The sequence below is a fragment of the Polaromonas sp. YR568 genome (assembly GCF_943369415.1).
Lineage (GTDB): Bacteria > Pseudomonadota > Gammaproteobacteria > Burkholderiales > Burkholderiaceae_C > Polaromonas.
Map to the genome: position 1 here is coordinate 1 of NZ_CALRNF020000033.1, position 54,345 is coordinate 54,345.

The 54,345-nt window shown below is 66.2% G+C and carries 56 protein-coding genes (1 of these 56 only partly in view); 35 read left to right on the plus strand and 21 right to left on the minus strand.

Going from position 1 to position 54,345, the window contains the following annotated elements:
- Nucleotides 1-195 precede the first annotated feature (195 nt).
- The 3 genes from ACLV74_RS19215 to ACLV74_RS19225 form a co-directional block, all read right to left on the minus strand.
- Nucleotides 196-1,158, minus strand: coding sequence for an ROK family protein (locus ACLV74_RS19215; RefSeq protein WP_411881017.1), 963 nt, complete (start codon nt 1,156-1,158; stop codon nt 196-198).
- 15 nt (nt 1,159-1,173) lie between these two features.
- A complete protein-coding gene (locus tag ACLV74_RS19220) occupies nt 1,174-1,368 on the minus strand; it encodes a DUF2905 domain-containing protein (RefSeq protein ID WP_411881018.1) in 195 nt (64 codons plus the stop codon).
- A gap of 219 nt (nt 1,369-1,587) precedes the next feature.
- Complete coding sequence (locus ACLV74_RS19225) at nt 1,588-2,703, minus strand: class I SAM-dependent methyltransferase (protein ID WP_411881019.1); 1,116 nt, start codon at nt 2,701-2,703, stop codon at nt 1,588-1,590.
- Nucleotides 2,704-2,799: 96 nt separating this feature from the next.
- Here ACLV74_RS19225 and ACLV74_RS19230 point away from each other — a divergent pair, with 96 nt between their 5' ends.
- Genes ACLV74_RS19230 through ACLV74_RS19255 form a run of 6 tightly spaced genes read left to right on the plus strand, consistent with a single transcriptional unit; the run spans nt 2,800 to nt 7,566 of the window.
- Complete coding sequence (locus tag ACLV74_RS19230) at nt 2,800-3,597, plus strand: SDR family oxidoreductase (RefSeq protein ID WP_411881020.1); 798 nt, start codon at nt 2,800-2,802, stop codon at nt 3,595-3,597.
- Between the two features lie 53 nt (nt 3,598-3,650).
- Nucleotides 3,651-4,022, plus strand: coding sequence for a dihydroneopterin aldolase (locus ACLV74_RS19235; protein WP_411881021.1), 372 nt, complete (start codon nt 3,651-3,653; stop codon nt 4,020-4,022).
- Between the two features lie 20 nt (nt 4,023-4,042).
- Complete coding sequence (gene ttcA / locus ACLV74_RS19240; RefSeq protein WP_411881022.1) at nt 4,043-4,993, plus strand: tRNA 2-thiocytidine(32) synthetase TtcA; 951 nt, start codon at nt 4,043-4,045, stop codon at nt 4,991-4,993.
- Between the two features lie 31 nt (nt 4,994-5,024).
- Nucleotides 5,025-5,648, plus strand: coding sequence for a DUF4136 domain-containing protein (locus ACLV74_RS19245; RefSeq protein ID WP_411881023.1), 624 nt, complete (start codon nt 5,025-5,027; stop codon nt 5,646-5,648).
- A gap of 2 nt (nt 5,649-5,650) precedes the next feature.
- Nucleotides 5,651-6,337, plus strand: a complete 687-nt coding sequence (locus ACLV74_RS19250; RefSeq protein WP_411881024.1) for a histidine phosphatase family protein — start codon at nt 5,651-5,653, stop codon at nt 6,335-6,337.
- A 26-nt stretch (nt 6,338-6,363) separates the two neighbouring features.
- A complete protein-coding gene (locus ACLV74_RS19255) occupies nt 6,364-7,566 on the plus strand; it encodes a DSD1 family PLP-dependent enzyme (RefSeq protein WP_411881025.1) in 1,203 nt (400 codons plus the stop codon).
- A 29-nt stretch (nt 7,567-7,595) separates the two neighbouring features.
- Here ACLV74_RS19255 and ACLV74_RS19260 read toward each other — a convergent pair whose 3' ends face one another.
- From ACLV74_RS19260 to ruvA, 4 genes are all read right to left on the minus strand, one after another.
- The gene (locus ACLV74_RS19260) at nt 7,596-8,105 is read right to left on the minus strand and encodes a TonB family protein (RefSeq protein ID WP_411881026.1); all 510 of its coding nucleotides are present in this window, start codon (nt 8,103-8,105) and stop codon (nt 7,596-7,598) included.
- Nucleotides 8,106-8,182: 77 nt separating this feature from the next.
- Nucleotides 8,183-9,013, minus strand: coding sequence for a hypothetical protein (locus ACLV74_RS19265; protein ID WP_411881027.1), 831 nt, complete (start codon nt 9,011-9,013; stop codon nt 8,183-8,185).
- A gap of 2 nt (nt 9,014-9,015) precedes the next feature.
- Entirely contained in the window at nt 9,016-10,083 is a 1,068-nt protein-coding gene (ruvB, locus tag ACLV74_RS19270) for a Holliday junction branch migration DNA helicase RuvB (protein ID WP_411881028.1), read from the minus strand.
- An 8-nt stretch (nt 10,084-10,091) separates the two neighbouring features.
- Entirely contained in the window at nt 10,092-10,664 is a 573-nt protein-coding gene (gene ruvA, locus ACLV74_RS19275) for a Holliday junction branch migration protein RuvA (RefSeq protein WP_411881029.1), read from the minus strand.
- 114 nt (nt 10,665-10,778) lie between these two features.
- Between ruvA and ACLV74_RS19280 the strand changes: the two genes are divergently transcribed.
- Nucleotides 10,779-11,786 carry a PhoH family protein gene (locus ACLV74_RS19280; RefSeq protein WP_411881030.1) on the plus strand — a complete coding sequence of 336 codons (1,008 nt, stop codon included), beginning with the start codon at nt 10,779-10,781 and terminating at the stop codon, nt 11,784-11,786.
- Nucleotides 11,776-12,231 (plus strand): rRNA maturation RNase YbeY, encoded by a 456-nt coding sequence (ybeY, locus tag ACLV74_RS19285; protein WP_411881031.1) that lies wholly within the window; start codon nt 11,776-11,778, stop codon nt 12,229-12,231. The genes ACLV74_RS19280 and ybeY overlap by 11 nt, the downstream gene beginning before the upstream one ends.
- Nucleotides 12,232-12,241: 10 nt before the next feature.
- Here ybeY and ACLV74_RS19290 read toward each other — a convergent pair whose 3' ends face one another.
- The 4 genes from ACLV74_RS19290 to ACLV74_RS19305 form a co-directional block, all read right to left on the minus strand.
- Nucleotides 12,242-12,922, minus strand: a complete 681-nt coding sequence (locus tag ACLV74_RS19290) for a glycosyltransferase (protein ID WP_411881032.1) — start codon at nt 12,920-12,922, stop codon at nt 12,242-12,244.
- A gap of 91 nt (nt 12,923-13,013) precedes the next feature.
- On the minus strand, nt 13,014-13,463 hold the full coding sequence (dtd, locus tag ACLV74_RS19295; RefSeq protein ID WP_411881033.1) for a D-aminoacyl-tRNA deacylase: 450 nt from the start codon (nt 13,461-13,463) through the stop codon (nt 13,014-13,016).
- The gene (locus ACLV74_RS19300; protein ID WP_411881034.1) at nt 13,463-14,230 is read right to left on the minus strand and encodes an extracellular solute-binding protein; all 768 of its coding nucleotides are present in this window, start codon (nt 14,228-14,230) and stop codon (nt 13,463-13,465) included. Before ACLV74_RS19300 ends, dtd begins: the two co-directional genes overlap by 1 nt.
- A gap of 58 nt (nt 14,231-14,288) precedes the next feature.
- A complete protein-coding gene (locus ACLV74_RS19305; protein ID WP_411881035.1) occupies nt 14,289-15,203 on the minus strand; it encodes a cation diffusion facilitator family transporter in 915 nt (304 codons plus the stop codon).
- A 139-nt stretch (nt 15,204-15,342) separates the two neighbouring features.
- Between ACLV74_RS19305 and ACLV74_RS19310 the strand changes: the two genes are divergently transcribed.
- The 3 genes from ACLV74_RS19310 to ACLV74_RS19320 all read left to right on the plus strand — a co-directional run bounded on the left by ACLV74_RS19310 (nt 15,343) and on the right by ACLV74_RS19320 (nt 16,964).
- On the plus strand, nt 15,343-15,744 hold the full coding sequence (locus tag ACLV74_RS19310) for a cupin domain-containing protein (protein WP_411881036.1): 402 nt from the start codon (nt 15,343-15,345) through the stop codon (nt 15,742-15,744).
- A 66-nt stretch (nt 15,745-15,810) separates the two neighbouring features.
- The gene (locus ACLV74_RS19315) at nt 15,811-16,353 is read left to right on the plus strand and encodes a FecR domain-containing protein (protein ID WP_411881037.1); all 543 of its coding nucleotides are present in this window, start codon (nt 15,811-15,813) and stop codon (nt 16,351-16,353) included.
- Complete coding sequence (locus tag ACLV74_RS19320; protein WP_411881038.1) at nt 16,350-16,964, plus strand: OmpA family protein; 615 nt, start codon at nt 16,350-16,352, stop codon at nt 16,962-16,964. The genes ACLV74_RS19315 and ACLV74_RS19320 overlap by 4 nt, the downstream gene beginning before the upstream one ends.
- A 35-nt stretch (nt 16,965-16,999) precedes the next feature.
- Here the strand turns inward: ACLV74_RS19320 and tyrS are convergent, their stop codons facing one another.
- Nucleotides 17,000-18,232 (minus strand): tyrosine--tRNA ligase, encoded by a 1,233-nt coding sequence (gene tyrS, locus ACLV74_RS19325; RefSeq protein WP_411881039.1) that lies wholly within the window; start codon nt 18,230-18,232, stop codon nt 17,000-17,002.
- 225 nt (nt 18,233-18,457) lie between these two features.
- Here tyrS and ACLV74_RS19330 point away from each other — a divergent pair, with 225 nt between their 5' ends.
- Nucleotides 18,458-19,822: a peptidoglycan DD-metalloendopeptidase family protein gene (locus ACLV74_RS19330; protein WP_411881040.1), complete on the plus strand. Its 1,365-nt coding sequence runs from the start codon at nt 18,458-18,460 to the stop codon at nt 19,820-19,822.
- Between the two features lie 125 nt (nt 19,823-19,947).
- The gene (locus ACLV74_RS19335; RefSeq protein WP_411881041.1) at nt 19,948-21,084 is read left to right on the plus strand and encodes an anhydro-N-acetylmuramic acid kinase; all 1,137 of its coding nucleotides are present in this window, start codon (nt 19,948-19,950) and stop codon (nt 21,082-21,084) included.
- A gap of 12 nt (nt 21,085-21,096) precedes the next feature.
- On the opposite strand, the gene ACLV74_RS19340 is transcribed toward ACLV74_RS19335, so the two are convergent.
- A complete protein-coding gene (locus tag ACLV74_RS19340; protein ID WP_411881084.1) occupies nt 21,097-23,211 on the minus strand; it encodes a transglycosylase SLT domain-containing protein in 2,115 nt (704 codons plus the stop codon).
- Nucleotides 23,212-23,221: 10 nt separating this feature from the next.
- Between ACLV74_RS19340 and ACLV74_RS19345 the strand changes: the two genes are divergently transcribed.
- Nucleotides 23,222-23,860, plus strand: a complete 639-nt coding sequence (locus ACLV74_RS19345) for a 5-formyltetrahydrofolate cyclo-ligase (protein ID WP_411881042.1) — start codon at nt 23,222-23,224, stop codon at nt 23,858-23,860.
- Between the two features lie 359 nt (nt 23,861-24,219).
- Here the strand turns inward: ACLV74_RS19345 and ACLV74_RS19350 are convergent, their stop codons facing one another.
- The gene (locus ACLV74_RS19350; protein WP_411881043.1) at nt 24,220-25,143 is read right to left on the minus strand and encodes an N-carbamoyl-D-amino-acid hydrolase; all 924 of its coding nucleotides are present in this window, start codon (nt 25,141-25,143) and stop codon (nt 24,220-24,222) included.
- A 14-nt stretch (nt 25,144-25,157) separates the two neighbouring features.
- The gene (locus tag ACLV74_RS19355; RefSeq protein WP_411881044.1) at nt 25,158-25,550 is read right to left on the minus strand and encodes a RidA family protein; all 393 of its coding nucleotides are present in this window, start codon (nt 25,548-25,550) and stop codon (nt 25,158-25,160) included.
- A gap of 270 nt (nt 25,551-25,820) precedes the next feature.
- Here ACLV74_RS19355 and ACLV74_RS19360 point away from each other — a divergent pair, with 270 nt between their 5' ends.
- From ACLV74_RS19360 to ACLV74_RS19395, 8 genes are all read left to right on the plus strand, one after another.
- On the plus strand, nt 25,821-27,377 hold the full coding sequence (locus ACLV74_RS19360; RefSeq protein ID WP_411881045.1) for an ABC transporter substrate-binding protein: 1,557 nt from the start codon (nt 25,821-25,823) through the stop codon (nt 27,375-27,377).
- A gap of 202 nt (nt 27,378-27,579) precedes the next feature.
- Entirely contained in the window at nt 27,580-28,521 is a 942-nt protein-coding gene (locus ACLV74_RS19365) for an ABC transporter permease (RefSeq protein ID WP_411881046.1), read from the plus strand.
- A 2-nt stretch (nt 28,522-28,523) separates the two neighbouring features.
- Nucleotides 28,524-29,363: an ABC transporter permease gene (locus ACLV74_RS19370; protein ID WP_411881047.1), complete on the plus strand. Its 840-nt coding sequence runs from the start codon at nt 28,524-28,526 to the stop codon at nt 29,361-29,363.
- Between the two features lie 166 nt (nt 29,364-29,529).
- On the plus strand, nt 29,530-30,597 hold the full coding sequence (locus ACLV74_RS19375) for an ABC transporter ATP-binding protein (RefSeq protein ID WP_411881048.1): 1,068 nt from the start codon (nt 29,530-29,532) through the stop codon (nt 30,595-30,597).
- Entirely contained in the window at nt 30,594-31,586 is a 993-nt protein-coding gene (locus ACLV74_RS19380) for an ABC transporter ATP-binding protein (RefSeq protein WP_411881049.1), read from the plus strand. Before ACLV74_RS19375 ends, ACLV74_RS19380 begins: the two co-directional genes overlap by 4 nt.
- Nucleotides 31,587-31,612: 26 nt before the next feature.
- The gene (locus tag ACLV74_RS19385) at nt 31,613-32,905 is read left to right on the plus strand and encodes an alanine racemase (RefSeq protein WP_411881050.1); all 1,293 of its coding nucleotides are present in this window, start codon (nt 31,613-31,615) and stop codon (nt 32,903-32,905) included.
- 60 nt (nt 32,906-32,965) lie between these two features.
- Nucleotides 32,966-33,877 carry a MurR/RpiR family transcriptional regulator gene (locus ACLV74_RS19390; protein WP_411881051.1) on the plus strand — a complete coding sequence of 304 codons (912 nt, stop codon included), beginning with the start codon at nt 32,966-32,968 and terminating at the stop codon, nt 33,875-33,877.
- Nucleotides 33,874-35,349, plus strand: coding sequence for an N-acyl-D-amino-acid deacylase family protein (locus ACLV74_RS19395; protein ID WP_411881052.1), 1,476 nt, complete (start codon nt 33,874-33,876; stop codon nt 35,347-35,349). The genes ACLV74_RS19390 and ACLV74_RS19395 overlap by 4 nt, the downstream gene beginning before the upstream one ends.
- Before the next feature lie 216 nt (nt 35,350-35,565).
- On the opposite strand, the gene ACLV74_RS19400 is transcribed toward ACLV74_RS19395, so the two are convergent.
- Complete coding sequence (locus ACLV74_RS19400) at nt 35,566-36,549, minus strand: LysR substrate-binding domain-containing protein (protein ID WP_411881053.1); 984 nt, start codon at nt 36,547-36,549, stop codon at nt 35,566-35,568.
- 150 nt (nt 36,550-36,699) lie between these two features.
- Here ACLV74_RS19400 and ACLV74_RS19405 point away from each other — a divergent pair, with 150 nt between their 5' ends.
- Nucleotides 36,700-37,335: a DUF2917 domain-containing protein gene (locus ACLV74_RS19405; protein ID WP_411881054.1), complete on the plus strand. Its 636-nt coding sequence runs from the start codon at nt 36,700-36,702 to the stop codon at nt 37,333-37,335.
- A gap of 89 nt (nt 37,336-37,424) precedes the next feature.
- Here ACLV74_RS19405 and ACLV74_RS19410 read toward each other — a convergent pair whose 3' ends face one another.
- Nucleotides 37,425-37,859, minus strand: coding sequence for a TfoX/Sxy family protein (locus tag ACLV74_RS19410; RefSeq protein ID WP_411881055.1), 435 nt, complete (start codon nt 37,857-37,859; stop codon nt 37,425-37,427).
- 105 nt (nt 37,860-37,964) lie between these two features.
- Between ACLV74_RS19410 and ACLV74_RS19415 the strand changes: the two genes are divergently transcribed.
- Nucleotides 37,965-38,522, plus strand: coding sequence for a gluconokinase (locus ACLV74_RS19415; protein WP_411881056.1), 558 nt, complete (start codon nt 37,965-37,967; stop codon nt 38,520-38,522).
- An 18-nt stretch (nt 38,523-38,540) separates the two neighbouring features.
- On the opposite strand, the gene ACLV74_RS19420 is transcribed toward ACLV74_RS19415, so the two are convergent.
- Nucleotides 38,541-39,443, minus strand: a complete 903-nt coding sequence (locus ACLV74_RS19420) for a LysR family transcriptional regulator (RefSeq protein ID WP_411881057.1) — start codon at nt 39,441-39,443, stop codon at nt 38,541-38,543.
- An 88-nt stretch (nt 39,444-39,531) separates the two neighbouring features.
- Between ACLV74_RS19420 and ACLV74_RS19425 the strand changes: the two genes are divergently transcribed.
- The 4 genes from ACLV74_RS19425 (at nt 39,532) to ACLV74_RS19440 (ending at nt 43,413) form a co-directional block, all read left to right on the plus strand.
- Nucleotides 39,532-40,905, plus strand: coding sequence for an acyclic terpene utilization AtuA family protein (locus tag ACLV74_RS19425; protein ID WP_411881058.1), 1,374 nt, complete (start codon nt 39,532-39,534; stop codon nt 40,903-40,905).
- Nucleotides 40,902-41,279, plus strand: coding sequence for a hypothetical protein (locus ACLV74_RS19430; protein WP_411881059.1), 378 nt, complete (start codon nt 40,902-40,904; stop codon nt 41,277-41,279). Before ACLV74_RS19425 ends, ACLV74_RS19430 begins: the two co-directional genes overlap by 4 nt.
- Nucleotides 41,280-41,304: 25 nt before the next feature.
- The gene (locus tag ACLV74_RS19435) at nt 41,305-42,300 is read left to right on the plus strand and encodes a Bug family tripartite tricarboxylate transporter substrate binding protein (protein ID WP_411881060.1); all 996 of its coding nucleotides are present in this window, start codon (nt 41,305-41,307) and stop codon (nt 42,298-42,300) included.
- A 123-nt stretch (nt 42,301-42,423) separates the two neighbouring features.
- Entirely contained in the window at nt 42,424-43,413 is a 990-nt protein-coding gene (locus ACLV74_RS19440) for an MBL fold metallo-hydrolase (RefSeq protein ID WP_411881061.1), read from the plus strand.
- Nucleotides 43,414-43,423: 10 nt separating this feature from the next.
- Here the strand turns inward: ACLV74_RS19440 and ACLV74_RS19445 are convergent, their stop codons facing one another.
- The gene (locus ACLV74_RS19445) at nt 43,424-43,831 is read right to left on the minus strand and encodes a BLUF domain-containing protein (RefSeq protein ID WP_411881062.1); all 408 of its coding nucleotides are present in this window, start codon (nt 43,829-43,831) and stop codon (nt 43,424-43,426) included.
- Between the two features lie 77 nt (nt 43,832-43,908).
- Between ACLV74_RS19445 and ACLV74_RS19450 the strand changes: the two genes are divergently transcribed.
- On the plus strand, nt 43,909-44,667 hold the full coding sequence (locus ACLV74_RS19450; protein ID WP_411881063.1) for a Crp/Fnr family transcriptional regulator: 759 nt from the start codon (nt 43,909-43,911) through the stop codon (nt 44,665-44,667).
- Between the two features lie 163 nt (nt 44,668-44,830).
- Nucleotides 44,831-45,148 carry a hypothetical protein gene (locus ACLV74_RS19455; protein ID WP_411881064.1) on the plus strand — a complete coding sequence of 106 codons (318 nt, stop codon included), beginning with the start codon at nt 44,831-44,833 and terminating at the stop codon, nt 45,146-45,148.
- A 23-nt stretch (nt 45,149-45,171) separates the two neighbouring features.
- Here ACLV74_RS19455 and ACLV74_RS19460 read toward each other — a convergent pair whose 3' ends face one another.
- Nucleotides 45,172-46,077 carry a DUF6279 family lipoprotein gene (locus ACLV74_RS19460; protein WP_411881065.1) on the minus strand — a complete coding sequence of 302 codons (906 nt, stop codon included), beginning with the start codon at nt 46,075-46,077 and terminating at the stop codon, nt 45,172-45,174.
- Nucleotides 46,078-46,102: 25 nt separating this feature from the next.
- Between ACLV74_RS19460 and glmU the strand changes: the two genes are divergently transcribed.
- Entirely contained in the window at nt 46,103-47,551 is a 1,449-nt protein-coding gene (gene glmU / locus ACLV74_RS19465; protein WP_411881066.1) for a bifunctional UDP-N-acetylglucosamine diphosphorylase/glucosamine-1-phosphate N-acetyltransferase GlmU, read from the plus strand.
- A 927-nt stretch (nt 47,552-48,478) separates the two neighbouring features.
- Here glmU and ACLV74_RS19470 read toward each other — a convergent pair.
- Complete coding sequence (locus tag ACLV74_RS19470) at nt 48,479-50,176, minus strand: ATP-binding protein (protein WP_411881067.1); 1,698 nt, start codon at nt 50,174-50,176, stop codon at nt 48,479-48,481.
- Between the two features lie 397 nt (nt 50,177-50,573).
- Here ACLV74_RS19470 and ACLV74_RS19475 point away from each other — a divergent pair, with 397 nt between their 5' ends.
- The 4 genes from ACLV74_RS19475 to ACLV74_RS19490 form a co-directional block, all read left to right on the plus strand.
- A complete protein-coding gene (locus tag ACLV74_RS19475; protein ID WP_411881068.1) occupies nt 50,574-51,764 on the plus strand; it encodes an EAL and HDOD domain-containing protein in 1,191 nt (396 codons plus the stop codon).
- 569 nt (nt 51,765-52,333) lie between these two features.
- Nucleotides 52,334-53,203: a CheR family methyltransferase gene (locus ACLV74_RS19480; protein WP_411881069.1), complete on the plus strand. Its 870-nt coding sequence runs from the start codon at nt 52,334-52,336 to the stop codon at nt 53,201-53,203.
- A complete protein-coding gene (gene cheD / locus ACLV74_RS19485; RefSeq protein WP_411881070.1) occupies nt 53,200-53,862 on the plus strand; it encodes a chemoreceptor glutamine deamidase CheD in 663 nt (220 codons plus the stop codon). Before ACLV74_RS19480 ends, cheD begins: the two co-directional genes overlap by 4 nt.
- On the plus strand, nt 53,859-54,345 hold the beginning of the coding sequence (locus ACLV74_RS19490; RefSeq protein ID WP_411881071.1) for a protein-glutamate methylesterase/protein-glutamine glutaminase. The gene runs 602 nt beyond the window's last position; only the first 487 of its 1,089 coding nucleotides appear in the window; its start codon is at nt 53,859-53,861; its stop codon lies off the right edge, out of view. The genes cheD and ACLV74_RS19490 overlap by 4 nt, the downstream gene beginning before the upstream one ends.

Sequence of the window (54,345 nt, forward strand, 5' to 3'; positions counted from 1 at the left end):
TTTTGACCCCGTCTGGACCGAGCACCACAGGTTGCCCCGGAGCGAAGCGCAGGGGACGCAGCAACCAGGGTCGCCTTTTCTTTGGTGACTTTCTTTTGGCGAAGCAAAAGAAAGTTACTGGCCGCCGGGCCACTCCCGGCCAGCAAGCCTATGCCGAGGAAGCAAGCGCGCAAGCCGGCGCAAGACCCGGCAACCTCAACTTACCAACGCCAACGCCCCAAAATCCCCAACCCTCTCCCCCAGGCCGGCAGCCACCAACTCGAACTCATCCGTCAACGCGGGCAGCTTGCCGTGGATCTGCGCACTCAGGCGCGGCAGCAGGTAGTCGCGGTGGTTCCAGAAGACGCCGCCGCCCATGCTGATGCGTTCCAGGTCCAGTGTGGCGACGAGGTTGTAGAGGCCGCGTCCCATGACGCGGCACAGCTCGTCCACGATGGTGTTGGCGGCCGCGTCGCCTGACTGCGCGGCGGCGAACAGCGCGGAGGCGCCGGGATAGCCCGCGCCGGCAAAGCGCCTTGCGATGGCGTTTCCGGCCACAACGCCTTCGAGGTCGCCCCTGTTGCCGCAGCCGCACAGCGCGTCGCTGCTGTCGCTGACAAAGGTGTGGCCCGCGTGGCCCGCGTTGCCGTGTTTGCCGCGCAGGATACGGCCGTCCACACACAGGCCGAAGCCTATGCCGGTGCTCCAGGTCACGTAGGCGCAGTGGCTGAAGCCCTGCAGCGCGCCCCAGCGGCGCTCGGCCTGCAGCGCGCCGACACCGTCGTTTTCCAGGCGGAGCTTGTCGGCAAAACGGCTGCGCAGCGGCGCCTCCAGCGGCACGCTGACCCAGTCGTTGGGCAAGCCGCGCGCCGGGCCGGCCATGCCGCCGCAGATGTTGGGGTTGGAGATTTCCAGCATACCGTCCACGGCGACAAAGGGGCCGCAGGACGACACGCCGACGGCTTCGATGTCCTGCTCGCGGACGCCGGCGGCTTCGCACGCGCTGGCCAGCATGCGCAGCACCTGGCGCGCCACGGTGTCGGGCTGGCCTTCTTTTTCGGTGGGTTCCACATGCCGCGACTGCAGGGCCGACGCGGCCTGCTCCAGGCTGAGTTCCTGTCCGGTGGCGATCAGGCTGACCGCGATCTTGGTGCCTCCCAGGTCGACGCAGGCTTTCATGCGGAGATTTCTTCCTTAAAGGAGTTTGGCGAGCAGGCTGGCGATAAAGCTCAGCAGGATGGTGGTGGTGAGCGGAATAAACCATTCACGCCCGAACAGGCGAAAGCGCAGGTCACCGGGCAGCTTGCCGAAGCCGAGCTTCTGCAAAAGCGGGCTGAACCAGCTGATCAGCATCAGGGCCAGGAAGATGACGATGAACCAGCGGATCATTGGGGTAGTTTAGCCCCCACGCTTTTTCACTTCGTGTAATGCGCGGCCCCCGAGGGGGCCGCCCGCCTGCGGCCCGGCAAAGCCGGTTCTGCGGCTCATGCTGGGTTTAAGAGTTCAGTAGGCACCACGAGTGGGGGCCGCGGGACTGGCTTTGCCAGACCGCAGGCCGTCCCCTTGAGGGGGGAAGGCGCTACACGAAGTGAGCGTCCGACGGGGGTGCTACAAAGTATGCATACGGTCGCCCGCAGAAAATCCCATGGGCTCCCAGACCGGTTGGCCTTTCGCGCCAAAAGCGATCACCTTGAACAGCTCACCCATCTCATGCTCGGCGATCAGTTTTTGCACCATGACGCGCTGCTCCAGCGGCGCGTCTTCCATGCCGTCGACCAGGCCGCAGTTGAGCAAAAAGCGACCCTGGCTGGTGTAGCCCAGCACCTCCAGCCCCGCCTCCTGGCCGGCCAGGGCGATGCCGGTGAAGTTGACGTGCGCGGTGATGTCCTTGCTGCCCACCTCGGCCAGCGCATCGGCGTCGGCCAGATGGCCGCGGTGGCACATCACGGTGCCCATGCTGCGCTGCGGGTGGTAGTACTCGTGCTCGGGGAAGCCGTAGTCGAGCAGGAAGACGGCGCCGGCCTCCAGCCGGTCGGCCAGCGTGGCGACAAAGCCTTCGGCCTGGGGGTGGATTTCGGTGAGGTAGTCGTGTTCGCCCTCCACCTCAAACGGGGGCCGAAGGTCGGTGCGCTGGTCGGCATAAAGAAAGCAGTCCCCATGCACCACCACGCCGCGTTCATGCCAGACACCCTGCAGGCGATTCAGCAACTTGACCGGCATGGCGTCCAGCACCTCATTGCCCAGCACCACGCCGCGCATGGCAGGGGGCAGCTCCGTCGCCCATTGCACCTTGTCGCCGTAATGGGCCAGCCGTTCGCGCTGGCGCGCCTGCAGGCTGCCCGACAAATCGACGATGGTGTAGCGCTCCAGCTGCGTGCCCAGCGTCTCCAGGGTATCCAGCACCTGCTGCGCCAGCGCGCCCGAGCCGGCGCCGAACTCCCAGATTTCGGCCGTGCCGGTCCCCTGCAAAGCCTGGGCGGCCTGTCGCGCCAGGGCCTGGCCGAAGCGCGGCGAGAGTTCGGGCGCGGTGACAAAATCGCTGCCCGTGCCGGGCATCAGGCCGAATTTGCGCGAGTCGTTGGCGTAGTAGCCCAGGCCCGGCGTGTAGAGGGCCAGTGCCATGAACTGGTCGAAACCCAGCCATCCGCCGGCGGCCTCAATGGCCTTGGCAATGTGGGCGGAGAGGGCGGTCGGTAAAATGGGGGTATTCGTCGTCGGGGTCATAGGGGTCACCACCGGCCATTGTCGGCGATCATCCCGGCCCCTTCATTCCGCGCCCCGCCTCCTTTCGGCCCCATTTTTGACGTCAAACGCCCGCCCATGAACCCAGCCCCGTCTTCTTTCCCCGTGGTCCTCGTGACCGGCGCCTCGCGGCGGCTGGGGCGCGAGATCGCGCTGGCGCTGGCGGCAGGCGGCTGGCAGGTGGCGGTGCATTACCGCGGCTCTGAAGCCGAGGCGATGGCAACCGTCGCCGACTGCGCCAAACTCGCCGGCGCCTCGGCGGCCTTCCAGGCGGACCTGGGCGACGAGGCTGCGGTGCGCGGCCTGCTGCCGGCCGTGGTGGCGCGCATGGGCCGGGTCGACGCGGTGGTCAACAACGCCTCCACCTTTGAAGAAGACAACGCCGCCAGCTTCGGCTTCGCGGCCCTGGACAAACACCTGCACAGCAACACCGGCGCCGCCGTGCTGCTGGCCCAGGCGCTGCACGCCCACATCGCGGGGCGCGGCGATCAAAGCGGCGAAGGCGGCGAGGGCACCCAGGGCGCCGTGGTCAACCTGCTGGACCAGAAGCTCTGGAACCAGAACCCCGATTTCTTCAGCTACACCCTCTCCAAGGCCGCGCTGGAAGCGGCCGGCACCATGCTGGCGCTGGCCCTGGCGCCGCTGGTGCGTGTGGTCGGCGTGGCGCCCGGGCTTACGCTGACCAGCCATTTGCTGAGCGACGCGCAGTTCGAGGCGCGCCACAAGCTGTCGCCGCTGGGCCGCTCTTCCACACCCGCCGACGTCGCGGCCACGGTCAAGTTCGCGCTGGAAAACCGCTCCATCACCGGCACCACGCTGCTGGTGGACGGCGGCCAGCACCTGATGAAGTTCGAGCGCGATTTTTCGCTGATGTGAACCCGCGGCAACGGCTGACACACCCCTTATTCCACCCATCACAAACTGGCGCCATGTACACACCCCGGGGCACCCAAATCCTGAACCTCACCGGCTTGCGCTTTGACGCCAACCTGGGGATCCTGGACCACGAAAAAACCGCGCCGCAGCCCATCCAGGTCGATGCCGAGCTGAACCTGGGCACGCAGCCGCTGCTGCCGCACGACGACGACATCAACCACGTGCTGGACTACCGCAAGGTGCGCCAGATCATCATCAGCGAGTGCACGGCGGAGCACAGGAACCTGCTGGAGAGCCTGATCGGCAAACTCGCGCACCGCCTGATGCAACTGCCCGGCGTGCTGGGCGTGCGCGTGAAGATCGCGAAACTTGAAATTTTTGACGACTGCGAAGTGGCCATTCGCGTCGAGACGGGACAGTGGTGAGCAATATGGGAGCAAGTGATATGAGCGCAGTCTGGGAAGAAGCGGTGGCGGAGTACGAGCAGCAGGAAAGCTCCGCGCGCGTGCAGAACAGCATGAAGATAGAGCGCGAGGACCACAAGCTCGAAAAACGCCTGTGCCGCGAGGTCGGCCGCGCCATCGTCGACTTCAACATGATTGAAGAGGGCGACAAGGTCATGGTCTGCGTCTCGGGCGGCAAGGACAGCTACGCCATGCTCGACATCCTGCTCAAGCTGCAAAAGCGCGCGCCCATCAACTTCGAGCTGGTGGCCGTCAACCTCGACCAGAAGCAGCCCGGCTTTCCCGAGCACATCCTGCCGGAGTACCTGGGCAAGCTGGGTGTGCCTTTCCACATCGAAAACCAGGACACCTACAGCATCGTCAAGCGCGTGATTCCCGAGGGCAAGACGCTGTGCTCGCTGTGCTCGCGCCTGCGCCGCGGCATTTTGTACCGCGTGGCCGGCGAACTCGGCTGCACCAAGGTCGCGCTGGGCCACCACCGCGACGACATGCTGCAGACCTTTTTCCTCAACATGTTTTTCGCGGCCAAGCTCAAGGGCATGCCACCCAAGCTGGTCAGCGACGACGGCAAGAACGTGGTGATACGCCCCATGGCCTACGTCACGGAAAAAGACCTGACGCGCTGGGCCCAGGTGCGCGAATTTCCCATCATCCCTTGCACCTTGTGCGGCAGCCAGGAAAACCTGCAGCGCAAGCAGGTCGGCAACATGCTGCGCGAGTGGGAGAAAAAATTCCCCGGCCGCCTCGAGAACATGTTCGCTTCGCTGCAGAACATCGTGCCCTCGCACCTGATGGACAACAAGCGCCACGACTTCAAGGGCATCAAGGCTACCGGCGTGGCCGACGCCGACGGCGACAAGGCCTTCGACGCCGAGGAGTTCCAGGAAGCACGCCTGCCCGGCGCTTCCGTGATCGGCATTCAATCCCGCTGATCTTCCAGATAATTTTCACCGTGGAGGTCTTATGAAGCGCGCATTTACCACCATCTTTTCCATAGCCGCCCTGGTGCTTTTCATGAGCGGCTGCTCCACGGTTCGCGTGGTCGACAGCGACGTCACCGCCTTTTACAACTGGAACGGCCCGCCCCCCGCGCCGGGTACGCCTTACCGTTTTGAGCGCTTGCCCTCCCAGCAGCTTGTGGGCTCGCCCCAGGACGCCATCGAGGGCGTGGCGCGCAACGCCCTGGCCAAGGTGGGGCTGGAGTTCAATCCGCCTGCCGCACGGTACAGCGTGCAGATCGTCGCCAACACCCAGATCGTTGAACGCTGGCCCTATGACTACGGTCCCTACGGCGGTTTCGGGTTTGGCAGCGGTGTGTTCGTGGGCGGCGGGAACCGCGGCGCCTCGGTCGGCCTGTCCTTCCCGATCGGCGGCGGGATTGCGGAGCCGCCTTATTTCAAGCGCGACCTGAGCCTCGTGATGCGCGACCTGCGGACCAACCAGGTCGCTTTTGAGACGCGGGCCCTGCACGACGGCGTATGGGGTGACACCCTGGCCGTGCTGCCCGCCATGCTGGATTCGGCCCTGCGCGGCTTTCCGCAGCCGCCGCCGGGCATGCGCCGCATCAACGTTGAAATATCAAGGTGAGCATGGAAACCACGCGCATCATTGCGATTCGACACGGCGAGACCACCTGGAACGTGGACACCCGCATCCAGGGCCACCTGGACATCCCGCTCAATGAAACCGGCCGCAAGCAGGCCGAGCGCATGGCGCTGGCGCTGGCCGACGAGCCCATCAGCGCCATCTACGCGAGCGACCTGACCCGCGCCTGGGAAACCGCGCAGTACCTGGCCCGCATCCAGGGCATGGAAGTGACGCGTGAGGAGGGCCTGCGCGAGCGCGGCTTCGGCGACTTCGAAGGCAAGACTTTCGCGGAGATCGAGGCCCTGCTGCCCGACCAGTCCCTGCGCTGGCGCAAGCGCGACCCGGAATTCGCGCCCGCCGGCGGCGAGTCGCTGATCGCGCTGCGCAGCCGCGTGGTCGCCACGGCCGAGCGCCTGGCGGCCGCCCACCCGGGCGAGCTGATCGCCCTGGTCGGCCACGGCGGCGTGATGGACGTGCTTTATCGCGCCGCCACGCGGCTGGACATCCAGGCGCCGCGCACCTGGCAACTCGGCAATGCGGCCATCAACCGCCTCCTTTGGACCCCCGAAGGCTTTACGCTCGTCGGCTGGGCCGACACCCAGCACCTGGACGATGGCACACTGGACGACAGCGCAATTTCCGGCACCCTTCCGGACGGCCCCGCCCGCGACCCGCTGAGCGCAGAATAAATAACACAAGAGATGCAACGGATCCCATGAGCACTTCGCCTTCCCGCCTGACCGACTTGATCGGCAAGCCGGTCAACGACATCGACACACCCGCCCTGGTCATCGACATGGATGCGATGAAACGCAACCTGGCGCGCATGTCCGAGTTCGCCAAAAAGCACAACATCCGCTGGCGCCCGCACGCCAAGCTGCACAAAAGTGTCACGCTGGCCAAGATGCAGATACGCGCCGGCGCGGTGGGCGTGTGCGTGCAGAAAACCTCCGAAGCCGAAATCATGGCCGCCGGCGGTGTCTTCAACATCTACATCAGCAATGAAGTCATCGCCCCCGCCAAGCTGGCGCGCGTGGCCGCGCTTGCCCAGAAAGTCGCGGCCCAGGGCGGCCAGCTCGCCATCGCGGTGGACAGCACCGAGGGCGTGATCCGCCTGGCGCAGGCCATGACCGAGGCGCGCATCAACAACAAGGACAAAGCCGGCACCCCCGGCGCCGCCACCGTGATCGACGTCTTCGTCGAGATCGACGTCGGCCAGGGACGCTGCGGCGTCGAGCCCGGCGCCGCGGCCGTCACGCTGGTGCTGGAAATCCGCAAACACCCGGCCCTGCGTTTTGCCGGCCTGCAGGCCTACCACGGCAAGGCCCAGCACATGCGCAGCGCGCAGGAACGGCGCGAGGCCATCGCCAAGGCCGTCGAGGACGTGGTGCTGACGAAGAAGCTGATCGAGGCCCAGGGCGTCACGGTCGACCTGGTGACAGGCGCCGGCACCGGCAGCCTGATGCTGGAAGCCTTCAGCGGCGTCTACGGCGAGCTGCAGGCGGGCTCCTTCATGTTCATGGACGCCGACTACGCGAAAAACGAGCGCGACCCGGCCCAGCCGCAGTTTGAGCACGCGCTCTTCGTCAAGACCCAGGTCGTCAGCACGCACGGCGGCCATGCCGTGTGCGACGCCGGCCATAAAAGCCACGCCATCGATTCGGGCCTGCCGCTGGTGCACGCCTTCGACACCGAAAGCGAGCTCGAGTATTTCAACGGCGGCGACGAGCACGGCATCCTGCGGCCCGCCGGCGACAGCAAGCGCCTGCCCGGCCTGGGCCGCATGCTGTGGCTGATCCCCGGCCATTGCGACCCGACCGTGAACCTGCACGACGTGATGATCGGCGTGACCGGCGGGCTGCGTAGCGGCACCGTGCAGCGCATCTTCCCGGTCGACGCGCGCGGCGCGCTGACCTGAGGCGCCGGCTCCGCCCTGGCGCCAGTGCCCTAGAAGTTCACCCCGTAGACCGCATACATGGGCGCGGCCTTGCCGTTGACGCGCCCGCCGCGGTACTCGGCCTCGCGCGCCGACTGCAGCACCGCCTCGTTGAGTTCGGCATGCGTGGACGACAGCACGCGCGCATCGAGCAGCTTGCCCTCGGCATCCAGCAGCGAAATCACCACCACGCGCCCGTGCACGCCCTGCGCGCGGTAAGCCTGCAGCGCGTCCAGGGCGCCGGGCTTGCGCACGCGCGCGATGGAGATCTTCTGCCCCATGCCGTCGCCTTCCTGCATCGCGGGGGCCTGCGGGTGGTCGGCGTAGAGCTTGCTCATCTGGCGGAACAGCTCAGGGAATTCCGGCAAGCTGGACGTGGCCGCCAGCGGCACCGCCGGGTTGGGCGTGCGCGCCGTGGGCGGATTGCCGGTGGTCGCGCAGCCTGCCAGCCAGCAGGCCAGCCCCAGGGCGGCGGCGCCTGCCCCAAGGCGATGGGATGGCGATGAAAACGGAATCGGCATGGGGAAGTGGGCAGGTATGGCTGAAGCGGGCAGGCGGCCCGGAGGGTTGAAACACAGCGCGAAACCAAAGCGGCGCGTCATGATCGTACAACCGTGGCCCGGACATTCGCGGCCTGGACGACCAAGGCCATGGACACCATGAGCACGCCATAGGCCAGGCAGGCCAGCGCCCCCAGCCAGGACAAAAAGTTCCAGGCGTTGTAGCGGCCGGGGTTGGTGTTCAATTCTTTCGCATAGTCCGGTGACGCGCCGGGCAGGCCGCGCGCCGCGCCGTAGTCCAACGCGGCGTCGCCCAGAAAATAAAACCCCGTGATGCAGGCTGCCATGCCCAGGAAAAAAACAAACACCCTCGGCCGCTCGACGGCTTTGAGGAAGAAAAATGCAAGCGCCAGCGCCGCGCCGCCCGCGAAAAAAAGCTTTCCCGTCACTTTGGGCGAGCCCAGCGGCGCCAGTTCGCGCCATACCCAGGGCAAGGGCGCAAGCAGCCATTCGGACGCGGGAGCCAGCCCGTTCCATCGCAGCCTGGAGAGGGGGCCGCCGGACAGCTCCGCAAGGGCGACGAGGCACACGCAAGTGGCCACGGCGATGTAGCAGATGTAGCGAAACGTCGTGCAGGTGACCGGCGAGGCGCTTGACCAGTGGCGCTGCACCAGGTGCGTGGCCCATCCCAGCGCCAGGGAGATAGTCCCGGCCGAGCCAACCCATGCGGCTGTTCCCTGCAGGATGGCGAAGCCCTCCAGCACAAACACAGGCAGGTAGCCGAACACCACGCCGCTCAGGGCATAGGCCAGCAAGAAGGCCACCGTCACGCCCAGCCCCGTTGAATTGAAGAAGCGCTGCCCGGCGGGGGATTTCGTCCAGGCCGCCTGGGGGTCTGCCGCCGCCGACAAGGCCACCCACTGTCCCATGTTCAGGCGTTAAACATGTCGTTGCCGCTGACCGGCGGCGCCACGCCCAGGTGGCGGTAGGCGGCCAGGGTGGCGATGCGCCCGCGCGGCGTGCGCTGCAGGTAGCCCTGCTGGATCAAATAAGGCTCGATCACGTCCTCGATCGTGTCGCGTTCCTCGCCTATGCTGGCGGCGATGTTGTCCAGGCCCACCGGCCCGCCGTCGAACCTGTGAATGACGGCCTCCAGCAGTTTTCTGTCCATCACGTCGAAGCCCTGCGGGTCCACATCCAGCATGGCCAGCGCCTTGTTGGCGATGTCCAGCGAGATGTGGCCGGTGCCCTTGACGTCGGCATAGTCGCGCACGCGGCGCAGCAGGCGGTTGGCGATGCGCGGCGTGCCGCGCGAGCGGCGGGCGATTTCAAAACCGCCTTCCTCGTCCATGGGCGCGTTGAGCAGCTTGGCGCTGCGCCTGACGATGCGCGCGAGCTCGTCGGGCGTGTAGAACTCCAGCCGCGCGACGATGCCGAAGCGGTCGCGCAGCGGGTTGGTCAGCATGCCGGCGCGCGTGGTGGCGCCCACCAGCGTGAAAGGCTGCAGGTCGAGCTTGATGCTGCGCGCCGCCGGGCCTTCGCCGATCATGATGTCGATCTGGTAGTCCTCCAGCGCGGGGTAGAGGATTTCTTCCACCACGGGGCTCAGGCGGTGGATTTCGTCGATGAAGAGGACGTCGTTCTTTTCCAGGTTGGTCAGCAGCGCCGCCAGGTCCTTGGGCTTTTCGAGGACGGGGCCCGAGGTCTGCCGCAAATTCACGCCGAGTTCGTGCGCAATGATGTGGGACAGCGTGGTCTTGCCCAGGCCGGGCGGGCCGAACAGCAGCACGTGGTCCAGCGCTTCTTTCCGCTTCTTGGCCGCGCCTATGAAAATTTCGAGCTGGTCGCGCACCTTGGTCTGGCCCACGTACTCGTCAAACAGCTTGGGGCGCAGGGCGCGCTCGATGGCCTCCTCGCCGGGCGAGGCCGGCGCGGCCGACATCACGCGCTTGGCGGGCGGGAAGTCGCCGGGGGAGAAGTCGTCCGTTTGAATGCTCATGTCGGGGGTTATTTCGCCAATGCCTTCAACGCCAGCTTGATGCCGTCGCTCACGCCTATGTCCTTGGGCAGGGCCTTGAGCGCCAGCGCGGCGTCGCGGTCGCTGTAACCCAGCGCCACCAGGGCCTGCAGGATGTCGGACTGGGCGTCGTTGGCGATGCTGACATGCACGCCGATGTCGGCGCCCAGCTTGCCCTTGAGTTCCAGCAGCAGGCGCTCGGCGGTCTTTTTGCCGATGCCGGGCACCTTGATGATGCGGCCGGCTTCCTGCTGGGTCACGGCCTGCGAGAGTTCCTCGACGCTCATGCCGCTGAGCACGCTGAGCGCGGTGCGCGGGCCCACGCCGGAGATCTTGATGAGCTGGCGGAAGGCCGCGCGCTCGGTGGCGCTGCCGAAGCCGTAGAGGATTTGCGCGTCTTCGCGCACCACAAAATGCGTCAGCAGGCTGACTTTTTCGCCCAGGCCGGGCAGGTTGTAGAAGGTGCTCATGGGCACCAGCACTTCATAACCGACGCCGTTGCAATCCACCAGGATTTCAGGGGGATTTTTTTCGGCCAGCTGGCCAGAGAGTCTTCCAATCATGGGCAAATCTTATCAGCCGCACACAGTCGGCTGTTTGGGCGGACAATTGTGTTCCGGCCGGCGCCGTCGCCGGTATTGGGCCCATCGGTGGCCTTTTTTCAGGAAAGCCCGTCCTTGATCCTTCGCTACACCTTCACGCCGCCCAACAACACCCGCATGGGCCACCTGTGCGGCCCCATGGACAGCCACATCCGCACCATCGAGGCGGCGCTGGACGTGACGATCGCGCACCGCTTCGAGCAGTTCAAGATCGACGGCACCAAGGTCAAGGCCACGCAGGCGCTGGAGGTGCTGCAGGCGCTGTACGAAATCGCCCAGCGGCCGATAGAGCCCGAAACCGTGCAGCTGATGCTGGCCGGCGACACCGCGCTCAGCATCGCGCCCGATGGCACTGCGGCGCTGTCCACGCGCCGGGCCGACCTGCGCGCCCGCACCACCAACCAGGGCACCTACCTGGAAAACATCGCCACGCACGACATCACGTTCGGCATAGGCCCGGCTGGTACCGGCAAGACCTACCTGGCCGTGGCCTGCGCGGTCGACGCGCTGGAGCGCAGCACGGTGCAGCGCATCGTGCTGACGCGACCGGCGGTCGAGGCCGGCGAGCGCCTGGGCTTTTTGCCGGGCGACCTGAGCCAGAAGGTCGATCCCTATTTGCGCCCGCTGTACGACGCGCTGCACGAACTGATGGGCTTTGAGCGCGTGCAGAAAGCCTTTGAGCGCCAGCAGATCGAGATCGCGCCGCTGGCCTTCATGCGCGGGCGCACGCTGAACCACGCCTTTGTCATCCTTGACGAGGCGCAAAACACCACGCCCGAGCAGATGAAGATGTTTTTGACCCGCATCGGCTTCGGCAGCAAGGCGGTGGTGACGGGCGACGTGAGCCAGGTCGACTTGCCGCGCACGCAGCTCAGCGGCCTGGTGGACGCCGAGCGTGTGCTCAAGCGTGTCAAGGGCATCGCCATCACGCGGCTGACCAGCGCCGACGTGGTTCGCCATCCGCTGGTGGCGCGCATTGTGGACGCCTACGACAAATCCCCGGGCCTGGCCGCACCCGTCGAGGAAGGCGCCGAACCCGCACCGGCACGCCGCACCAGCGCCCGGAGCCGAAATGGCTCTTAAGCAGTTGAGCCTGTCTTTGCAGTTCGGCGACCTGAAGAACGCCGCGCGCCACCGCGCCGCCCTGCCGCGCCACAGCGTGGCCCGCTGGATACGCCATGCTCTGGCGCATGACGGCGAGATCACCGTGCGCATCGTGGACGCCGAAGAAGGCCAGGCGCTGAACCGCGACTACCGCCGGCGCGACTACGCCACCAACGTGCTGACCTTTGACTACACACAGGAACCGGTGGTCACCGCCGACCTGGTGCTGTGCGCGCCCGTGGTGGCGCAAGAAGCGAAAGACAACAAAAAGACGCTGCAGGCCCACTACGCGCACCTGCTGGTGCACGGCACGCTGCACGCCCAGGGCTGGGACCACGAAACCGGCGAGGACGACGCCGAAGCGATGGAGGCGCAAGAGATTCGCATCCTGGCGGGCCTGGGTTTTAAAAACCCCTATCGCTGAAATCCCGTTCTCAGGACTTCCACTTGTCCAGGTAAGCCGCATAACCGGCGCTCCAGGAGGGGCCGCCGAAGCCGCCGCCGCTTTCGTGCACTACCGAAATCGGCCAGGTGCCCATGCTGAGCCCCAGCCGTTCGGCCTCGCGGCAGAAATCGAGGTCGTAGAAATGAAAATCAAAGCGCTCGTCAAAGCGCAGGTTTTTATCGATCATCAGCCGGCTGTCGCAGGCCAGCAGCAAACCGTCCAGCAGCTTGACCGGCACGCCCGAAGGGCCGAAGACGCTCAGGTTCGAGGAGGGAAAACCATCGCCGTGTGCCACCACGCCGCTCAGGTTTTCCTTGTCGTCCCAGGTGAATTTGTCATCCACAAACGCCCAGCCCGGCTGGCGCGGCACGCGGCGCCGGTTGCCGGCCAGGCCGATGACGTCGTATTTGGCGAGCCCTTCCCGCAAATGGTCGCCCCAGAAAAAATCGCACAGGTGCAAGTCGTCGTGACAAAAGACCAGCAGCGCGGGCTGTTCCCGCGCCTCCTCGATGGCCTGGTTGTAGACCGACGGCAACCCTGCCGTGTTGCTCTCAAACACCCGCACCTGAATACCGCCCAAGGGGTAATACAGGGCCAGTGACCGGCCCAGCGCGGTTCCGGTAAAAAAGTCTTTGAAGCTGGAGCGCGTGGCAACAACAAAACGAATCATGGGTGACCTGGAGGATTTGTGGTTTTGGGGAGAGCCGCAAGAAGTCGCTTGCCGCCCGTTCATCTGCGGTTTTATACCTCAGCGGTATCCATCACGCTGCCGGGTCGATCCGCAGCGCAATGGTCACCGGCCCGTCATTGACCAGGTGCACCTGCATGTCGGCGGCAAAGCGCCCGGTTTCCACCTGCGGGTGCAGCGTCCGCGCCTGGGCCACAAAGTAGTCGTAGAGCCGGCGGCCTTCGTCGGGCGCCGCCGCGCCGGTGAAGCTGGGCCGGTTTCCGCCCGAGGCGTCGGCGGCCAGCGTGAACTGGCTTACGACGAGCAGGCCGCCCTTGACGTCCTGCACGCTGAGGTTCATCTTTCCGGCTTCGTCGGAGAAGATGCGCAGCTTGAGGATCTTGGCGAGCAGCTTGTCGGCCTGCGCCTCGGCATCGCCGCGCTCTGCGCAGACCAGCACCAGCAGCCCGGCGTCTATGCGGCCTATGGTCTCGCCGGCAACCACCACGCGGGCCTCGGCCACGCGCTGCAGCAGCGCCTTCATCAGTCGGTCACGCCGGCCGCGACGAACAGCGGCTTGCCTACCGGGCCCGACAGGAAGCTGACGAACTCCTGGGCCAAGGCCTGCTGCTTGCCGGAGGCCAGCGGCGCGGCCGTGTAGGAGGTGTAGTTCTGCACTTCGGCCGGCACCGGGCCTACGAACTTCAGGCCCTTGCCCTGGTAGAGCAGGATTTCCGTCATCGCGCCGAAGCCGATCTCGTTGCCCTTGCCCTTGATGACGTGCTCCATCACGGCGGCGCCGTCGGGGTAGCGCGTGGTCTTGCCTTCGACCTGCGTGTAGACGTCCATCTTCTTGAGCAGGCCTTCGAGGTACAGGCCGGTGGACGCGCGGTTGAACACCAGCGAATCCGCGGCCAGCACCGAGCGCTTGAGCGCCTCGGCATTGGCGATGTCGGGCGCGGGCGCGCCGTCGCGCACCGCCACGCCCATGCCGACGCGGCCGACGTTGGCGCGCGTCTCGGCCAGCTTGCCGGCCGCGGCGAATTCGCCGATGACGGCCGGCGGCGCGATCACCACGTCGAAGGCCGGGTTGGCGTCCATGCGTTTTTTCAGTTCCGGTGCGGTGTTGAAGGTGATCTTCACGCTGTGGCCGTTCTGCTTCTCAAACGCGGCGGCCGCGGCCTTCAGGCCCGGCTCAATGGCGCCGGCGCTGAGCACGGCGAGGTGGGTGTCGAGCGCGGCGGCGCCGGTTGCCGTGGCGGCGGTCAGGACGCAGGCAAAGGCCTGGGCGAGAAGCGAGATGCGTTTCATGAAAACTCCTGGGCAATGAAGGGGCTGGGAAATTATCGGGCGGGAATACACAAGGCTGTCAGATCAGGTCGGACTCGTCGCCAAAATGCGCTTCCACGTCGCTGGGCAGCAACTGGATGGTGGCGCGCAGGCCGGGCACCGCGCTCATCAGGGCCTGCTCGACGCTGGCCCGCACCGCGGCGGCCCGCCCCAGCGACCAGTCGGCCGGCATGTGCATGTGCAGGTCCACAAAACGCCGCCGGCCTGCGCGGCGTGTGCTGAGATGGTCAAAACGGATGGTGTGGTGCGCAAAGCCGTCCAGCGCCTTCTGGATCTCGGCCATCACCTCGGGCTCCACGGCTTCGTCCATCAGGCCCTGCGAGGAGCGCCACACGAGCCGGCCGCCTTCCCACAGGATGTTGATCGCCACGCCTATGGCCACCGCGGCGTCCAGCCAGAGCCAGCCGGTCAGCATCACGGCGCCCATGCCCACGACCACGCCCGCTGAAGTCCAGACGTCGGTCACCAGGTGTTTGGCGTCGGCCTCCAGCGCGATGGAGCGGTGCGCCCTGGCCGCGCGAAACATCACCCAGGCCAGCAGGCCGTTGAGGGCCGAGCCGACCACCGACAGCGCCAGGCCCCAGCCGATTTTTTCCAGCGGCTGCGGGTTGAAGATGCGATGGGTCGCCGCCCAGATGATGGCCGCGGCCGCGCCTATGATCAGCGCGCCTTCAAAGCCTGAGGAAAAGTATTCGGCCTTGTGGTGGCCGTAGGGATGGTCGTCGTCGGCGGGCCGCTGCGCGATGGTGACCATGGCCACGCCGAACACCGCGCTGGCCAGGTTGACGAAGGACTCCATCGCGTCCGACAGCAGGCCCACCGAGCCGGTGACGTACCAGGCCGCGGTCTTGAGGATGATGGTGACGACCGCCACGGCCACCGAGGCCAGCAGCATGCGCTGCGGCGTCAGGGCCTGGAGGTCGATCGTGCTCATGCCGCCATTGTGTACGACGGTGGTGACGCAAGGGTTGTTCCCAAGGCCGGCGCCCGGCGCGGCCGCTAGCATGGGTGCGCGCCGCAGTCCCTGCGCGCGATCGGCCCCACAACCTTGAACTACCTCCTGAGGAAACACCATGAACATCCAACAACGCAGCGTGACCCTGGTGCTGGGCGCCGTGCTGGCCGTCTCGGCCGGCGCCCTGTTCGCGCAGGCTTCGGGCCTCACGCGCACCCTGGTCGGCAAGGCCGACGTCTCCGTGCCCGGCCGTGAGGCCGTGGTGGCCCGCGTCGATGTGGCGCCGGGCGCCAAGGCCGGGCGCCACACCCACCCGGGCGACGAGATCAGCTATGTGCTAGAAGGCGAGGCCACCCTGCTGATCGACGGCCAGCCGCCGCGCCAGGTCAAGGCCGGCGAGTCCTTTGTTGTACCGGCCGGCGTGGTGCATGACGCGCACAACAACGCCGCCGTGCCTGTCAAGCTGGTGGGCGTGTACGTCGTGGAAAAAGGCAAGCCGCTGGCCACACCGGCGCCCTGAGAGCCGGCGGCACGGCGCCTGCAAACTCCGGTCGCCGATGCGACAATGGCCGCCGGAGTAATAACAATGACCTACACACATTTGATAGCAGCCACTGCCCTGGCGCTGGCCGCGGCCGGCGCGCACGCGCAGGCCCCGTCGGCCGTCACGCCGCCACCCGTCCCCGAAGCGGCAAACGCCACAACCGCCGCCGCTGTGCCGGCCCCCGTCGAGGTGGTGGCCCGGCAAGCCGGTTTCGTCAAAACCTTGAAGGGCAGCGTGCAGTTGCAGGAAGCCGCCGGCGCCGCGGCGCGCCCGGCCCAGGCCGGCGACGCGCTGCTGCCCGGCGGGCGCATCACGACCGGCCCCGACTCCGCCGCCAGCGTGGTGCTGCGTGACGGCACCACGCTGGTGGTCGGGCCGTCCTCGCAGATGGAACTCAAGGCCTTCAGCTTCGACATGACCACCCATGAGGGCACGCTGCTGGCAGCGCTGCTCAAGGGCTCGCTGCGCATGATCACCGGCCTGCTCGGCAAGGCGCACCCGGAAGCGGTGCGCATCGAAACCCAGTTCGCCTTCGTTGGTGTTCGCGGGACGGATTTCATCGTGCAAGCGGACGAACAGCCATGAGCGCCCGTCTTTTCCTTTGCATGCCTGTGGCGCTTGCCCTGCTGCTGGCGGGCTGTTCCACACCGGGCGCCCGCGTGGTGCTGCTGCCGCAGGAAGGCGGTGCGCCGTCCGCCGTGGTGGTGCGCGCCAAGGCCGGGCCGGGTGCCGAGGCTGTCCTGTCCCAACCCTACCAGCGCGCCACCGCCGCCTCGGGTGCCAGTGGCGCTCCCACCGTGGACCAGGCCGACCCGGCCAAGGTGCAGGCGGAAAACCGCGCGCTGTTCGAGATGGCGCCGCCCAGGCCGCAGCGCTACACGCTGTATTTCGATGCCGGTGGCACGGTGCTCACGGCCGAGTCACAGAAAGTCCTCGAAGAGGTGCTGGCCGCGGCGCTGGCCCGCAGCGGCGGCGACGTGGTGATCACCGGCCACACCGACACCGTGGGCTCGGGTCTCAGCAACGACGCTTTGTCGGCCCAGCGGGCGCAACAGGTGCGGCAGATGCTGGCGGAGCGCCAGTTCCCGGCGGCGCGCATCGAAGCCGCCGGCCGCGGCGAGCGCGACCTGGCCGTGCCGACGGCCGACGAGGTCGACGAGCCGCGCAACCGGCGCGTCACCGTCGAGGTGCGTTAATCAGCCAAGTCAGCGGGCGGTGAGGCGGCTGGGGCTCAGCCCAGCGTCACGCGCGCGAACTTGCGCTTGCCGACCTGCAGCACATAGGTGCCGGCCGCCAGCTTGAGCGCCTTGTCGCTCACCACGCTGGAATCCACCCGCACGCCGCCGCCGTCGATCAGGCGCGTGGCTTCGCTGCCCGAAGGCGCCAGGCCCGCGGCTTTGAGCAGCGCGCCTATGCCCATGGGCGCGCCCGACAGCGACACCTCGGGAATCTCATCGGGCACGCCGCCCTTGCTGCGGTTGATGAAGTCCTGCTCGGCGGCGTCGGCCGCGGCGGCCGAGTGAAAGCGCGCGGTGATTTCCTTGGCCAGCGCCACCTTGGCGTCCTTGGGGTTGCGCCCGCCTTCCACCTCGGCCTTCAGGGCCGCGATGTCGGCTTCGCTCTTGAAGGACAGCAGCGTGTACCACTTCCACATCAGCACGTCGGAGATCGACAGCACCTTGGCGAACATGGTGTTGGGGTCTTCGCTGATGCCGATGTAGTTGTTCTTGCTCTTGGACATCTTGTCGACGCCGTCCAGGCCTTCGAGCAGCGGCATGGTCAGGATGCACTGCGGCTCCTGGCCGTATTCCTGCTGCAGGTGGCGGCCCATCAGCAGGTTGAACTTCTGGTCGGTGCCGCCGAGCTCGAGGTCGCTCTTGAGCGCCACCGAGTCGTAGCCCTGCATCAGCGGGTACAAAAACTCATGCACGCTGATGGGCGTGCCGGCCTTGAAGCGGTCGTTGAAGTCGTTGCGCTCCATCATGCGGGCCACGGTGTAGCGCGACGCCAGCTGGATCATGCCGGTCGCGCCCAGCGGCTCGCTCCACTCGCTGTTGTAGCGCAGCTCGGTTTTGGAGGGGTCCAGGATCTTGTCGGCCTGCGCGCGGTAGGTTTCGGCGTTGACCTTGATCTGCTCGGGCGTGAGCGGCGGGCGCGTGCTGTTGCGGCCCGAAGGGTCGCCGATCAGGCTGGTGAAATCGCCTATAAGAAAAATGACTGTATGGCCCAGATCCTGGAGCTGACGCATTTTGTTCAGCACCACGGTGTGGCCGACATGAATGTCAGGCGCGGTCGGGTCCAGGCCCAGTTTGATGCGCAGCGGAACGCCGGTGGCCTCGGATTTGGCCAGTTTTTGTATCCAATCGTTTTCCGGGATCAGCTCCTCGCAGCCCCGCAAGGTGACCGACAAGGCCATCTTTACACGGTCGGTGACGGGGTATTTTGTAACAAGCGCTTGATTCATAAGGGTTTTTCACATGTCGGGGTGTTGTCCGACAGATATACTGGCGGTTCTCCTGCATCCAGCGGGCCATTTTAGTTGGCCTGCAAATTGCTGATCAGGAACCACATCGTCTGGATGGCTCCGGCCCCACCCCTGCATCAGGGCCGGCCACCAAAGCTCTCCATGTTTTATACAGCAGTCCGGTGCTCCCGCAGCGCCCGATGCATTTTTGTTGGGAATTTTGCTTTGCAACTGCCATCCCCCTCCCAGGTACTGCTTCCCCTCGCCAACACCCTGCGCCGTCACCCCAAACGGGTCACCGCCACCCTTGCAGCCCTGCTGCTGGGCACCGGTGTCACCGCTTTCGGCGTCGCGCCCATGGCACCCGACGCCGCCGACCTGCCGGTGCGCCAGGTGCTTGAAGCGGTGGAGGCCCTGCCCACGCAGGGCCAGACCGATTCGCTCAGCGACTTCCGCTTCAAGCTGTTCCGCACCGAGAGCACCCGCAGCAGCGACACCGCCGACTCATTGCTCAAGCGCCTGAACATCGACGACAGCGCGGCTGCCGCCTTTTTGCGCAGCGACGCGAACTCGCGCAACCTGCTTGCGGGCCGCGCCGGCAAGAACGTGACCGTCGAGGCCAGCGACAGCCAGCAGCTGCTCAAGCTCAGCATGCGCTGGCCCACCGACGACGAAACCATGTTCAAGCGCCTCGTGGTTGAACGTGGTGCCGCCGGCTTCACGTCGCGGATTGAGACAGCCCCTTACGTGGCCGCCGCGCGCCTTTCAAGCGGCAGCATCCAGACCTCGCTGTTCGCCGCCACCGACGACGCCCGCATCCCCGACGGCGTGGCCGTGCAGATCGCCGAGATTTTCTCCAGTGACATCGATTTCCGCCGCGCGCTGCGCAAGGGAGACCGCTTCAACGTGGTCTATGAATCGCTGGAAGCCGACGGCGAGCCGCTGCGCACCGGCCGCGTGCTGTCGGCCGAGTTCGTCAACGCCGGCAAGCCCTACCAGGCCATGTGGTTCCAGCCCCCGGGCGCGGACGCCACCGGCGCCGCCAACAAGGGCGGCTACTACACCCTCGACGGCCAGAGCCTGCGCCGCGCCTACCTGAGCTCGCCGGTCGAGTTCTCGCGCATCAGCAGCGGCTTTTCGATGCGCTTTCACCCCATCCTGCAAAAGTGGCGCGCCCACCTGGGCACCGACTTCGCGTCGCCCACCGGCACGCCTGCCCGCACCGTGGGCGACGGCGTGGTGGAATTTTCCGGCGTGCAGAACGGCTACGGCAACGTGGTCTTCGTCAAACACCGCAACGGCCATGAAACCGTCTACGCCCACCTGAGCAAGCTGCTCGTGCAAAAAGGCCAGAACGTGAGCCAGGGCCAGACCATAGGCCTGGTCGGCAGCACCGGCTGGGCCACCGGCCCGCACCTGCATTTCGAATTCCGCGTCAACGGCACGCAGCAAGACCCGATGACCATCGCCAAGCAGAGCGAAACCATTCCGGTGTCCACGGCCGCCATGCCGGCGTTCAAGCAACTTGCTGCGGGTGTGAAAACCCAACTGCTGGCCGCATCGACGATCACCCAGACGCGCGCTGAATAAGTACCCGTTCGCCCTGAGCTTGTCGAAGGGCTGCCAGGGCAAACAAAGGGCTTCGACAAGCTCAGCCCGAACGGTTGATTGGCTGGCTAGGACGGTTGATTGATTCACTGCGACAAAATAGGCCAATGCTCGACTACTACATTGGCCTGATGTCAGGCACTTCACTCGACGGCGCCGACGGCGTGCTGGTGGCGTTTGACGGTGAGAAATTGCGCGTCCTCGCCGCCGCCACCGAGCCCTTCAGCGATGCCTTCCACGCCGAGTTGCTCGCGCTGAATACGCCCACCGACAACGAACTGCATCGCGCCGCCCTGGCCGGCAACCGGATTGCCGCGGTCTATGCCAAGGTCGTCGCCGCGCTGCTGGCCCAGGCCGCGGCGCAAGGCATCTCGCCCCTGGACATCAAGGCCATAGGCGCGCACGGCCAGACGGTGCGGCACCAGCCGCAAAGAACATCCAGCGAACCCGCAGGCGCGGGCTACACGTTGCAGCTGAACAACCCGGCCCTGCTGGCCGAACTCACGGGCATCACCGTGGGGGCGGATTTCCGAAGCCGCGACGTGGCGGCGGGCGGGCAGGGCGCGCCGTTGGTGCCGGCTTTTCACCAGGGCGTCTTCGGCCGCGTTGGTGCGGCGGTGTGCGTGCTCAACCTGGGCGGCATTTCCAACCTCAGCGTGCTGCCGAAAGCGGCGGGCTCGCCGGTGCTGGGTTTCGATTGCGGGCCGGGCAATGCGCTGATGGATGCCTGGTGCCGGCAGCACACCGGCCAGCCCTATGACGCCGGCGGCGCCTGGGCCGCCAGCGGCGAGCTGCTGCCCGCGCTGCTGGCCAGCCTGCTCGACGAGCCGTATTTCTCCCAGCCGATCCCCAAGAGCACGGGCCGCGACCTGTTCAGCCTGGACTGGCTGGCGGGCAAGCTCCAGCCTTTTGCGGCCGAACGGCCCGAGGACGTCCAGAACACCCTGACCGAATTCACCGCCAGGGCCTGCATCCTGGGCGTCGATGTTTACGGCAAAGACAGCGAGTCGCTGATCGTCTGCGGCGGCGGCGCCTTCAACACCCACCTGCTGGCGCGCCTGCAGGCCGGTTTGCCGTCATTGCGCGTCAGCACGTCCGATGAGCACGGCCTGCCGCCGCTGCAGGTGGAAGCGGCGGCATTCGCGTGGCTGGCGCGGCAACTGGTGCTGGGCCGGCCCGGCAACCTGCCCAGCGTGACGGGCGCGCGGGGCTTGAGGGTGCTGGGCGCGGTCTATCCCGCCTAGGCTACAGCTTCTTTAAGGCAGGTCCTTGTAAGGCTCAGGCTGCGCCGCATCGCGCGGCCCCACCGTTCCCAGCCTGGCCTTCAGCGATTGCGGCTGCCCCGTCAGGATGGCCGCGTAGTTGGTGGTGTTGGACAGCACTTTTTTCACGTAGTCGCGCGTCTCGCTGAAGGGAATGCTCTCGGCCCAGATGGCGGCGTCCAGCACCGGGCCGTTGCGCCAGGTGCGCGGCCGGCCGGGGCCGGCGTTGTAGGCGGCCGCGGCCATGGGCATGGAGCCGTTCAGGTCGTCCAGCGCCAGCTTGAGGTAGGCCGTGCCGATCGCGATGTTGGTGTCGCGGTCGTTGAGCTGGTCTTGCGTGAAGCCTTCCATGCCGATTTTTTTGGCGGTCCAGCGCGCCGTGGCGGGCATGACCTGCATCAGGCCGGAGGCGCCCACGCCCGAACGCGCATCCATGATGAATCGGCTTTCCTGGCGGATCAGGCCGTAGACGTAAGCCGGGTCCAGGCCGATGGACTGCGCGCGCTTGGTCACCGTTTCGCGGAAGGGCATGGGGAAGCGCTGCTCGAAATCAATCTCGCCCTTGGTGCGCTCGCTGGTGTTGATGCAGCGGTCCCATATCTGGCGGTCGCAGGCGAACTGGGCGGCGGCCAGCAGTTCGCGATCGGCCATGCCGCCGCGCTTGTGCAGGTTGGTGCTGTAGTTCCACTCGCGCGTGCCCTCGGGGCGCAGGCCCAGGGCGATCGCGTAGGCGGCGCGGTTCAGGCCCGGGTTCAGGCGCGCGGCCTCTTTCTCTTCAGGCGTCAGCGGCGCGGGTCTGGCCGGCACGGTGATCTTCTGGCCGGTCTCCTCCAGCGCCAGTTGCTCGTAAAAGCCGCGCACCGACGCGAAGGACTGCAGCAAAGCCAGCGCCTCGGCGCGCTGCGGCGAAATCGTGATACCGGTGGGGATGGTTTGCACCACGCCGGGCGTGGTGGCCACGACGACGGGCCTGGGCGCCGCATCGGGCGGCGCGGTGGCCAGCAGCGCGCGCGCCTTCCAGTAGCTCCAGGTGGGGTCCTTGCGCGTGTCCTCGCTCATGGCGTTGACGGCCGCCAGCACCAGCGCCCAGTTGGGCTGGTTGCCGGCGCGCAGCGCGGCCCGCACCTTCCATCCCAGCATGTCGTCGCTGAGGTCGGTGTCCTTGGTGACCTTCGCGAAATACTGCAGCGCGTCGCCGGCCGGCGCCGTGCCCAGGCGCGTGGCGGCCTGCCGGCCTATCACGCCCCAGACCCAGTTGCGCTCTTCCGTGCTCAGCTGCATGCCCCATTTGTTTTCCATCTGGAAGGCCGCGCCGTCGACGTCGCCGACCGCCAGCTTGATCAGCGCCAGCGTGATGATTTCGCGCCGCGCCTTGCTCAGCGCGATGTGCTTGCCGGCCAGGAACTTGATGGGGCTGGCGTTCAGGTCGCTCAGCATGGCCCCGGCATCGGGCGCGACGATCTGCACGGCGGCCGCCGCCGCGCGCGGGCGGTTGGCTTCAGTGGCCAGGCGGGCCTTGACCCAGACGTCCTGCGGCGTGAGGTTTTTGGTGCCCACCAGCCGTTCGGCGGCCGAGGTGCAGCCGTCGTCGGCTTCGCGCTGCGCGTACCAGTTCTTCTTCACCTCGTCGGCCAGGCGCGCATCGGCCGCCGGGTTCTTCAGGTTTTCGACCAGAAGCGCGTAGCAGCGCACTTCCTTGTCGTCGTTCATGCGGTAGTTGGGGTACTCGGCCGCAAAGCCGGCCCAGTCGCGGCGCTGGCCCAGCAGCAGCAGCCAGTCGTTGCGCAGGCGGTCTTCCTGGTAGGTGCCGGCGTAGCGGCCCAGAAAGTCCTGCACCTCCTGCGGGCCGGCCTCGCCCAGGCGCAGCTTGAGTTCCCAGTAGGCGGCCCAGGGCTCCAGCGCATGGCCCCTGGCCTGCGGCAACAGTTGCGCCAGCCGGCCCCTGTCGCCGCGCTTGAAGGCCTTGTTCATCTCGACGATCACGGTGTCGCCCGCCGTGGAAGGCGTCTGCGCCGCCGCCGGGGCGAGCAGCGCGAGGCAGGCCGCCGCGCCCAAAATGGGCGCCAGCGCCGCTGCCCGCAGGGGGCTGGTAAGAAAGTTGTATAGCATCTGGGACATTATGGACAAATTAAGTACCCGTAAAGCGCTGGTTGAAGCGCGATTGAACATGCCGGACCGCCTGGAGCGCGCCGACCTGCTACAGCGTGTGATGCGCATCTGGCTGGTCGGTTCCACCCATGAGGTGATTGGCGCCTATTGGCCCATCAAAGGGGAGTTTGACCCGCTTCCCGCGCTGTATCGATGGCAGGAAGACGCGATCCTGAGTCAGGATTCTTCGTCAAACCCGGCGCTGGCCGAGGTGGAGACCGCCCAGCTCGCCACCGAAAGCATCGCGGCGAGGTCGCCGCGCAAGATCGGCCTGCCGGTGGTCAACAAGCTGCACAAAACCCTGACCTTCCACGCCTGGTACCCCGGCTGCCCGATGGAAGAAGACGCCTACGGCATCCCCAAACCCAAGGACACCGAGGTGATTGTTCCCACCCTGCTGTTCGTGCCCTGCGTGGGGTATGGGCCCGGGGGTTACCGGCTGGGCTATGGCGGTGGTTTTTACGACCGGACGCTGGCGACCTTGCAGCCGAGGCCGTTTACTGTCGGGCTGGGGTATACGCATGGCTGGCTGCCGGATATGGAGCCTGAGCCGCACGATATTCCTTTGGATGCGATTCTTAATGACAAAGGGGTGGTTTGGCCGGTTTGAGTTGCCGGGTCTTGCGCCGGCGGTGCGCTCTCCTCTGCGAGTTGCTGGCCGGGGGTAGCCCGGCAGCTACTCACTTTTCTTTTGCTTCGCCAAAAGAAAAGTAAGCAAAAGAAAAGGCGACCCTGGTTGCTGCGTCCCTCCGCTTCGCTGCGGGCAACCTGCGGTGCTCGGTCCAGCCGGGGTCAAAAACAACTCGCCTGCGGCTCAAACAAGTTTTTGCCCTGATCCGTCTGGCCCTGCGCTCCTCGGCGCATCCACAAGGGGTGGGGACAGAAATACCAAACAGCCGGATACCAATACCGAACACCTGAAGAAACAAGGACACGCCATGGCGTGTCCTTGTTGGTATTGGCTAATAGCTACGAAGCCTCCACCAACAACCCATAGTGCTCAGGCCGGCGGTTCAGCGCCAAATCAAACTCGCCCCGTTTGCCGGGAATGCAAGCATCCAGATCGCAATCGGCAACCGCCAGTTCGTCACCGAGCGTTTTTGTCTCGGCGACGATCTCGCCCGTAGGCGCCACGATGCAGGTCCCCGCCATCATCTCGCAGCCCTCCTCGATACCGGCCTTGGCCACGCCCACGACCCAGCTGCTGTTCTGGTAAGCGCCGGCCTGCATGCACAGGTGGTTGTGGAAGCGCCGCTGCTCGGGGCTCTGGCCCGTGTCCTGGCCGGGGTTGTGCAGGGGGGTGTTGTAGCCCAGCGTGATCAGCTCGGCGCCCTGCAGCGCCAGCAGGCGGTAGGTTTCAGGCCAGCGCCTGTCGTTGCAGATGCACATGCCCAGCGTGCCGCCGAAGGCGTCGAACACCGGAAAGCCGAGGTCGCCGACTTCGAAATACATTTTTTCGAGGTTCTGGAAGGGATGCTCGGGGTGGATCTCGGCGTAGCCGGGCAAATGGATCTTGCGGTACTTGCCGATGACGCGGCCGTCCTTGCCCACCAGCACCGAGCTGTTGAAGTGGCGCGGTGTGTCCGCTGTGCCGGCCAGTTCCGCATAGCCCAGCGAGAAGCCGATCTTCAGCCGCGCGGCTTCTTCAAACAGGCGCGTCACCGCTCCTTCGGGCATGGCTTTTTCGTAATAGCTTTCAAGCTCAACCGGGTCCGTGACTTCCCAGTGCGGGAAGAAGGTGGTCAGCGCCATCTCGGGGTAGACCACCAGGTCGCAGCCATCCGCGGCGGCCTGGCGCAGCAGGGCGATGAGGCGGGTGACGACCTGCTCGCGGTTCTCAAGGCGGGCAATGGGTCCCAGCTGCGCTGCGGCGACGCGGACGATTCGGGTCATGTGCCGGGTACTCCTCAGGCCTTGGGCTTGTAGGCCACCACGTCGATCTCCACCCGCGCGTCAACCATCAGGCGCGCTTCGGTCGTCGAGCGGGCCGGCTTGCCGTTCCCGAAGTAGCTCATGTAGACGCGGTTGAAGCTGCCGAAGTCGCGCGCGTCCTGCAGCCACACCGTGGTCTTGCAGACGTCGTCCAGCGTGCAGCCGGCCAGGGCCAGCGCGGCCTGGATGTTTTTCATGACCTGGCGCGTCTGCACCTCGATGCCGCCCTGCACGATTTCGCCTTTTTCATCGCCCGGCACCTGGCCCGAGACGTAGACAAAATCGCCGGCGCGCACGGCGGGCGAAAACGGGCGGGGCTGGTGGTCGGAAGCGATGGGCGGGTTGCCGAGGTATTCCAGTGCGGACATTGCGAAGACTCCTTATTAGGTGAACAATGGGTGGCTTGCCGGCAGGTCGCTACCGGCAAGGCAGGGCAAACGGCCCGCGCACCCAAGCTGGTGCGTCAGGGCTGTCACAGTGGGGTTGCAACGCCCCAAAGCCATGCAGCATAAACCTAAATGTGAAATATATTTTCAGTTTTAGCGCCCATAACCTAGGGTTTGTACCAATTTCTAGGTATTTTTGGGTGGCATATTCTTTGCAAGTTGAAAATTACTTTCACTTTTAAGGAGATCGGCATGCTGCAAAAATTCCTGCTCAACCGTCGCACGGCGGTTGCATTGGCCCTGGTGGTGGGTGGTTCGGCGCTGTTGCCGATGTCCGCGCAAGCCCAGGCGCTTTCCAAATCGGCGCTCAACCTGGCGATGATCGCCGAGCCCGCCACGCTGGACCCGATGGCGACCACCGCCGACCTGACGGCCACCATCATGCAGCACGTGTACGAGCCTCTCTATACGTTCGACGCCAACTGGAAGATGGTCCCCATGCTGGCCGAAAGCCTGCCCAAGGTCTCGGCCGACGGCAAGCGCTACAGCATCCCCCTGCGCAAGGGCGTGATGCTGCACAACGGCCGCGAACTCAACTCCGAAGACGTGGTGCTCAGCCTCAAGCGCTGGATGGACGTCTCGCCGCGCGGCAAGGCGCTGGCCAAGGAAATCGACAGCCTCACGGCCAGCGGCCCCAACGGCATTGAAATCGTCCTCAAGGCCCCGTACGCCCCGCTGCTGCCGCAGCTGGCGCTGCCTTCGGGCATGGCCGCCATCATGGCCAAGGAATCGATTGCCACGCCGCTGAAGGAATTCATCGGCACCGGCCCCTACAAGTTCAAGGAGCGCCGTCCCGACCAGTACGTGCTGCTCAGCAAGTTCGACCAGTACTCGGCCCGCAAGGAAGCCGCCACCGGTTACGGCGGCAAGAAGGTTGCGATCGCCGAAGAGCTGCGCTTCATCCCCGTGCCCAACGCCAACACCCGCGTCGAAGGCTCGCTGGCCGGCCAGTACCACTTTGCCGACCTGCTGCCCACCGAAGCGCTCGGACGCCTGGAAAAATCCGGCGGCAAGACCGTGCCCATCCTGACGCCGTCCTTCGGCTTTCCTTACTTCGTGTTCAACACCAAGGAAGGCGTGATGGCCTCGCTGCCGCTGCGCAAGGCCGTGCAGACCAGCTTCGGCGAAGGTGAAATGCTGGCCGCCGGCTTCGGCGACACGCGCTTCTTCACGGCCGAGCCGAATCACTTTCCCAAGGGCACGCCGTTTTACTCGGCCGCCGGCTCGGCGCTGTACAACGAACGCGACGCCGCCAAGGCCAAGGGCCAGTCGGCCGCCGCCGGCTACAAGGGCGAGACCATCCGCATCCTGACCAGCCGCCAGTACGACTTCCACTACAACATGGCCCTGATCATGGCCGAGCAGCTCAAGCGCGCCGGCTTCAAGGCCGAGCTCAACGTCGTCGACTGGGCCACCCTGGTGCAGCGCCGCGGCGACTCCAAGCTGTGGGACATCTACATCACCCACTCGGGCCAGTTCCCCGAGCCCATGCTGTCGCCGCCCCAACTGGGCGACGGTGCGCCGGGCTGGTGGTCGTCACCGGCCAAGCAGTCCACGCTGGCCGCGCTGAACCAGGAAACCAATCCCGCCAAGCGCGGCGCCCTCTGGGGTGCGGTGCAGCAGGTGGTGTACGACGAAGTGCCTTACATCAACGTCGGCAAGTTCAACAGCCTGTCGGCCAAGTCGCCGGCGCTGCAAGGGTATGTGCCTTCCACCTGGCCGTTCTTCTGGAACGCTGGTTTGAAATGAGCCCCCACGCTTTTCACTTCGAGCCTGCGGCGCGCTGCCCCTTTCCTCACGTATAGGGGCCGCCCGCCTGCGGCCCGGCAAAGCCGGTTCCGCGGCTCAACTGGTTTTGGTTCGCTTCGTTTTTGGCCGGGTGTCGTGAGGTTGATTTGGAGCGCTTTCGAATGCAAAAAAAGATTTCACCTCCGTTGAATAGAGCAAGGTCATGACCCGTTATCTCTTGTCACGCGTCATGGGCATGCTGGTGGTGATGGCCATTGTGGCCGTCATCGTCTTTGTGCTCACGCGCGCCGCCTCGGGCGACCCGATCGCGGTGCTGCTGGGCGACCAGGCCACGGCCGAGGACATCGCCAGCGCGCAAAAGCTCTACGGGTTGGACAAGCCGCTGCCCGTGCAGTTCGGCTACTGGCTCAAGGAACTGTCCCACGGCAACCTGGGCCAGTCCATCTTTTTGCAGCGTCCGGTGACCCAGGCGCTGTGGGAGCGGGCCGAGCCCACGACCCTGCTGGCACTGCTGTCGGTTTTTATCGCGGCGCTGATCGGCGTGCCCTGCGGCATCGTCTCGGCGGTGTTCCGCGGCAAGTTCATCGACCAGCTCTTCACCGGCTTCGCCATGCTGGGCGCGAGCGTGCCCAGCTTCTGGTTCGGCCTGGTGCTGATGCAGATCTTCGCGGTCTCCATGGGCTGGTTCCCCGTCTCCGGTTATGGCGACCCGGGCGCCACATTGTTGGAGCGCGTGCACTACCTGGTGCTGCCCTCGGTGGTGCTGGGCGTGCTCAATTCCGCGCTCATCATCCGTTTCACGCGCGCTTCCATGCTGGACGTGCTCGGTGAAGACTATGTGCGCACCGCGCGCGCCAAGGGGCTGTCTGAAAACGTGGTGGTGCTCAAGCACGCGCTGCGCAATGCGCTGGTGCCCATCGTCACCGTGCTGGGCCTGACGGTGGCGCTCATGATTGGCGGCGCCGTCGTGACGGAAACCGTGTTCGGCCTGCCCGGCGTCGGCAACCTCGTGGTCAGCGCCGTGCTGCGCCGCGACTACCCGGTCATCCAGGGTGCGCTGCTGGTGATCGCCATGATTTATGTGGTGATCAACTTTTTGACCGACCTGCTCTATATGTTGGTCGACCCGCGCGTGAAGTATTAAGTATGAAAATCCCCCTCACGCTGAAAAAGCTGTTCCGCCGCCGCATCGTGCTGGCGGCCGGCATCTGCCTGCTGATCGTGGTCATCGTCGCGCTGCTGGCCAATGTCGTCAGCGGCTACGACCCCAACGACACGGCGGTGCGCGAGCGCCTCTCCGCGCCCACGGCCAAACATCTGCTGGGCACCGACGAGCTGGGTCGCGACCTGTTCGCGCGCATCGCTTTCGGCGCGCGTTATTCGCTGACCATCGCGGCGCTCACGGCCATAGGCTCCATCGTGCTGGGCACGCTGTTCGGCCTGGTGGCCGGTTTCTTCCGCCGGCTCGATGCGCCCATCATGCGTGTGGTCGACGCGATGATGTCCTTCCCCGACATCCTGCTGGCGATCGCACTCGTCGCCATCCTCGGGCCGTCCATGCTCAACGTGGTGTTCGCGCTGGTGCTGGTTTACACGCCGCGCGTGGCCCGCGTGGTGCGCGCCTCCACGCTGGTGGTGCGCGAGCTGCTGTTTGTCGAGGCCGCGCGCGCTGTGGGCGTTTCCACCGGGCGCATTCTGTTGCGCCACATCCTGCCCAACCTGATGTCGCCCATCCTGGTGCAGGCCTCCTTCATCTTTGCCTATGCCATCCTGGCCGAGGCCGCGCTGTCCTTCCTGGGTGTGGGCGTGCCGCCTGAAATCCCGACCTGGGGAACCATGGTGGCCGGCAGCCAGCAGTACGCGCATGAGGCGCTGTGGATCGTGCTGTTCCCCGGCCTGGCCATCATCCTGACGGCCTTGTCGCTGCAGCTGCTGGGCGACGGCGTGCGCGACCTGCTGGACCCGCGGCTCAAAAAATCGATGTGAGAAGGCATGAACAAATCTACTGCGCGCCACAATCCCGGCACTCCGGTCCTCACCGTACTTGTGTACGGCTCCGGTCCTCATGCCGGGCTTGAGGCGCTCGCTACGATTTCTTCACGCCTTCCCGGCACGTTTGAATCACGTGCGCTTTGATAAAAAACGACACCCCATGACTACCACTTCAACGCCTGCCGCCGAGCCACTGCGCCTCGACGTGCGCCACCTGAGCACCTTCTTCGACACCGACGAAGGCCTGATCCGCTCCGTCGCCGACGTCAGCTTCAGCATCCGCCCCGGCAAGACCACCGCGCTGGTCGGCGAGTCCGGCTCCGGCAAGTCGGTGACCAGCCTCACGCTGATGCGCCTGCTGTCGCGCACCGCGTCGACGCAGGTCAGCGGCGAGGCCATGTTCACCAACCGCGCCGGCCAGACGCTGGATTTGCTGTCATTGCCCGAAGCCGAGATGCGGCGCATACGCGGCAATGAGATCGCGATGATCTTCCAGGAACCCATGACCAGCCTGAACCCGGTCTTCACCGTGGGCGAGCAGATCGCCGAATCGGTGCGCCTGCACATGGGCCTGGACCGCAAGGCCGCGCTGGCCCACGCCCTGCGCATGCTGGAACTCGTGGAGATTCCGGCCGCCGCGCAGCGCCTGCACGAATACCCGCACCAGCTCTCGGGCGGCATGCGCCAGCGCGTGATGATCGCGCTGGCCATGGCCTGCAACCCGACGCTGCTGATCGCCGACGAACCCACCACCGCGCTCGACGTGACCATCCAGGCGCAAATCCTGGAGCTCATGCGCCGGCTGCAGGCCGAGACCGGCATGAGCATTTTGTTCATCACCCACAACCTCGGCGTGGTGGCCCACCATGCCGACGACGTGGCCGTCATGTACGCCGGCCGCATCGTGGAAGCCGCGCCCGTGCGCGAACTCTTCGCCCGGCCGCGCCACCCTTACACCCAAGGCCTGCTGGCCTGCCTGCCCGCGCAGCAACGCAAACGCGAGCTTGCCAGCGGCCAGAGCGGCGCCAAACGCCGGCTCTACGCCATTCGCGGCCAGGTCTCCAGCCCGCTGTCGCCGCCGCCGGGCTGCGCCTTCGAGCCGCGCTGCGACCTGGCGATCCCGCCTTGCCGTGACGCCATGCCCGCGCTGCTGCCCGCCGGCCCAACCCGCAGCGCGCGCTGCATACGCGTGGAAGAAACAGCTATTGCCACGGTGGAGTCCGCATGAGCACCCCTTTGATCGAGGTCAAAAACCTCCAGCGTTATTTCGGCGCATCCACGAAACCGGTACGCGCGGTCGACGACGTCTCTTTCAGCATCCAGCCCGGCGAAACCCTGGGCCTGGTCGGCGAATCCGGTTCGGGCAAAAGCACGATAGGCCGCACCTTGCTGCGCCTGATCGAGGCCACCTCGGGCCAGGTGCTGTACCGCGGCGAAGACCTGGGCACGGCCTCCAGCAGCCGCATGCGCGCGCTGCGCAGCAAGCTGCAGATGATTTTCCAGGACCCGTACGCCAGCCTGAACCCCAAGATGCGGGTGAAAGATATCCTCGGCGAGGCCCTGCAGGTGCATGGTCTCGCCAAGGGCAAGGCGACGCGTGAGCAGCGCATCGCCGAGTTGCTGGAGCTCGTCGGCCTGCGCGCCGAACACGCCAGCCGCTACCCGCACGAGTTCTCCGGCGGCCAGCGCCAGCGCATAGGCGTGGCGCGGGCGCTCGCGGTCGAGCCCGAGTTCATCGTGGCCGACGAGCCGCTGTCCGCGCTCGATGTGTCCATCCAGGCGCAGGTGGTCAACCTGCTGTGCGACCTGCGCGACCGGCTGTCGCTGACCATGCTCTTCATCTCGCACGACCTCGACGTGGTCGAGTATTTGTGCGACCGCGTGGTGGTGCTGTATCTCGGCCGCGTGATGGAAATCGCGCCCACGGCCGAGTTGTTCGCCGGGCCGCTGCATCCCTACACGCAGGCGCTGCTGGCCGCGTCGCCCAAGCCCGATCCCGAACACAAAAGCGAACGCATCGCGCTCAAGGGCGACATCCCCAGCCCGGTCAACCCGCCCTCGGGCTGCGTGTTCCGCACGCGCTGCCCGCATGCCATCGATGCCTGCTCCGTCACGCGGCCCGAGCTGCGCGACATGGGCAAGGGCCGCTTCAAGGCCTGCATACGCGACGACATCCCCGGCGCCGTGCCCGCTGCCTCCGCGCTGATGGCCGCCTGACACGCCCGACAATCAAGACAGACACCATGACCACATTGCAAGACCTCCTGGACCCGCAGCTCGACCGCTCCTTCAAGGGCTTCCCCCACAACAGCGGGCCGGTGCGCCGCTCCGACATGGGCAAGCAGGGCTGGAACGTGCTCAAGGGCGACCTGCCGCTGCCGCTGGCCATCGTCAAGCAGTCGGCGATGAAACACAACCTCGGCTGGATGCAGCGCTTTGCCAAAGGCCAGGGCGTGGACATGGCGCCGCACGGCAAGACCACGATGTCGCCGCAGCTGCTCAAGCGCCAGCTCGACGAAGGCGCCTGGGGCCTGACCTTCGCCACCGTCGCGCAGATGCGCGCGGGCATCACCGCCGGCGCCCAGCGCCTGCTCATCGCCAACCAGGTCGTGAACGCCGTCGACCTGGCCGGCATCCAGGGCATGCTGCGCGAATACCCCGGCCTGCGTATCGTATTTTTGGTGGACTCACGAGCCCAGCTCGCGCTGATCGAAACCTGGTCGCGCGCAAATGCCGCCGCCGTGGTCTCGCCCTTCGAAGTGCTGATGGAAATCGGCGTCATGGGCGCGCGCACAGGCGTGCGCAACCAGGCCGACGCCATGGCGCTGGCCGCTGCCCTCCACGCCAGCCCGGCCTGCCGCCTGGTGGGCATAGAGACGTATGAAGGGCAGGGCGCCACGGGCGATTCCGCGGCGGACAAAGCCTATGCCGACACGCTGATGCAGCGCGTCTGCGACATCGCCCTGGCCTGCGACCAGCAAGGCCTGTTCGACAGCGACGAGGTGCTGATGACGGCCGGCGGCTCGGCCATCTTCGACCTGGTCAGCGGCTGGCTTACGCCCAAACTCTCAAAGCCGGTGCGCGGCCTGCTGCGTTCGGGCTGCTACATCACGCACGACCACGGCAACTACAAGCGCCTGGTTGGATCGGTCAATGCGCGCCTGCACGACAGCGACGGCCTTAAACCGGCCATCGAAGTCTGGGCCACGGTGCAATCCTGTCCCGAGCCGGGCCTTGCCATCCTGGCCGTGGGCCGTCGCGACCTGTCTTACGACCTGGAACTGCCGATACCGCTGTCCTCGGTCAATGCCGCAGGCAGCACGCCCGTGGCCGCGCCGGCGGACTGGAAGATCAGCGCCCTCAACGACCAGCACGCCTACCTTCGCGGCGAGGGGCCTGAACACGCGGCGCTCAGGGTCGGCGACATGGTGGCGCTGGGCATCTCGCACCCCTGCACCACCTTCGACAAATGGCGCTGGATGCCGGTTGTCGATGAGAATTACACGGTGTGCGACGCGCTGGTGACCTGTTTTTAAGCGCGGCACGCATGCCCCCGGCCTTTACCTTTTACGCATGACTCGTTTCATGACCACCGCATGACGTCCCAAGTACTTGCCAGAATTGCCGACACCATGGCCAGCGCGCCCACTTCACGGCGCAGCGTGCTGGCCCTGATCCTCGAGGATCCGCAGCGCGTGCTGGACGAAAGTTTCGAGCAGCTGGCGCAGCGCGCGGGCAGCTCGGTGCCCACCATCATGCGCACCTGCCGCGACCTGGGCTACCCGGGCCTGCGCGAATTCAAGCTCGCGCTGGCGCAGGAAATGGCCGTCAGCGGCTCGCCGCTGCACCGCCGCGTGCATCTGAACGACAGCACCGAAGAGGTGATCTCCAAGGTCATCAAGGGCGCGGCCACTTCCGTCAGCGGCGTGCAGTCGCAACTGGGCGTGGAGGCGGCCGAAGCCGCGGCCGACGCCATCGTGCGCGCCACGCGCGTTGACTGCTACAGCGCGGGCAGCACCTCCAGCTTCATGGCCTCCGACATGCAGGCCAGGCTGTTCCGCCTGGGCCTCATATCCAACGCCTACTTCGACACCCACCTGCAGCTGGTGTCCGCCGCCACCATAGGCAACAAGGGCGTGGTGTTCGCGATCTCGCACGTGGGCGGCATGCCTTCGCTGCTGGAGGCCGTCGAGGTGGCGCACTCGCAGGGCGCCACGGTGATCGCGCTGACGCAGCAGGGCACCGAGCTGGCCAAGCGCGCCGACATCGTGCTCGGCATTCACGTGCCCGACGATCCCGTCATGCACGTGGGCACCGAAGCCTACCTGGTCCACCTCACGGTGATTGAAATCCTCACGGTGCTGGTGGCCCAGCGCCTCGGCGACCTGGCCGTCAAGCGGCTGGGCGGCGTGCGCGAAGTGCTCAGCACGCGCGGCGTCGACATGCGCCACTACCCGAAACTCGATTGGGACACGGTCACGGCCGTGAACGAAAGCAAAATTAAATGACGCGTGCGACGCTGCTGGAAAACGGCCTGGTGATTGATGGAACGGGCGCGGCCGGCTATGCCGGCGACGTGCTGCTGGTGGGCGACCGCATCGCGGCCGTGGGCGCGGGCCTGTGGGGCCAGCTGCCCGAGGGCCTGGCGCAGGCGGACGTGAAGCGCGTCGACTGCACGGGCATGGCGATCACGCCGGGTTTTGTCGACGTGCACACGCACGACGACGCCATTGTGCTCAACCATCCCGAGATGCTGCCCAAGGTTTCGCAGGGCATCACCACCGTAGTGACGGGCAACTGCGGCATCTCGCTGGCGCCCTTTGTGGTGCAAAAGCCCGAGCCGCCGCTCAACCTGCTGGGCGCCGATTCCTTCCGTTTTGATTCGGTCGACGCCTACGAGCGCGCCGTGGTCGCCGCGCAGCCGGCCGTCAACGTCGCGGTGCTGATAGGCCACACGACCTTGCGCTTTGCCTGCATGGACGACCTCGAGCGCGCGGCCACGCCTGAGGAAGTGGCCGCCATGTGCGCGCTGCTGGAAAAGTGCATGGAAGGCGGCGCCGCCGGCATGTCCTCGGGCCTGTTTTACGAACCCGCTTTTGCCGCGCCCGCCGACGAGGTGGTGGCCCTGGCCCGTGTGGTGTCGCGTTTCGGCGGCGTCTACAGCACGCACCTGCGCGATGAGATGGCGACCATCGTCGAAGCCCTGCACGAGGCCGGCGACACCGCCTTCAGCGCCGGCGTGCCGCTCATCGTCTCGCACCACAAATGCGCCGGCCCCGCCAACTGGGGCCGCACCAAGCAGACCTTGCCGCTCATCGAAGCGCTGGCTGCGCGCCAGCCGGTGGCCATGGACGTCTATCCCTACGTGGCCGGCTCCACCGTGCTGCGCGAAGACCTGGTCGACGGCGTGATCGACATCCTCGTGAGTTGGTCCACCCCGCACCCCGAGATGACCGGCCGCACGCTGGCCTCCATCGCCCAGGAGTGGGGCGTGGACCAGAAAGCCGCCTGCCGCCGCCTGCAGCCGGGCGGCGCCTGCTACTTCCAGATGCACGAGGACGACGTCAAACGCGTCATCGCGCACCCGCTGACCATGATCGGCTCCGACGGCCTGCCGCACGACCAGCACCCGCATCCGCGGCTGTGGGGCGCCTTCCCGCGCGTGCTGGCGCGCTACTGGCGCGAGCAGAAGCTGTTCTCGCTGGAAACCGCCATCTACAAGATGACCGGCATGTCGGCCCGCAACTTCCGCCTGCACCAGCGCGGCCAGCTGCAGCCCGGCTGGCACGCCGACGTGGTGGTGCTGGACCCGGCCCGCGTGCGCGACGTCGCGACCTACGAAGACCCGATCGCGCTGTCGGAGGGCATCGAGAAGGTGTTTGTGAACGGCGAGCTGGCTTATGTGGCCGGGACTGCCGATGCGGCAAACGCCAAGGTGCAGGCGCGTGCGGGACGGCTGTTGAAACGCGGCGCGGCCTGATACCCGCTTGTTCCCTCTCCCTCTGGGAGAGGGCTAGGGTGAGGGTGTCCCCGTTTTGGATGAGTCCTGCTTTTCATACGCTGCCAGCCCTGTCTTGCAGACCGCAGCCCAGGCTGAGCCTGGGCTTCTTCGCGCTGTCCGGATGCGCGCAGGCGCATCCGTAGCCGCAGCGCTCAGCCCCACTCTCTCCCAGGGGGAGAGGGAGTAATACAGAGGCTAATCCAGCGAGTCGACCGTATCCGGATCAGGCACATCCCCAATCGCCTCGCGCGTCAGCGCCGCCTGGTTCTTGAGCCAGTCGCAAAACGCCAGCACCTCGGGCCGCGCCACATTGCGCGGCCCAATGATCAGCCAGTAACTCATGGGCGACTCCATGCGCGTCTGCGGCAGGGGCTCGACCAGGTCGCCTGAGGCCAGGCTTTCGGCGATCAAGGGCAATCGCGCCAGCACCACGCCCTGGCCCGTCAGCGTCGCCTGCACCATCTGGTAGGCGTAATTGAAGTACAGCCAGCGCTTGGCCTCCAGCTTGGGGCTGGCGTGCTCGTCCAGCCAGCGCCGCCAGGTCAGCCATTCCAGATGCGTCTGGTGGGCGTCGCCCGCCTCGATCAAGGTGAACTGCGCCAGGTCGTCGGGTTTCTTCAGGCGCGGCCCGCTTTTGAGCAGCCAGGGGCTGATCACCGGGGTGATCTGCTCGCCGAAAAGGCGTATCGCGTTAGTCGGCATGTGGCTGGCCGGGGCGTAGCGCAGGGCCAGGTCCAGGTCCGAAATATCCAGGTCCACCGCGACGTCCGACGCATCAATCCGGATGTCGATGTCGGGGTTGTCGCGCTGGAATCCCTCGAGCCGCGGAATCAGCCACATCGACGCGAAGGAGGCGAAGGTGGTCAGCGACACGCTCTTGCGCCCGGCGGTCTGGCGTATCTGCCGCACGGCGTTGTCGATGCGCTCCAGCGAGGGCGTGACGGCCCGCAGCAGGATGCCGCCGGCGGTGGTCAGCTCCACGGCCCGGGTGTGGCGGTGGAAGAGGCTGACGCCCACGTCCTCCTCCAGGCCCTGGATCTGGCGGCTCACGGCCGACTGGGTCAGGGCCAGTTCTTCCGAGGCAGCGCGGAAGTTGAGGTGGCGCGCCACGGCCTCGAAGGCCCGCAGCTGGCCCGCCGATATCGGCCGGGAACGCAAATGGGTTTGTGAATGCAGCATGACAGTTCGAGGGTATTAGGGCAATTACAGCCTCATTGATTGATGCGAATATGGAATGAATAGCTTACCTCGATTTCATTGGACCGCGCAAGCTCGTGGCGAGATGATTCAACCCTCATCACTCACTTTGTGCCTTTTTTGGAGAACACCATGGACCACTCAGCTTCTCACGCAGGCGACCGCTTTTTGCAACAGGCTACCGATGCCACCACCGGCCAGGTTGACGGGTTGGCGGGCTTCTGGAAGCTGGGCGCGGGACGGGCGCTGACCCTGCACGCCGCCCAGGCCGGTGTATTGCGCATTGCGCATGGCCGGGTCTGGGCCACCTTCGACTTCGCCAGCCAGGACGCCGAAGTGCGCGCCGGCGACCATTTCCTGAGCCGGGGCGAAAGCCTGACGCTCAAGGCCGGTGAGTCGCTGGTGATGGAATCCTTCAGCACGGGCCTTGGCGCATCGGCCTATTTCAGCTGGGAGCCCGTCGCCGCGGGCGCCGCCGTCAGGCAACCCGCCGCCGAGGAGGCCGGCTGGCGCGCCGGTGTGCTGCAGCCGCTGAGCGACCTGCGCGCCGCCTTCGGCCTGGCCGCCGGTGCCCTGGGCCGCCTGGCCCGCGGCCTGGTGCACGGTGCGGCAGCTGCTGCCCAAGCCCTGCTGACGCCGCTTGCCATGGTTTTTCTCGCCGCCCGCGCCCGCCCCATGGCGGCCGGGCACGACTTTGACGTCTACAGGGACGACCAGCGCCGGCACCCGCACAACTACAACGTGCTGGCCATGTCCAACCTGGTTTAGCCAGTCCGCTCTCCGATTGATACCGTTCTAGTCAGTGGCTCCTTCCGCAAGGGAGCTTTGAACCCGCGGCTGCAAGGCTGCGGGTTTTTTTATGCGCGGCTTTTGGCTTTTTTGGCCGGCGGTGCTTTTGTTTTCGCTGTTGTTTTGGGTTTCCTGGCCGGCTTGGCCGCCCGCGCCTTGAGCGCGCAGTCCAGCGCCAGCCGCGCCCACGGCAGCATCAGGGCTGCTGATTCCATGGCCTCTTCAGGAGCACTGTAGTAGTTGAGGCTGTGCGAGGCGCGCTCGCCGTTGCGCGTGATGTCATAGGTGAAGCGCCCGCAGCCCTGGGCTTCAAACAGGCCGCGCGTGCCTTCGTCGGCCTTGAGCCACAGGATTTCGCCGCCGCCCAGGTCGGCCACCAGCGCGAAGGTCAGGCCGCCGGTGCTGATGCCGAAACCGCCGAACATGCGCTTGGCCGTGCAAGGCCCCACGCCCGACAGCAGCTCGCAGCAGTACATCGCAAAATCGTTTTTCGGTGAGGCCATTGCGTCACGATAACAAACCCCACCGCGGATGTCGTGTGTCGCGGGCTTTTGCCGATATCTCCAGGCCCGACGCGCAAAGCCCCGGCGGGCCGCGATAATTTGCGCATGACCGCCGTACCCCAGACCCTTTCCCCTTCCGCCGCCGATACGTCCCAAGCCGCGGTGCGCGTGGTGGTGATGGGCGTGGCCGGCTGCGGCAAGTCGGCCGTCGGGCGCCTGGTGGCCGCGCAGCTGGGCCTGCCGCTCATCGAAGGCGACGACTTTCACCCGCCCGGCAACATCGCCAAGATGCAGCAGGGCATTGCCCTTACCGACGAAGACCGCGCCGGCTGGCTGCGGCAGCTGGGCGCCGAACTGGCGCGCCACCCCGAAGGCGTGGTGCTGACCTGCTCGGCCCTCAAGGCGGCTTACCGCAACAGCCTGCGCAGCGCGGCCCCGGGGCTGCAGTTTGTGCACCTGGCCATCAGCCAGGCCGAGTCGCTGCGCCGCGTGGGCCAGCGGGCCGGGCATTTCTACCCGCCCAGCCTGGTCGCCAGCCAGTTCGAGGCGCTGCAGGATCCCTCGGCCGAGCCCGGAGTGCTGACCCTGGCCGGCGATGCGCCGCTGGAATCACTGGCGCACAGCGCGGTGGACTGGCTGGCGGGCGCGGGCCGTCCGCGCTAGCCGCTCCGCCTCTGCCTTTCAGGGCGTGCGGGCTTTCATGGATGCAACCACCAGGTCGTGCAGGGCTTGCGCGGCCGCCGACAGGCTGCCTTCCTGCCGGCGCACCAGGTAAATCTTGCGTGTCAGGCTGCCCGCGGCCAGCGGCCGGGTCACCAGGGTCTTTCGCTGAAAGTGAAACAGCGTCAGCGCGGGCACCACGCTGATGCCCAGCCCGGCTTCGACCATGCCCGCTGCCGTGGCCAGCTGGTCGACCTCCAGCACGGTATTGGCCTGTAGCGGATGCAGTGCCGCTTCCAGCGCCTGCCGTACGCTGCTGTTGCGCGACATATGGATAAACGGGTAGGGCGCCAGTTTCTTGAGCGTCGGCGAAGCCTCCGCCGCCAGCGGGTGGTCCTTGCGGCACACCAGGTAAAAGCGGTCGGTGCAGACCAGCCGGGTGCTCAGGCCGGCGTGGCTGGTGCCGGTGGAGGCCAGCGCGAAGTCGGCCTTGCCGCTGCGCACCAGGTCGACACAGGCGTCCGACAGCAGGTCGCTGAGGTTCAGTTCAATGCCGGGCCAGGCCTTCCTGAATTCGGCGAACACCGCGGGCAGCCAGCCCGCCGCCAGCGAAGGCAGGGCGGCGATGTGCACGCGGCCCTTGCGGCGTTCGACATGGTCGTTCAGGTCGCTGAGGGCGGCGCCGAAGTCGCCGACCAGGCGGCGCGCCGAGTCCGCGAACAGGCGTCCCTCGGCCGTCAACTCCACGCTGCGCGTGTCGCGGTCGAAGAGGCGCGTGTTGAGCTCGCCCTCCAGCGTGCGGATCAGCGCGCTGAAGGCCGGCTGCGAGAGGTGGCAGGTGGCGGCGGCCTGCGTGAAACTGCGCTGGTCGGCCAGGGCCAGGAAGGCGCGCAGCTGCCGCAGGGACAGGTTGGGTTCGGCCATTTATTTGCTATTCAGCTTAATGGATAAGAATTTTCGATTTTACAAATAAATGCGCAAGGCCTAGATTCAGGGCTCCCCATGCCCGCCCATGACTGAACCCACATCCGCTCCTCTTTTCATCGGCTGCGCCGCCGGATTTTCCGGCGACCGGGTGGATGCCGCCGGGCCGGTGGTGGACACGCTGATCGCGCGCGGCGGGCCGGCTTTCCTGATTTTTGAAACCCTCGCCGAGCGGACGCTGGCGCTCGCCCAGTTGCGCCGCCGCGCCGACCCGCAAGCCGGCTTCGAGCCTTTGCTGGACGAGATGCTGCGGCCGGTGCTGGCGCGTTGCCTGGCGCACAACATCCGCATCGTGAGCAACTTCGGCGCCGCCAACCCGCTGGCCGCCGCGCGGCATATCCGGGCCATGGCCGCGAGCATGGGCCTGCCGGCGCCGCGCATCGCGGTGATCGGTGGCGACGACCTGTCGGGCGCGCGGCACGAAGCGCTGCTGCGCGCGCAGCTGGGCGATGCCATGGACAGCATCCGTACGGTGAGCGCGAATGCCTACATAGGCGCAGAAGCCATCGCCGCCGCGCTCGACGCCGGCGCGCAGATCGTGGTGGCCGGGCGCGTGGCCGACCCGTCGCTGACGGTGGGGCCGGCGATGTCGCATTTCGGCTGGCGCGCCGACGACTGGGACCGGCTGGCGCGCGCGACCATGGCGGGCCATCTGCTGGAATGTGGTGCCCAGGTGTGCGGCGGCTATTTCGCCGACCCGGGCTACAAGGACGTGCCGGACCTTCACGACGTCGGCTACCCCATCGCCGAAATCGGCAGCGACGGCCACTGCATCATCGGCAAGGCCGCGCACACCGGCGGCGTGGTCAGCTTGGCCGGCGTCAAGGAGCAACTGCTGTATGAAGTCCACGACCCGGCCGCCTACCTGACCCCCGACGTGGTGGCCGACATCAGCGAGGCGCGGCTCGCCGCGGCCGGCCCCGACCGGGTGGCCCTGACGGGCGTGCGCGGCCATGCGCGGCCAGCCAGCCTGAAAGTCAATGTCTGCCACGAAGGCGGCTGGCTGGCCGAAGGTGAAATCTCCTATGCCGGCCCGCGCGCCGAGGCGCGCGCCCGCCTGGCCGCCGACGTGCTGCGCCGGCGCCTGCCGGAACTGGCGCTGCGCGTGGACCTCATCGGCGTTTTGAGCATCATGGGCGACGACGCGGGCCGCCTGCTGGCGCAAACCCCCGCCGATGATGCGCGCGACGTGCGCCTGCGTGTCGCCGCGACCCACGCCGACCGTGCGCAGGCCGAGCGCCTGCCGCGCGAGGTCACGGCGCTGTACTGCTGCGGCCCGGCCGGCGGCGGCGGCGTGCGCACCTCGCTGACGCCGCGCCTCAATACGCTGTCCTGCCTGGTGCCGCGTAACGCTGTGCCGCTGCGTTTCGACATGCTGGACTCGCTGCGGGAGGCCGCATGAACGAAGCTCACATCACGGTTCCGCTGTACCGCGCCGCCCACGGCCGCACCGGCGACAAGGGCAACCGCTCCAACATCAGCGTGATCGCCTGGCATCCTGGTCTTTACCCCGTGCTGCTGGCGCAACTGACCGAGGCTGTGGTGGCGCGGCGCTTTGCCCATCGCCGGCCCGCGCGTGTGCAGCGCTTTGAACTGCCGGGACTCGCGGCGCTGAACTTTGTGCTCGATGACGTTCTGGACGGCGGTGTCAACGACGCGCTGAACCTGGACACCCACGGCAAGGCCCTGTCCTTCTGGCTGCTGGATTTGCCGATTGAAGTTCCGGCCTCGCTGGCCCCCTTGCTCCCGGGGCCGGACCTGACGGACAGCGACTGATTTTTCAAACTACAAAGGAGACACCATGACCCCCTCAAACTGCAGCTCGACGACCCCCCGTATGCAGCCCTTGCTGCTCGCCGCCGCCGCACTGTGCGCGCTGGCGCCCGGGCTGGCGCAGGCACAGGGCTTTCCGGACAAGCCCATCACCTTTGTCGTGCCCTTTGCCGCCGGCAGCGCCACCGACCAACTGGCGCGCGCCATCGGCCAGGCGGTGACCAACGACAGCAAGGTCAGCGTGGTGGTGGACAACAAGCCCGGCGCCAACAGCTTCATAGGCGCCCAGGCGGCGGCCAAGGCCAAACCCGACGGCTACACCGTCTTCATCACCACCAACACCACGCAGTCCGCCAACGAGCACCTCTTCAAGAAGCTGCCCTATGACCCGGTCAAGGACTTCGCGCCGCTCACGGCGCTCGGGCGCGGCGGCCAGATCATGGTCGTCAACCCCGCGCTGCCCGTGAACAGCGTCGCCGACTTCATCAAGCTGGCCAAATCCAAGCCGGGCAGGCTGTCCTTCGGCAGCGGCAGTTCCTCCAGCCGCGTGGCGGGCGAGCAGTTCAAGCAGATGACGGGCACCTACATCCTGAACATTCCCTACAAGAGCAATCCGCCGGCCGTGACCGACCTGCTGGGCGGCCAGATCGACATGATGATCACCGACATGACCACCGGCCTGCCGCAGGTCAAGGCCGGCAAGCTCAAGGCGCTGGGCGTGTCCACGCGGCAACGCTCCCCCTTGGCGCCCGATGTGCCCACCATCGCCGAGGCGGGCGTGAAGGGTTATGAGATGACCTACTGGTTTGCCGCCTATGCGCCGGCCGGCACGCCCGCCCCCGTGGTTGCCAAACTCGCCGACCTGCTGGCCCGCGCCGCGCGCAGCCCGTCGGCCGCGCCCTTCTACCAGTCCAGCGGTACCGAAATCTTCACCAGCAATCCCGAGGAGCTGCGCAAATTCCAGGCGGAAGAGACCCTCAAGTGGGGAAAGATCATCAAGGCGGCCGGCATAGAGCCCGAGTGAGCGGGCCTCTTTTTTGGGAGGGGTGTCCCCGGCGATTCACCTATTCGTAATGCATTACGTTTAAGTAAAATGCCTGTCATGCCGGCGGCCCTGCCCGCCGAGCCCATAACAGGAACAGCCCCCATGTCCAAAGCTTTTGCCTCGCAGTCCGACCTGACGGACAAGACCATCACCTTCGAGCAGCTCAGCGCGCATTGCTGGGCCTACACCGCCGAGGGCGACCCGAATTCCGGCGTCATCGTCGGCGACAAGTTCATCATGGTCAGCGACGCCACGGCCACGCCTGCGATGGCGCAGGACCTGATCGCGCGCATCCGCACCATCAGCGACAAGCCCATCAAGTACGTGCTGCTCACGCACTACCACGCGGTGCGCGTGCTGGGCGCCAGCGCCTATGCGGCCGAAGGCGCGACCGAAGTCATCGCCAGCCAGGGCACCTATGAGCTCATCGTCGAGCGCGGCGCGCAGGACATGCAAAGCGAGATGGAGCGCTTCCCGCGCCTGTTCCGCAACGCCGAAAGCGTGCCCGGCCTGACCTGGCCGACGCTGGTGATAGACGGCGGCAACCCGGTCAAGGGTGAAAAGCCCGGCAAGCTGGTGCTGGACCTGGGCGGCGTGAAGGTGCAGGTCTGGCATCCGGGCCCCGGCCACACGCGCGGCGACACGATTGCCTGGATTGAAGAGGAAAAAGTGCTGTTCTCAGGCGACCTGGTCGAATACGAAGCAGGCGTCTACACCGGCGACGCGCAGCTTGAGGAATGGCCCGCCACGCTGGAAGCCCTGCGCGCGCTGAAAGCCGAAGCCATCGTGCCGGGACGCGGCGAGGCGATGAAGGGCGCGGCCAACGTCAACAAGGCGCTCGACTACACCAAACGCTGGGTCGAAACGCTGTACAAGGCCGGCAAGGAAGCCGCCGCCGCCGGCATGGACCTCAAGGCCGCCATGGACCACACGCGCAAAAGCATGGACCCGGTCTTCGGCCATGTGTTTATTTACGAGCATTGCCTGCCCTTCGACGTGAGCCGCGCCTTCGACGAAGCCAGCGGCATCAAGAACCCGCGCATCTGGACGGCGCAACGCGACCAGGAAATGTGGGCCGCGCTGCAAAACTAGTGCGGAAGGCTCAGGACTCCAGGTCCAGCCTGGACAGCAAGCCCTCAAAGGCATCCAGCGCGGGCTGCCCGTCCATCTGCTCCATGCGTTCGAGCACGTCGTCCTCGTCGACCATGCAGTAACCCAGGCTGAAGCGCTTGAAGCGCCGCACGGCCAGTTCGCCGTGGTGCAGGATCTGCAGGTTGACGTGGCGGGTGTCCTGGCGTATGCGCTCCAGCAGCGCCAGCACCTGTTTCTGGCCGCCTTCCAGTTGCTGGCAAAAGCGCATGCCGTCAAAAATCAGCAGCCCCGTAATGTCCTTGGCTGCGTTGGCCAGCCTGGCCCTCACGGCGATGTCCTTCACGACGCTCAGGGGCGCCTCGGGCGCCAGCGTGCTGACGTAAAGGACTTCATACAGCGTTGTGCTTATTTTTATCATTGCGGCAAATGTAGTGGGCCGCCTTGCACCGCACAATGTCAAAAGACACACGCATATGTGCGTAAGATGTGCCTTTTATGAACAACCCCACGCCAACATCAGCGATCTGCCCTCCGCGCTGCAATGCCTGCGGTTTGCGCAGGACCGGCGCCTTCATGCCGGTCAACGCGGAGGAATTGCAGTTCATCGAAGCCTTCCGCACCGGCACCACGGCCGTGCGGGCCGGCGGCACCATTCTTTATGAACAAAAGCCCAACGGCAAACTGTTCACGCTGTATTCGGGCTGGGCCTTCCGTTACAAAACCCTGAGCGACGGCCGGCGGCAAATCCTCAACTTTTTACTGCCGGGCGACTTCATCGGCCTGCAGCAAAAATTCGCCGACGGCGCCATGCACGGCATCGAGGCCGTCACCGACACCAGCCTCTGCGTGTTCCCGCGCGACGGGCTGTGGGAGCTGTTCCGCGGTTTTCCCAACCTGGGTTACGACATCACCTGGCTGGCGGCGCGCGAGGAAAGCATGGTCGACGACCACCTGCTGACCGCCGGGCGGCGTAATGCCACCGAGCGCGTGGCCATGCTGCTGATGCATTTGTTCCGCCGGCTGGAGCGCGTGGGCATGGCCGAGGGCGGCACCATCGAATTTCCCATCAACCAGCAGCACATCGCCGACGCGCTGGGCCTGTCGCTGGTGCACACCAACAAGACCCTGCGACGGCTGCGCCAACTGGGCCTGCACGAGATCCAGGACGGCAGGTTGCGGCTGCTCAACACACGCGCGCTGGAGCGCATCGCCGATTACTACGACACGCCGCCGCCGCAGGTTCCCCTGCTTTAACCGCCGTTTTCCGGCGGTGTAAGCCGCCGCCGACACCAAGGCCATTGGGCGGATGACAAAGGCCGCCTTCTCCGGGTTTTAAGGTATCTGTCTTGCCCACGTTTTGCCCCTTTTTTGTGAAAAGGAGCCGTGGGAGCAGCACAGACACCACCAGGAGACGCACATGTTCCACGCATCAGCACCAGGCGCACGCCTGCAGCAACAGCCCCGCCGCTTCTCGGACCGCCAGCAGCAGCAAAGCAGCGGCTCGCGCGAATTCCAGCCGCGCCAGTCCCAGTCCGGCGACGGCCCGTCCGGCCAGATGGGCGAGGGCAGCTATGAAGGCACGCGCAAATACCAGGACAACATCAAGTCCTACCTCAAGGACGCCGACGTGAAGTCCGACGCCGAAGCCGCCAAACCCGAATCGGCGCAGCAGGCGGAAGAACTGAAAAAGGCCGAGGAAGAAGGCCGTTCGCACACCAAGGCGCCCGGCCAGTAAGTCCGGCGTGCCGGCGTGCGGCTTCAGGATTTCTGGGTATTGAGCGTCCTGAAGTCCTGCTCATAGCGCTGCAGCGTTTCCACCGCCTTGTGGCGCTGCGCCGGCGTGGTGCTGTTGTGCAGTTCCGCCAGGGTGGCGCAGCTGTCCTGGGTCAGTTTTTCCATGTAGTCGCGATAGGCCGAATCCGGTGAGCTGATGGTGCGCTCCACCAGCCCGCGCACGGCGGCCTGGGCCTTTTCGTGCGTGGCCTGGCCCGCCACCAGCGGGCGCAGGGTCAGCAGGGCATCCTGCTGGCGCCGGACTTTTTCCGCGAGGCTGCGCGGTGCGTCAAAAGGCGATGTGTCTATGCGCCGCGATATCACCGCCAGCTGTTTGGCCTCCAACCCGCCATAGAGCATCTCGGCGCGCTTGACGGCTTCCTTGTAGCGCTTGTCGCGCTGTTTTTTGGGCGAGGCCTCCAGCACTTCTTCGCGGTATTCGTCATTGCCCTTGGCGAAGCGGCGTTCCAGGTGCTTGAGCTGGCCGGGCTGCAGGGACACGACTATGGTCGCCAGTGGCGGCTCCGCCTGGCGCGACAGCGTCACCAGCTTGCCGCGCACGTCGGTGTAAATCGCGCAGGCGGCCGCGGCGTCCATGTCCGAAGGCATTTGTTCCTGCAGCTTTTGCAGCGCGCTGATATAGCCGGGCAGCTGCGTCTGGCGGTGCCAGCCTTGCAGTTTCGCCAGGTCGCCCTTGACCTGCAGGCTTTGCGCATCGGTGAAGTCGAAGTGGCTGTCAAGGTGCCAGTAGATCAGTTCCGGTGCCTGGTTGTAGGCGACTTTCATGAGGCTGCAGCTTTGCATCAGCCCGGCCAGCGCCAGCACGCCCAGCACACCGATAATCCGTGTGCAGCGTCCCGTGCCCGCCCCGGCGGCCCGGGGACGCGTCATCACCCCAAAATCCAGAGGAAATTTCATGGCAACCCCAATCGATGTCGTCATCATGGCCGCGGGCAAAGGCACGCGGATGAAGAGCAGCTTACCCAAAGTGTTGCACCGTTTGGGCGGGAAAGCCTTGCTGGCCCATGTCATCGAATGCGCCGCCTCCGTGTCGGCGCGCAAGGCGGTCGTCATCACCGGCCACGGCGCGGAACAAGTCGAAGCCGCCTGCGCCCGCTTCACCCAGGCCGGTTCAGGGCTGGGCCTCGAATTTGCGCGCCAGGAGCCGCAGCTGGGCACCGGCCACGCGGTGCAGCAGGCCCTGCCCCTGCTGGCCGACGACGGCGTCACGCTGGTGCTCTCCGGCGACGTGCCGCTGACCCAGGCCGCCACGCTGCAGGCCCTGATCGCCCAGTGCGACGGCCAGCGCCTGGCGCTGCTCACGCTCAGCATGGCCGACCCCACGGGTTACGGCCGCATCGTGCGCGTGCAAGCGCACGCCTCCGAGCCCTTGCGGGCCGGCGCTGAGGCTTCCTCGCAGGTCAGGGCCATCGTCGAGCACAAGGACGCGAGCGCCGCCCAGCGCGAGATCCGCGAAATCTACAGCGGCATCATGGCCGTGCCCACGCGCCTCTTGCGCGCCTGGCTGGCCCGGCTCGACAACAAGAACGCCCAGGGCGAGTACTACCTCACCGACATCGTGAAGTTCGCCGTCGCCGACGGCGTGGCCGTCGTGGCCCACCAGATCACCGACGCCGCCCAGGTGGCCGGCGTCAACAGCCCGGTGCAACTGGCTGAACTCGAACGCGTCCACCAAAGCCGCCTGGCCGTCGCCCTGATGGAGCAGGGCGTGCGCCTGGCCGACCCGGCGCGCCTCGACGTGCGCGGCACGCTCAGCTGCGGCCAGGACGTAGAGATCGACGTGAACTGCGTGTTTGAAGGCACGGTCAGCCTGGGCAATGGCGTGCGCATAGGCGCCAACTGCGTGATCGCCAACTGCGCCATCGCCGCCGGTGCCGTGATCCACCCCTTCACCCACATCGACGGCGAAAAGCTCGGCGTGCAGGTCGGCGAAGGCGCCCTCATCGGCCCGTTTGCACGCCTGCGTCCCGGCGCACAACTGGGCGCCGAAGTGCACATCGGCAATTTTGTCGAGGTCAAAAATTCCACCCTGGCCAAAGGCGCCAAAGCCAACCACCTGGCCTACCTCGGCGACGCCACCGTCGGTGAGCGCGTCAACTACGGCGCCGGCAGCATCACCGCGAACTATGACGGCGCCAACAAGCACCGCACGGTGATAGAAGCCGATGTGCACATCGGCAGCAACTGTGTGTTGGTGGCGCCTGTGACTATTGGCGCCGGCGGCACTGTCGGCGGCGGGTCTACCATTACCAAGAGTACGCCGGCTGGTTCGCTTAGCGTTGCGCGTGGCAAGCAGGTCAGTTTGCCTAACTGGACGCGGCCAGTGAAGGTGGCTAAGGGGTAGTTTCCGCTTTCCCCTTACCCCCCCCGTTCGGGCTGAGCTTGTCGAAGCCTTGCCTGTTCCGGCGGTGCGCTTGCTGCTGGGGCTTGCTGGCCGGGGTCGCCCGGCATGCGACTCACTTTTTTTGCTTCGCCAAAAAAAGTAAGCAAAAAAAGGCGACCCTGGTTGCTGCGTCCCTCCGCTGCGCTACGGGCAACCTGCGGTGCTCGGTCCAGACGGGGTCAAAAACAACTCGCCTGCGGCTCAAACAAGTTTTTGCCCTGAACCGTCTGGCCCTGCGCTCCTCGGCGCATCCACAAGGGGTGGGAGCGGGGACAAGGAATACCGAACAGCCAACAGCCGAAGACAGAAACCCGTATTTGTCTTCCTTCTTGTCCCCTCTCCCTCTGGGAGAGGGTTAGGGTGAGGGCCAGCAGCTTTCGCACCCGCAGCAACACATCAACCGCCGACGGCCCTGTCTTGCAGACCGCAGCCCAGGCTGAGCCTGGGCTTCTTCGCGCTGTCCAGATGCGCGCAGGCGCATCTGGAGCCGCAGCGCTCAGCCCCTGCCCTCTCCCAGAGGGAGAGGGAGTAAATTCATGGCCACCACATCGCGGGCGGCTCTTGCTCTGCCACCTTTTGTCCCCGCCCCCGCTCCCGACCCCGCTCCCGATTGCCCCTTGTGGATGCGCCGAGGAGCGCAGGTTCAGGCGGATCAGGGATCGCGTTGTCTGAGCGGAGTGAAACGCAGCGAGTTTAGCGAGACCCCGCCTGAACCGAGCACCGCAGGTTGCCCGCAGCGAAGCGGAGGGACGCAGCAACCAGGGTCGCCTTTCTTTTGCGTACTTTTCTTTGGCGAAGCAAAGAAAAGTATGTCGCCCGCCGGGGCGAGACCCGGCCAGCAACCCTATGCAGAGGGCGAGGGCGCGAAGGCCGGCGCAAGACCCGGCCTCACACCTCTTCTCCTCCAATCGTGAAATAAAAGCTCGCGCCTGCACCAGGCGCACTCTCAGCCCAAACCTCCCCATGATGCATCTCAATCACCTGCTTGACGGTGGCCAGCCCAATCCCGGTGCCTTCAAATTGCGATGACGAATGCAGCCGCTCAAACACCTGGAACAGCTTGCCGGCATGGGCCATGTCGAAACCCGCGCCGTTGTCGCGCACAAAAAAGACCGTCTTGCCGTCCGCGCCCGCCTGGCTGCCGACCTCGATGCGCGGCGCGGGCGTGCCGGCGCTGAACTTCCAGGCGTTGGCGATGAGGTTGGTGAGGACGGAGGTCATCAGGCGGCTGTCGGCTTGCACCACCATGTTGTCCTGGATGTGGACTTCGACGACGCGTTGCGCATCGGCGTCGGTGTGCTGTTTGATCACGGCCCTGGCGATGATGCTGAGGTTGACGGGCTCGCGGTGCACCTGGCCGCGGGCCAGGGTGGCGAGGGAGAGCAGGCCGTCTATCAGCAGCGTCATCTGGCCGACGCCGTTGCGGATGCGCCCTACCAGCGAGAGCGAAGGCTGGTCGTCCTGCAGTGACTTGCGGCGCAGCAGCAGGCCGCTGAAGCCGTCTATCGTGGTCAGGGGCCCGCGCAGGTCGTGCGACACCGAATACGAAAACGCTTCGAGCCGCTGGTTGGCTTCCTGCAGGTCGCGGGTGCGGGCTTCTATGCGCTGCTCCAGGCTGTGGTTCAGGGTTTCGATCTGGCGCGTGTGTTTGTGCTGGTGGGTGAAGACGGCCGAGAGCGCGGCGGCCAGCATCAGCAGCAGCGCGGTCGCGCCTATGGCGATGCTGGTGTAGTGCCCGGCGCGTTCGGCTGCGGCTTCCAGCGCCTCTTCCGAGGTGGTGGCGACGATGACGACCATGGCCAGGGACGGGATGATCTTGAAGGCGATCACGCGCGAGACGCCGTCGACGCCGCTGGGTCCCAGCAGGCTGCCGCTGGGCGTCCGGTCTTTTTCGGCGAGGATCTTGCGCAGGTTGAGGTTGCCGGAGGCGTCGCCGCCGAAGCTCGCGCTCTCGCCCAGGCGCCGCGCGCGCAGCTGGCCGTCAAAGCCGACAAAGGCGATATGGCCGTTGTCGCCCATGTCGACTTTTTTGTAGAGCTCGGTGAAGATGTTCGGGTCCAGGCCGACCACGACCACGCCGCCGAAGCTGCCGTCGGGGTTGGTGATGCGCCGGCTGATGTGCACGGTCTGGCGGCCGGTGGTCCAGCCGACCACGGCGTTGCCCACCACCAGCTTGTCGGTGGTGGCGGCTTGCTGCAGCTTGAAGTATTCGCGCGCGGCCAGGTCGGCCCCGTCGGGCAGCGCCAGCCCCACCACCACCTTGCCGTCCTTGTCGAGGATGGCGCGGTAGACCAGGGCCCTCGCCGTGAGGGCCAGGGGCGTGGGCACCTCGTCCAGCCGCGTGGCCCGCCCTTTTCCGGCATAGATGCGGCGCATGTCCAGCAGCAGGCCGTCCACGTCTTCCACGGTGGCGATGGCCTGTTCGGCAAAAATGACGGCGAGGTTGATGTTGTGCTGGGCCTGGGCGCGTATGGCCTCTTCCTGTTCCTCCCGGATCTGGATGGCAAAAAACACCCAGACCAGCGCGGAGAGAAGGATGCCGGCGGCACCAATCCACCAGACATAAAAGGGCAGCCGCTTGTCCATGGTTCATGGTCTTTCTTGCGTTTGGCGGCAGGGCCGGGGATTGACAGGAGGAGGAGGCCCGCGTAACAGATCCCGGTACGGTGCCAGCCTAACGGTTCCCGGCTTGATACACCAGCCCGCCAAAACCCCAATCCGGCGAACAAAGCGGCGATTCCCCGCCTGTTTGGGGGAACCGGCCGCGGCCGGCCTCCTTACAGTGTGTTCAAAGGCCGTCCTGATTCAAGACTATGGCCGGCGAGCCGCCTTCTGTGCGGCGACGCCGGGCAGCCCTTTCCTGTTGCCGCCCGGCCCCCAGCCGGCCGGCGGGCGGGAAACGGCTGCGAAAAACCAGAGCACAGGCCGGCGCCACCCGGTAACCCCACGAGACACGCTTCGCCACAACATCGGTCAATTCGCCATGCCAGAAAACAAATACCTCGTCCGAGCCCCGCTGATGGACCCCAAACAACACGTGTCCGGCTACAAGCTGGCCTGGCGCGGGCTGCCTCCTTCCAGCGACCTGGAGGATGTGCGGCAGCTGCTGGCCTTTGCGAATGAGCGCATCCCGCCGGGCGAGCTGGGCTTGCTGTTCCTGGACGCCGAGCGCGGCATTCCCTCGGGCGGCATCTCCGTCGAGAAGGTGCCCCGGGGCGCGGTGCTGATGCTGGACTGCGCGGACCTGTCGGAGGAGAGCGCCACCGGCATGGCGTCCATGCGCGAGCAGGGCTTTCGCCTGGCCCTGCGCGGCGCGGACCTGGCTTTCATGGAATTGCATGCCGAGACGCTGGTGCCGCTGGCCACCCATATAGAGCTGCCGCACGGGCACCCGGACTTCGCGGCCATCGTCGCGCTGGCCAAACACGCCGAGCCGCCGCTGTCGGTGGTCATCAAGACTTTCCCGGGCTGGCGCGAGTTCGACGCCTGCGTCCCGCTGGGCGTGGGCGGCTTCTTTCCGACGCTGTGCACCACCCCGCGCCCCGAAAATGCCGGCACGGCCCTGAGCCCGCAGGGTGTTTTCATCCTGCAGCTGATGCAGATGGTGCAGGACAACGCCGACGTGCGCCTGCTCGAAAACGTGCTCAAGCGCGACGCGGCGCTGTCGTACAAGCTGTTCCGCTACATCAATTCCCCGGCTTTCGGCATCGAGGTCGAGATCGAATCGCTGCGCCACGCGGTGACCATGATGGGCTACAACCCGCTGTTCCGCTGGCTGTCGGTGCTGCTGGCCACCACCAACACCAAGGGCTATTCACAGGCCCTGCTGCAGGCCGCCATCATCCGCGGCCGCTTTGCCGAGCTGCTGGGCAAGGACCTGCTGCCGCGCGCCGATGCCGAGCACCTGTTCTTCGTCGGCATGTTCTCGCTGCTGGACCAGCTGCTGGGCATCCCGCTGGAAAAGGTGATCAGCGAGATCGTGCTGCCCGACACCGTGGCGCAGGCCTTGCTGCACCGCGAAGGCGTGTTCGGCCCCTTCCTGACGCTGGTCGAGGCCTGCGAGCAGCCCGAAGGCCGCGCCGCCGAACTGGCCGAAACCTTGATGCTGACCTCCACGCGGGTCAACCAGGCGCATGTGGCGGCACTGGCCTGGGCCCACACGGTTTCTCTCTAGCGCCCTGAGCTGCCCAGAAACCCTCCTGGCGTTGTTGTGGCCGCCTTGCCGTGCAAGGGCCTGCTAACGCCACCAATGCAAGATGCGTTGCGAGTCAAAAAGGCCTTGAGCAAGGCGCAAAACGCAGGCGGGGTAATCCCCGTCAAGGCTTTGCAACGCCGCGCAAGGCCTTTTTGATCGCAACCCGGAGGGAATGGGGTGAGAAAGGCGCCACTCGGCGTTGCGCTCCTAGCCCAGACGCCCGGTCTGGGCGTCGTCGCGCGCCTTGATTGGCGCCTTTCTCACCCCATTCGCATTTGCATTGGTGGCGTTAGCAGGCCCTAGCACTGTCTGCGGCGTCACGCCTAGCCAGGACCGCTTCGCTGGGTTTCTGGACAGCTCCTTACCGCCGCTTTTTTGCCAAGCCTAACCCCTGCCCGACCCCATCACCCGGCCATACCCAGAGAAGCGGGGCTTTTCTCGTGTTTTTCGGCCCATGGCCCAGGCCGCTGTCTTTGTACATTGAAGTATCTGTGTCATAGCCTGATGCACAAGGCGCGCTTTTTTTGCGCGCGATGAACTGAAAACCTATGAATACTCCACTGCATGGCGCCATGGCTTCGTCGGCCGGTCCGGATTTCCTCCTGACGGACCATGATTTTTCGAAAATCCGCACGCTGATCCACCAGCGGGCCGGCATCGCCCTGAGCGCGCAGAAGCGCCAGATGGTGTACAGCCGCCTGGCGCGGCGCCTGCGCGAGCTGCGGCTGACCGAGTTCTCGACCTACCTGAATTTCCTCGAAGCCGACCCGAACGGCGACGAATGGCAGCAGTTCACCAATGCGCTGACCACCAACCTGACGGCCTTCTTCCGCGAAGCCCACCATTTCCCGGTGCTGGCCGAGCATGCCAAAAAGTGCCCGCAGCCGATGACGGTCTGGTGCTCGGCCGCCTCGACCGGCGAGGAGCCGTATTCCATCGCCATGACGCTGATCGAGGCGCTGGGCGATCGCGCCGCGAGCGCGGCCAGCGTGATCGGCACCGACATCGACACCCAGGTGCTGGCCAAGGCGGCCACGGGCGTGTTCACCCTGGAGCAGGTCAGCAAGCTTTCGCCGGCGCGGCTCAAGCGCTTTTTCCTCAAAGGGGCGGGCGCCCAGGCCGGCAAGGTGCGCATACGGCCCGAGGTCGCGGCCATGGTGAAGTTCGAGCAGCTCAACCTGCTGGACGCCAAGTGGGCGCTGCGCGAGCCCTTCGACGCGATTTTCTGCCGCAACGTGATGATTTATTTCGACAAGCCCACGCAGGCGCTGATCCTGCAGCGCTTTGCGCCGCTGATGAAGCCGCACGGCCTGCTGTTCGCCGGGCACTCCGAGAATTTTTCCTTCGCCAACGACATCCTGCGCCTGAAGGGCCAGACGGTGTACGAGCTGGTCCACAAGGTGAAGGCCGCCCCATGACACCCGCGCACCGCGAGACGATGGCCACCCATCATTACTTCGACCGCGAGTTCGGCATCTCGGCGGTCAAGCTGCTGCCGGGCGAGTATTTCGTGACCTCCAAGGACATGGTGCTGACGACGGTGCTGGGCTCCTGCGTGTCGGCCTGCGTGCGCGACACCATGGCCGGCATAGGCGGCATGAACCATTTCATGCTGCCCGAAGACGCGGACCCGTCCTCGCGCGACGCGGCCGCCTCCATGCGCTACGGCGCCTATGCGATGGAAATGCTGCTCAACGAACTGTTCAAGGCCGGCGCCCGGCGCGAGCGCCTGGAGGCCAAGGTGTTCGGCGGCGGCGCGGTGCTGGCCAACATGACGCTGCTCAACATCGGCGAGCGCAATGCCGACTTCGTGCTGCGCTACCTGCAGATGGAGCAGGTGCGGGTGGCCGCCCAGGACCTGCGCGGCAACTACCCGCGGCGCATCAACTACTTCCCGGTGACCGGCAAGGTCACCATGCGCAAGCTGCGCCAGCAGGACGACGCCGTCATGGTGCAGAACGAGGAGCAGGCGCTGGCCGCCACGCTCTGCAAGCCCGCGCCCCGGCGCGCCAATGTCGAGATTTTTGACGTCAAACAGGCGCGCGATGCGGCCAACAGGAATGCGTGGGCCCTATGAGCACGAACAAGATCAAGGTGTTGTGCGTCGACGACTCGGCGCTGATTCGCAGCCTGATGACCGAGATCATCAACAGCCAGCCCGACATGGTGGTGGTGGCCACGGCCTCCGACCCGCTGGTCGCGCGCGACCTGGTCAAGCAGCACAACCCCGACGTGATGACGCTGGACGTGGAAATGCCGCGCATGGACGGCCTGGAATTCCTCGAAAAACTCATGCGGCTGCGGCCCATGCCGGTGGTCATGGTGTCCTCGCTGACCGAGCGCGGCTCGGAAGCGGCGCTGCGCGCGCTGGAGCTGGGCGCCATCGACTTCGTGACCAAGCCGCGCCTGGGCATACGCGACGGCCTGCTGTCCTATACCGACCTGATCGCCGGCAAGATCCGCGTGGCGGCCTCGGCCAAGCTGCTGCCGGCCCGGCGCCCCGCGCCCAATGGCGTGGGCGGCGCGGGTGACGGCCATGCGCCCATGCTGCACAGCCCGC

Coding starts and splice junctions, on each gene's coding strand:
- ACLV74_RS19215 (WP_411881017.1), bottom strand. CDS start 1,158: ATGAAAGCCTGCGTCGACCTGGGAGGCACCAAGATCGCGGTCAGCCTG.
- ACLV74_RS19220 (WP_411881018.1), bottom strand. CDS start 1,368: ATGATCCGCTGGTTCATCGTCATCTTCCTGGCCCTGATGCTGATCAGC.
- ACLV74_RS19225 (WP_411881019.1), bottom strand. CDS start 2,703: ATGACCCCGACGACGAATACCCCCATTTTACCGACCGCCCTCTCCGCC.
- ACLV74_RS19230 (WP_411881020.1), top strand. CDS start 2,800: ATGAACCCAGCCCCGTCTTCTTTCCCCGTGGTCCTCGTGACCGGCGCC.
- ACLV74_RS19235 (WP_411881021.1), top strand. CDS start 3,651: ATGTACACACCCCGGGGCACCCAAATCCTGAACCTCACCGGCTTGCGC.
- ttcA (WP_411881022.1), top strand. CDS start 4,043: ATGAGCGCAGTCTGGGAAGAAGCGGTGGCGGAGTACGAGCAGCAGGAA.
- ACLV74_RS19245 (WP_411881023.1), top strand. CDS start 5,025: ATGAAGCGCGCATTTACCACCATCTTTTCCATAGCCGCCCTGGTGCTT.
- ACLV74_RS19250 (WP_411881024.1), top strand. CDS start 5,651: ATGGAAACCACGCGCATCATTGCGATTCGACACGGCGAGACCACCTGG.
- ACLV74_RS19255 (WP_411881025.1), top strand. CDS start 6,364: ATGAGCACTTCGCCTTCCCGCCTGACCGACTTGATCGGCAAGCCGGTC.
- ACLV74_RS19260 (WP_411881026.1), bottom strand. CDS start 8,105: ATGCCGATTCCGTTTTCATCGCCATCCCATCGCCTTGGGGCAGGCGCC.
- ACLV74_RS19265 (WP_411881027.1), bottom strand. CDS start 9,013: ATGGGACAGTGGGTGGCCTTGTCGGCGGCGGCAGACCCCCAGGCGGCC.
- ruvB (WP_411881028.1), bottom strand. CDS start 10,083: ATGAGCATTCAAACGGACGACTTCTCCCCCGGCGACTTCCCGCCCGCC.
- ruvA (WP_411881029.1), bottom strand. CDS start 10,664: ATGATTGGAAGACTCTCTGGCCAGCTGGCCGAAAAAAATCCCCCTGAA.
- ybeY (WP_411881031.1), top strand. CDS start 11,776: ATGGCTCTTAAGCAGTTGAGCCTGTCTTTGCAGTTCGGCGACCTGAAG.
- ACLV74_RS19290 (WP_411881032.1), bottom strand. CDS start 12,922: ATGATTCGTTTTGTTGTTGCCACGCGCTCCAGCTTCAAAGACTTTTTT.
- dtd (WP_411881033.1), bottom strand. CDS start 13,463: ATGAAGGCGCTGCTGCAGCGCGTGGCCGAGGCCCGCGTGGTGGTTGCC.
- ACLV74_RS19300 (WP_411881034.1), bottom strand. CDS start 14,230: ATGAAACGCATCTCGCTTCTCGCCCAGGCCTTTGCCTGCGTCCTGACC.
- ACLV74_RS19305 (WP_411881035.1), bottom strand. CDS start 15,203: ATGAGCACGATCGACCTCCAGGCCCTGACGCCGCAGCGCATGCTGCTG.
- ACLV74_RS19310 (WP_411881036.1), top strand. CDS start 15,343: ATGAACATCCAACAACGCAGCGTGACCCTGGTGCTGGGCGCCGTGCTG.
- ACLV74_RS19315 (WP_411881037.1), top strand. CDS start 15,811: ATGACCTACACACATTTGATAGCAGCCACTGCCCTGGCGCTGGCCGCG.
- ACLV74_RS19320 (WP_411881038.1), top strand. CDS start 16,350: ATGAGCGCCCGTCTTTTCCTTTGCATGCCTGTGGCGCTTGCCCTGCTG.
- tyrS (WP_411881039.1), bottom strand. CDS start 18,232: ATGAATCAAGCGCTTGTTACAAAATACCCCGTCACCGACCGTGTAAAG.
- ACLV74_RS19335 (WP_411881041.1), top strand. CDS start 19,948: ATGCTCGACTACTACATTGGCCTGATGTCAGGCACTTCACTCGACGGC.
- ACLV74_RS19340 (WP_411881084.1), bottom strand. CDS start 23,211: ATGCTATACAACTTTCTTACCAGCCCCCTGCGGGCAGCGGCGCTGGCG.
- ACLV74_RS19345 (WP_411881042.1), top strand. CDS start 23,222: ATGGACAAATTAAGTACCCGTAAAGCGCTGGTTGAAGCGCGATTGAAC.
- ACLV74_RS19350 (WP_411881043.1), bottom strand. CDS start 25,143: ATGACCCGAATCGTCCGCGTCGCCGCAGCGCAGCTGGGACCCATTGCC.
- ACLV74_RS19355 (WP_411881044.1), bottom strand. CDS start 25,550: ATGTCCGCACTGGAATACCTCGGCAACCCGCCCATCGCTTCCGACCAC.
- ACLV74_RS19360 (WP_411881045.1), top strand. CDS start 25,821: ATGCTGCAAAAATTCCTGCTCAACCGTCGCACGGCGGTTGCATTGGCC.
- ACLV74_RS19365 (WP_411881046.1), top strand. CDS start 27,580: ATGACCCGTTATCTCTTGTCACGCGTCATGGGCATGCTGGTGGTGATG.
- ACLV74_RS19370 (WP_411881047.1), top strand. CDS start 28,524: ATGAAAATCCCCCTCACGCTGAAAAAGCTGTTCCGCCGCCGCATCGTG.
- ACLV74_RS19375 (WP_411881048.1), top strand. CDS start 29,530: ATGACTACCACTTCAACGCCTGCCGCCGAGCCACTGCGCCTCGACGTG.
- ACLV74_RS19380 (WP_411881049.1), top strand. CDS start 30,594: ATGAGCACCCCTTTGATCGAGGTCAAAAACCTCCAGCGTTATTTCGGC.
- ACLV74_RS19385 (WP_411881050.1), top strand. CDS start 31,613: ATGACCACATTGCAAGACCTCCTGGACCCGCAGCTCGACCGCTCCTTC.
- ACLV74_RS19390 (WP_411881051.1), top strand. CDS start 32,966: ATGACGTCCCAAGTACTTGCCAGAATTGCCGACACCATGGCCAGCGCG.
- ACLV74_RS19395 (WP_411881052.1), top strand. CDS start 33,874: ATGACGCGTGCGACGCTGCTGGAAAACGGCCTGGTGATTGATGGAACG.
- ACLV74_RS19400 (WP_411881053.1), bottom strand. CDS start 36,549: ATGCTGCATTCACAAACCCATTTGCGTTCCCGGCCGATATCGGCGGGC.
- ACLV74_RS19405 (WP_411881054.1), top strand. CDS start 36,700: ATGGACCACTCAGCTTCTCACGCAGGCGACCGCTTTTTGCAACAGGCT.
- ACLV74_RS19410 (WP_411881055.1), bottom strand. CDS start 37,859: ATGGCCTCACCGAAAAACGATTTTGCGATGTACTGCTGCGAGCTGCTG.
- ACLV74_RS19415 (WP_411881056.1), top strand. CDS start 37,965: ATGACCGCCGTACCCCAGACCCTTTCCCCTTCCGCCGCCGATACGTCC.
- ACLV74_RS19420 (WP_411881057.1), bottom strand. CDS start 39,443: ATGGCCGAACCCAACCTGTCCCTGCGGCAGCTGCGCGCCTTCCTGGCC.
- ACLV74_RS19425 (WP_411881058.1), top strand. CDS start 39,532: ATGACTGAACCCACATCCGCTCCTCTTTTCATCGGCTGCGCCGCCGGA.
- ACLV74_RS19430 (WP_411881059.1), top strand. CDS start 40,902: ATGAACGAAGCTCACATCACGGTTCCGCTGTACCGCGCCGCCCACGGC.
- ACLV74_RS19435 (WP_411881060.1), top strand. CDS start 41,305: ATGACCCCCTCAAACTGCAGCTCGACGACCCCCCGTATGCAGCCCTTG.
- ACLV74_RS19440 (WP_411881061.1), top strand. CDS start 42,424: ATGTCCAAAGCTTTTGCCTCGCAGTCCGACCTGACGGACAAGACCATC.
- ACLV74_RS19445 (WP_411881062.1), bottom strand. CDS start 43,831: ATGATAAAAATAAGCACAACGCTGTATGAAGTCCTTTACGTCAGCACG.
- ACLV74_RS19450 (WP_411881063.1), top strand. CDS start 43,909: ATGAACAACCCCACGCCAACATCAGCGATCTGCCCTCCGCGCTGCAAT.
- ACLV74_RS19455 (WP_411881064.1), top strand. CDS start 44,831: ATGTTCCACGCATCAGCACCAGGCGCACGCCTGCAGCAACAGCCCCGC.
- ACLV74_RS19460 (WP_411881065.1), bottom strand. CDS start 46,077: ATGACGCGTCCCCGGGCCGCCGGGGCGGGCACGGGACGCTGCACACGG.
- glmU (WP_411881066.1), top strand. CDS start 46,103: ATGGCAACCCCAATCGATGTCGTCATCATGGCCGCGGGCAAAGGCACG.
- ACLV74_RS19470 (WP_411881067.1), bottom strand. CDS start 50,176: ATGGACAAGCGGCTGCCCTTTTATGTCTGGTGGATTGGTGCCGCCGGC.
- ACLV74_RS19475 (WP_411881068.1), top strand. CDS start 50,574: ATGCCAGAAAACAAATACCTCGTCCGAGCCCCGCTGATGGACCCCAAA.
- ACLV74_RS19480 (WP_411881069.1), top strand. CDS start 52,334: ATGAATACTCCACTGCATGGCGCCATGGCTTCGTCGGCCGGTCCGGAT.
- cheD (WP_411881070.1), top strand. CDS start 53,200: ATGACACCCGCGCACCGCGAGACGATGGCCACCCATCATTACTTCGAC.